General features: G+C 72.6%; 56 protein-coding genes and 2 riboswitches (1 of these 58 cut by a window edge). Of the genes, 27 read left to right on the top strand and 29 right to left on the bottom strand.

Going from position 1 to position 56,110, the window contains the following annotated elements:
* On the top strand, positions 1–717 hold the 3' portion of the coding sequence (locus ACFUUZ_RS19970) for an amidohydrolase family protein (RefSeq protein ID WP_378698255.1). Its footprint begins 603 nt before the window's first position; 717 of the gene's 1,320 nt are visible here — the last part of the coding sequence; its start codon lies beyond the left edge, outside the window; the stop codon is at positions 715–717.
* A gap of 3 nt (positions 718–720) precedes the next feature.
* On the opposite strand, the gene ACFUUZ_RS19965 is transcribed toward ACFUUZ_RS19970, so the two are convergent.
* From ACFUUZ_RS19965 to ACFUUZ_RS19930, 8 genes are all read right to left on the bottom strand, one after another.
* Positions 721–1,122, bottom strand: coding sequence for a hypothetical protein (locus ACFUUZ_RS19965; protein WP_378698254.1), 402 nt, complete (start codon positions 1,120–1,122; stop codon positions 721–723).
* 10 nt (positions 1,123–1,132) lie between these two features.
* On the bottom strand, positions 1,133–1,846 hold the full coding sequence (locus ACFUUZ_RS19960; protein ID WP_378698252.1) for a hypothetical protein: 714 nt from the start codon (positions 1,844–1,846) through the stop codon (positions 1,133–1,135).
* Between the two features lie 118 nt (positions 1,847–1,964).
* A complete protein-coding gene (locus ACFUUZ_RS19955) occupies positions 1,965–2,768 on the bottom strand; it encodes a CbbQ/NirQ/NorQ/GpvN family protein (RefSeq protein ID WP_378698250.1) in 804 nt (267 codons plus the stop codon).
* A 23-nt stretch (positions 2,769–2,791) separates the two neighbouring features.
* The gene (locus tag ACFUUZ_RS19950; RefSeq protein WP_378698248.1) at positions 2,792–4,300 is read right to left on the bottom strand and encodes a nitric oxide reductase activation protein NorD; all 1,509 of its coding nucleotides are present in this window, start codon (positions 4,298–4,300) and stop codon (positions 2,792–2,794) included.
* A 154-nt stretch (positions 4,301–4,454) separates the two neighbouring features.
* The gene (locus tag ACFUUZ_RS19945; RefSeq protein ID WP_378698246.1) at positions 4,455–5,057 is read right to left on the bottom strand and encodes a TetR family transcriptional regulator; all 603 of its coding nucleotides are present in this window, start codon (positions 5,055–5,057) and stop codon (positions 4,455–4,457) included.
* A gap of 176 nt (positions 5,058–5,233) precedes the next feature.
* Positions 5,234–5,695 carry a hypothetical protein gene (locus tag ACFUUZ_RS19940; protein ID WP_378698244.1) on the bottom strand — a complete coding sequence of 154 codons (462 nt, stop codon included), beginning with the start codon at positions 5,693–5,695 and terminating at the stop codon, positions 5,234–5,236.
* Between the two features lie 12 nt (positions 5,696–5,707).
* Positions 5,708–6,112 (bottom strand): ATP-binding protein, encoded by a 405-nt coding sequence (locus tag ACFUUZ_RS19935; RefSeq protein ID WP_378698242.1) that lies wholly within the window; start codon positions 6,110–6,112, stop codon positions 5,708–5,710.
* A 129-nt stretch (positions 6,113–6,241) separates the two neighbouring features.
* Positions 6,242–6,877 (bottom strand): TetR/AcrR family transcriptional regulator, encoded by a 636-nt coding sequence (locus ACFUUZ_RS19930; RefSeq protein WP_378698240.1) that lies wholly within the window; start codon positions 6,875–6,877, stop codon positions 6,242–6,244.
* A gap of 63 nt (positions 6,878–6,940) precedes the next feature.
* Between ACFUUZ_RS19930 and ACFUUZ_RS19925 the strand changes: the two genes are divergently transcribed.
* Both ACFUUZ_RS19925 and ACFUUZ_RS19920 read left to right on the top strand, forming a co-directional pair.
* A complete protein-coding gene (locus ACFUUZ_RS19925) occupies positions 6,941–9,115 on the top strand; it encodes an MMPL family transporter (RefSeq protein WP_378698238.1) in 2,175 nt (724 codons plus the stop codon).
* Between the two features lie 129 nt (positions 9,116–9,244).
* Positions 9,245–10,156, top strand: coding sequence for a helix-turn-helix transcriptional regulator (locus tag ACFUUZ_RS19920; RefSeq protein WP_378698236.1), 912 nt, complete (start codon positions 9,245–9,247; stop codon positions 10,154–10,156).
* A gap of 7 nt (positions 10,157–10,163) precedes the next feature.
* Here the strand turns inward: ACFUUZ_RS19920 and ACFUUZ_RS19915 are convergent, their stop codons facing one another.
* Complete coding sequence (locus ACFUUZ_RS19915) at positions 10,164–10,568, bottom strand: ATP-binding protein (RefSeq protein ID WP_378698234.1); 405 nt, start codon at positions 10,566–10,568, stop codon at positions 10,164–10,166.
* A 197-nt stretch (positions 10,569–10,765) separates the two neighbouring features.
* On the opposite strand from ACFUUZ_RS19915, the gene ACFUUZ_RS19910 reads away from it, so the two are divergent.
* Positions 10,766–11,281: a hypothetical protein gene (locus ACFUUZ_RS19910; protein ID WP_378698233.1), complete on the top strand. Its 516-nt coding sequence runs from the start codon at positions 10,766–10,768 to the stop codon at positions 11,279–11,281.
* Positions 11,282–11,388: 107 nt separating this feature from the next.
* Here the strand turns inward: ACFUUZ_RS19910 and ACFUUZ_RS19905 are convergent, their stop codons facing one another.
* From ACFUUZ_RS19905 to ACFUUZ_RS19895, 3 genes are read right to left on the bottom strand one after another with little or no spacing between them, the layout of a single operon-like run.
* Entirely contained in the window at positions 11,389–12,720 is a 1,332-nt protein-coding gene (locus ACFUUZ_RS19905; RefSeq protein ID WP_378698231.1) for a pyridoxal-phosphate dependent enzyme, read from the bottom strand.
* Positions 12,690–14,123 (bottom strand): decarboxylase, encoded by a 1,434-nt coding sequence (locus ACFUUZ_RS19900; protein WP_378698230.1) that lies wholly within the window; start codon positions 14,121–14,123, stop codon positions 12,690–12,692. Before ACFUUZ_RS19900 ends, ACFUUZ_RS19905 begins: the two co-directional genes overlap by 31 nt.
* Positions 14,120–15,352, bottom strand: a complete 1,233-nt coding sequence (locus ACFUUZ_RS19895) for a heavy-metal-associated domain-containing protein (protein ID WP_378698229.1) — start codon at positions 15,350–15,352, stop codon at positions 14,120–14,122. Before ACFUUZ_RS19895 ends, ACFUUZ_RS19900 begins: the two co-directional genes overlap by 4 nt.
* Positions 15,353–15,823: 471 nt before the next feature.
* Positions 15,824–15,990, top strand: a riboswitch (cobalamin riboswitch).
* 164 nt (positions 15,991–16,154) lie between these two features.
* Here ACFUUZ_RS19895 and ACFUUZ_RS19890 point away from each other — a divergent pair.
* The 5 genes from ACFUUZ_RS19890 to metE all read left to right on the top strand — a co-directional run bounded on the left by ACFUUZ_RS19890 (position 16,155) and on the right by metE (position 24,332).
* On the top strand, positions 16,155–17,588 hold the full coding sequence (locus ACFUUZ_RS19890) for a short-chain fatty acyl-CoA regulator family protein (protein WP_378698228.1): 1,434 nt from the start codon (positions 16,155–16,157) through the stop codon (positions 17,586–17,588).
* Between the two features lie 497 nt (positions 17,589–18,085).
* Complete coding sequence (gene prpD / locus ACFUUZ_RS19885) at positions 18,086–19,588, top strand: 2-methylcitrate dehydratase PrpD (RefSeq protein WP_378698226.1); 1,503 nt, start codon at positions 18,086–18,088, stop codon at positions 19,586–19,588.
* Positions 19,588–20,502 (top strand): methylisocitrate lyase, encoded by a 915-nt coding sequence (gene prpB / locus ACFUUZ_RS19880; protein WP_378698224.1) that lies wholly within the window; start codon positions 19,588–19,590, stop codon positions 20,500–20,502. The genes prpD and prpB overlap by 1 nt, the downstream gene beginning before the upstream one ends.
* The gene (locus ACFUUZ_RS19875; protein WP_378698222.1) at positions 20,502–21,611 is read left to right on the top strand and encodes a bifunctional 2-methylcitrate synthase/citrate synthase; all 1,110 of its coding nucleotides are present in this window, start codon (positions 20,502–20,504) and stop codon (positions 21,609–21,611) included. Before prpB ends, ACFUUZ_RS19875 begins: the two co-directional genes overlap by 1 nt.
* Positions 21,612–21,724: 113 nt before the next feature.
* Positions 21,725–21,942: riboswitch (cobalamin riboswitch) on the top strand.
* A gap of 134 nt (positions 21,943–22,076) precedes the next feature.
* A complete protein-coding gene (gene metE, locus ACFUUZ_RS19870) occupies positions 22,077–24,332 on the top strand; it encodes a 5-methyltetrahydropteroyltriglutamate--homocysteine S-methyltransferase (protein ID WP_378698220.1) in 2,256 nt (751 codons plus the stop codon).
* Between the two features lie 223 nt (positions 24,333–24,555).
* On the opposite strand, the gene ACFUUZ_RS19865 is transcribed toward metE, so the two are convergent.
* Positions 24,556–24,708 (bottom strand): hypothetical protein, encoded by a 153-nt coding sequence (locus ACFUUZ_RS19865; protein ID WP_378698218.1) that lies wholly within the window; start codon positions 24,706–24,708, stop codon positions 24,556–24,558.
* Positions 24,709–24,829: 121 nt separating this feature from the next.
* The gene (locus ACFUUZ_RS19860) at positions 24,830–25,492 is read right to left on the bottom strand and encodes a winged helix-turn-helix transcriptional regulator (protein ID WP_378698215.1); all 663 of its coding nucleotides are present in this window, start codon (positions 25,490–25,492) and stop codon (positions 24,830–24,832) included.
* Between ACFUUZ_RS19860 and ACFUUZ_RS19855 the strand changes: the two genes are divergently transcribed.
* A complete protein-coding gene (locus ACFUUZ_RS19855) occupies positions 25,491–25,814 on the top strand; it encodes a hypothetical protein (protein ID WP_378698213.1) in 324 nt (107 codons plus the stop codon). The two genes, ACFUUZ_RS19860 and ACFUUZ_RS19855, sit on opposite strands and share 2 nt — an antisense overlap.
* On the opposite strand, the gene ACFUUZ_RS19850 is transcribed toward ACFUUZ_RS19855, so the two are convergent.
* Positions 25,815–26,918, bottom strand: coding sequence for a hypothetical protein (locus ACFUUZ_RS19850; RefSeq protein ID WP_378698211.1), 1,104 nt, complete (start codon positions 26,916–26,918; stop codon positions 25,815–25,817). It abuts the gene before it with no gap.
* A gap of 51 nt (positions 26,919–26,969) precedes the next feature.
* The gene (locus ACFUUZ_RS19845; protein ID WP_378698209.1) at positions 26,970–27,683 is read right to left on the bottom strand and encodes a GntR family transcriptional regulator; all 714 of its coding nucleotides are present in this window, start codon (positions 27,681–27,683) and stop codon (positions 26,970–26,972) included.
* A gap of 96 nt (positions 27,684–27,779) precedes the next feature.
* Here ACFUUZ_RS19845 and ACFUUZ_RS19840 point away from each other — a divergent pair, with 96 nt between their 5' ends.
* Genes ACFUUZ_RS19840 through ACFUUZ_RS19815 form a run of 6 tightly spaced genes read left to right on the top strand, consistent with a single transcriptional unit; the run spans position 27,780 to position 33,653 of the window.
* Positions 27,780–28,469, top strand: a complete 690-nt coding sequence (locus ACFUUZ_RS19840) for a phosphonatase-like hydrolase (protein WP_378698207.1) — start codon at positions 27,780–27,782, stop codon at positions 28,467–28,469.
* A gap of 30 nt (positions 28,470–28,499) precedes the next feature.
* Positions 28,500–29,471, top strand: a complete 972-nt coding sequence (locus tag ACFUUZ_RS19835; RefSeq protein WP_378698205.1) for a phosphate/phosphite/phosphonate ABC transporter substrate-binding protein — start codon at positions 28,500–28,502, stop codon at positions 29,469–29,471.
* A 4-nt stretch (positions 29,472–29,475) separates the two neighbouring features.
* Entirely contained in the window at positions 29,476–30,297 is an 822-nt protein-coding gene (gene phnC / locus ACFUUZ_RS19830; protein WP_378698203.1) for a phosphonate ABC transporter ATP-binding protein, read from the top strand.
* A complete protein-coding gene (gene phnE / locus ACFUUZ_RS19825; protein WP_378698201.1) occupies positions 30,294–31,892 on the top strand; it encodes a phosphonate ABC transporter, permease protein PhnE in 1,599 nt (532 codons plus the stop codon). The genes phnC and phnE overlap by 4 nt, the downstream gene beginning before the upstream one ends.
* A complete protein-coding gene (locus ACFUUZ_RS19820; RefSeq protein WP_378698199.1) occupies positions 31,868–32,872 on the top strand; it encodes a zinc-binding dehydrogenase in 1,005 nt (334 codons plus the stop codon). The genes phnE and ACFUUZ_RS19820 overlap by 25 nt, the downstream gene beginning before the upstream one ends.
* Positions 32,873–32,924: 52 nt before the next feature.
* Complete coding sequence (locus ACFUUZ_RS19815; RefSeq protein ID WP_378698197.1) at positions 32,925–33,653, top strand: GntR family transcriptional regulator; 729 nt, start codon at positions 32,925–32,927, stop codon at positions 33,651–33,653.
* On the opposite strand, the gene ACFUUZ_RS19810 is transcribed toward ACFUUZ_RS19815, so the two are convergent.
* From ACFUUZ_RS19810 to ACFUUZ_RS19780, 7 genes are all read right to left on the bottom strand, one after another.
* The gene (locus ACFUUZ_RS19810) at positions 33,622–34,752 is read right to left on the bottom strand and encodes a TIGR03364 family FAD-dependent oxidoreductase (RefSeq protein ID WP_378698195.1); all 1,131 of its coding nucleotides are present in this window, start codon (positions 34,750–34,752) and stop codon (positions 33,622–33,624) included. The genes ACFUUZ_RS19815 and ACFUUZ_RS19810 overlap by 32 nt on opposite strands.
* Before the next feature lie 80 nt (positions 34,753–34,832).
* The gene (locus tag ACFUUZ_RS19805) at positions 34,833–35,612 is read right to left on the bottom strand and encodes an ABC transporter ATP-binding protein (RefSeq protein WP_378698192.1); all 780 of its coding nucleotides are present in this window, start codon (positions 35,610–35,612) and stop codon (positions 34,833–34,835) included.
* A 10-nt stretch (positions 35,613–35,622) separates the two neighbouring features.
* Positions 35,623–36,495, bottom strand: a complete 873-nt coding sequence (locus ACFUUZ_RS19800) for an ABC transporter permease (protein ID WP_378698190.1) — start codon at positions 36,493–36,495, stop codon at positions 35,623–35,625.
* Positions 36,492–37,517 carry an ABC transporter substrate-binding protein gene (locus ACFUUZ_RS19795; protein WP_378698188.1) on the bottom strand — a complete coding sequence of 342 codons (1,026 nt, stop codon included), beginning with the start codon at positions 37,515–37,517 and terminating at the stop codon, positions 36,492–36,494. The genes ACFUUZ_RS19800 and ACFUUZ_RS19795 overlap by 4 nt, the downstream gene beginning before the upstream one ends.
* A 184-nt stretch (positions 37,518–37,701) precedes the next feature.
* Positions 37,702–37,893: a hypothetical protein gene (locus ACFUUZ_RS19790; RefSeq protein WP_378698186.1), complete on the bottom strand. Its 192-nt coding sequence runs from the start codon at positions 37,891–37,893 to the stop codon at positions 37,702–37,704.
* A gap of 145 nt (positions 37,894–38,038) precedes the next feature.
* Positions 38,039–39,535 (bottom strand): PP2C family protein-serine/threonine phosphatase, encoded by a 1,497-nt coding sequence (locus ACFUUZ_RS19785; protein ID WP_378698184.1) that lies wholly within the window; start codon positions 39,533–39,535, stop codon positions 38,039–38,041.
* The gene (locus ACFUUZ_RS19780; RefSeq protein WP_378698182.1) at positions 39,532–40,275 is read right to left on the bottom strand and encodes a GAF and ANTAR domain-containing protein; all 744 of its coding nucleotides are present in this window, start codon (positions 40,273–40,275) and stop codon (positions 39,532–39,534) included. The genes ACFUUZ_RS19785 and ACFUUZ_RS19780 overlap by 4 nt, the downstream gene beginning before the upstream one ends.
* A 433-nt stretch (positions 40,276–40,708) precedes the next feature.
* Here ACFUUZ_RS19780 and ACFUUZ_RS19775 point away from each other — a divergent pair, with 433 nt between their 5' ends.
* From ACFUUZ_RS19775 to ACFUUZ_RS19755, 5 genes are all read left to right on the top strand, one after another.
* Complete coding sequence (locus tag ACFUUZ_RS19775; protein ID WP_378698180.1) at positions 40,709–41,062, top strand: helix-turn-helix domain-containing protein; 354 nt, start codon at positions 40,709–40,711, stop codon at positions 41,060–41,062.
* Position 41,063: 1 nt separating this feature from the next.
* Positions 41,064–41,504, top strand: a complete 441-nt coding sequence (locus ACFUUZ_RS19770) for an SAM-dependent methyltransferase (protein ID WP_378698178.1) — start codon at positions 41,064–41,066, stop codon at positions 41,502–41,504.
* A gap of 46 nt (positions 41,505–41,550) precedes the next feature.
* A complete protein-coding gene (locus tag ACFUUZ_RS19765; protein ID WP_378698176.1) occupies positions 41,551–42,399 on the top strand; it encodes a hypothetical protein in 849 nt (282 codons plus the stop codon).
* 182 nt (positions 42,400–42,581) lie between these two features.
* A complete protein-coding gene (locus ACFUUZ_RS19760; RefSeq protein ID WP_378698174.1) occupies positions 42,582–43,187 on the top strand; it encodes an SRPBCC domain-containing protein in 606 nt (201 codons plus the stop codon).
* Between the two features lie 23 nt (positions 43,188–43,210).
* Entirely contained in the window at positions 43,211–43,978 is a 768-nt protein-coding gene (locus tag ACFUUZ_RS19755; RefSeq protein ID WP_378698172.1) for an aminoglycoside adenylyltransferase domain-containing protein, read from the top strand.
* On the opposite strand, the gene ACFUUZ_RS19750 is transcribed toward ACFUUZ_RS19755, so the two are convergent.
* The 3 genes from ACFUUZ_RS19750 to ACFUUZ_RS19740 form a co-directional block, all read right to left on the bottom strand.
* On the bottom strand, positions 43,966–45,651 hold the full coding sequence (locus tag ACFUUZ_RS19750; protein WP_378698170.1) for a SulP family inorganic anion transporter: 1,686 nt from the start codon (positions 45,649–45,651) through the stop codon (positions 43,966–43,968). The genes ACFUUZ_RS19755 and ACFUUZ_RS19750 overlap by 13 nt on opposite strands.
* Entirely contained in the window at positions 45,648–46,307 is a 660-nt protein-coding gene (locus tag ACFUUZ_RS19745; protein WP_378698168.1) for a GAP family protein, read from the bottom strand. The genes ACFUUZ_RS19750 and ACFUUZ_RS19745 overlap by 4 nt, the downstream gene beginning before the upstream one ends.
* Before the next feature lie 134 nt (positions 46,308–46,441).
* Positions 46,442–47,053, bottom strand: coding sequence for a GNAT family N-acetyltransferase (locus tag ACFUUZ_RS19740; RefSeq protein ID WP_378698164.1), 612 nt, complete (start codon positions 47,051–47,053; stop codon positions 46,442–46,444).
* Between the two features lie 84 nt (positions 47,054–47,137).
* On the opposite strand from ACFUUZ_RS19740, the gene ACFUUZ_RS19735 reads away from it, so the two are divergent.
* Positions 47,138–47,881, top strand: coding sequence for a TetR/AcrR family transcriptional regulator C-terminal domain-containing protein (locus ACFUUZ_RS19735; protein ID WP_378698162.1), 744 nt, complete (start codon positions 47,138–47,140; stop codon positions 47,879–47,881).
* On the opposite strand, the gene ACFUUZ_RS19730 is transcribed toward ACFUUZ_RS19735, so the two are convergent.
* Together ACFUUZ_RS19730 and ACFUUZ_RS19725 are read right to left on the bottom strand one after the other, a co-directional pair.
* A complete protein-coding gene (locus ACFUUZ_RS19730; RefSeq protein WP_378698160.1) occupies positions 47,878–48,177 on the bottom strand; it encodes a DUF1905 domain-containing protein in 300 nt (99 codons plus the stop codon). The genes ACFUUZ_RS19735 and ACFUUZ_RS19730 overlap by 4 nt on opposite strands.
* A 49-nt stretch (positions 48,178–48,226) precedes the next feature.
* Positions 48,227–49,120 carry a LysR family transcriptional regulator gene (locus ACFUUZ_RS19725; RefSeq protein WP_378698158.1) on the bottom strand — a complete coding sequence of 298 codons (894 nt, stop codon included), beginning with the start codon at positions 49,118–49,120 and terminating at the stop codon, positions 48,227–48,229.
* On the opposite strand from ACFUUZ_RS19725, the gene mmsB reads away from it, so the two are divergent.
* The 5 genes from mmsB (at position 49,034) to ACFUUZ_RS19700 (ending at position 55,690) form a co-directional block, all read left to right on the top strand.
* Entirely contained in the window at positions 49,034–50,158 is a 1,125-nt protein-coding gene (gene mmsB / locus ACFUUZ_RS19720) for a 3-hydroxyisobutyrate dehydrogenase (protein ID WP_378698156.1), read from the top strand. The genes ACFUUZ_RS19725 and mmsB overlap by 87 nt on opposite strands.
* Positions 50,155–51,525: an MFS transporter gene (locus ACFUUZ_RS19715; protein WP_378698154.1), complete on the top strand. Its 1,371-nt coding sequence runs from the start codon at positions 50,155–50,157 to the stop codon at positions 51,523–51,525. Before mmsB ends, ACFUUZ_RS19715 begins: the two co-directional genes overlap by 4 nt.
* Before the next feature lie 24 nt (positions 51,526–51,549).
* Positions 51,550–53,028, top strand: a complete 1,479-nt coding sequence (gene mmsA / locus ACFUUZ_RS19710) for a CoA-acylating methylmalonate-semialdehyde dehydrogenase (protein ID WP_378698152.1) — start codon at positions 51,550–51,552, stop codon at positions 53,026–53,028.
* A 119-nt stretch (positions 53,029–53,147) separates the two neighbouring features.
* On the top strand, positions 53,148–54,650 hold the full coding sequence (locus ACFUUZ_RS19705; RefSeq protein ID WP_378698150.1) for an amidase: 1,503 nt from the start codon (positions 53,148–53,150) through the stop codon (positions 54,648–54,650).
* A gap of 137 nt (positions 54,651–54,787) precedes the next feature.
* The gene (locus ACFUUZ_RS19700; RefSeq protein WP_378698147.1) at positions 54,788–55,690 is read left to right on the top strand and encodes an NADP-dependent oxidoreductase; all 903 of its coding nucleotides are present in this window, start codon (positions 54,788–54,790) and stop codon (positions 55,688–55,690) included.
* Between the two features lie 288 nt (positions 55,691–55,978).
* Here ACFUUZ_RS19700 and ACFUUZ_RS19695 read toward each other — a convergent pair.
* On the bottom strand, positions 55,979–56,110 hold a 132-nt coding region (locus tag ACFUUZ_RS19695), incomplete at its 5' end, for an Hsp20 family protein (protein WP_378698285.1).

Here is a 56,110-nt window from a genome sequence, read left to right as displayed (position 1 = left end):
ACCGACGCCACTGAGATCGGGTATGCGGGGCGCCCGGAGATGAGCGAAGCGAACATGCGGGTGATCTGCGAGGAAGCGCACGCGACCGGGGTGCTCGTCGCGGCGCACGCGCAGAGCGACGAGGGCATCCGGGCCGCGCTGCGCGCAGGCGTCGACACGATCGAACACGGTGCGGCGCTGTCCGACGACGTCATCGAGCTGTTCGGCCACAACCCGAACTCGCTGCGCGGCTTCTCCGCCCTGGTACCGACCCTGACGGCGGCCCTGCCCCTGGTCAAGCTCGACCGTTCGGTCACCGGTGCGAACCCGGTGGCCCGCGCGAATGCCGAAATGATCTTCGACGGCATGCTGTCGGCGATCCGCACCGCGGTCGAGCACGAAATCCTGATCGGCATGGGCACCGATTCCGCGCTCACCTTCGTGCCGCACTACAACACCTGGCGTGAGCTGGACGCACTCATCCGGTACGGCGGCCTGACACCGGCGCACGCCCTGCACCTGGCCACCCAGGCCAATGCGCGCATCCTCGGCATCGAGGCCGTCACCGGTGCCGTCGAGCCCGGCCGCGCCGCCGACCTGGTGCTCACCGATGCCGATCCGCTCGTTGACATCCGGACGTTGGCACAACCGTCGACTGTCGTCGTTCGCGGCCAGGTCATCGACGCCCCGGCCGTCGAGCGATTTCCCGAGATCGACGCGCTCCTCGACGAATTCTGAGCATCACCGAGGCGCCTCGGCCTCCTGTCTCGCGATCCGGTCCTCGTGGATGCGGATCAGCTCCCGGAAGCCGATCCGCCCGTAGTCGGGTTTCGGCTGCACGCCCCACTCGTCGCGGGCGGTTTGTTGCCCCGCGCCTTCGGGCTGCCCGCCGAGCGGCGGGGCGTTGAAGGGCACCGGGTGCTCGCACTCCAGGGTGTCGTCGCTGTAGCGGACCTTCATGAGTTCGCTGCAGATCTCGGTGAGCGAGAGCGTCGGCCAGCCGTACCACACGGCCAGCGCGGGCACGGTGAACGCGCCCTCGATGACCAGGGCGAAGAGGCAGACGAAGATGCCGCGGCGCAGCCACTTGTGCATGCCCGCGTAGGCAGGGGTGGTGCCGGGGGGAAGTTCGGTGGTGGTCATGGCAGGCCCCTCAGTCGGAGAAGATCTCGCGGTTCACCGTGTGCAGGTACGGGATCGCGAGGAACGGCGTGATGTAGAAGATGTCGTAGAGCCACCAGCCCAGGACCGGGAGCACGGTGCCGTCGAAGCGGATATCCGCGTAGACGGTCATATTGACCACGTAGCCGACCCAGATCACCACCCCGAACCAGCAGGTCACGATGAGCCACTGGTGGCCCCAGCGCTTCATCTGCAAGAAGGCGATGGCGGCGGCGACCCGCATGGGGAAGACCACCAGGATGAGCGCGACCTCCCAGCCCTTCTCACCGGGCGCGCCCGCGCCGCCGATGAAGAGTTCGTTGTAGTGCCAGAAGTAGCCGTTGTCGACGAAGTTGCCCCAGGCGGTGAAGAAGACCCGGGTCACCAGGGTGTGGCTGGCGAGCATGTCGAGCACCCAGCCGATGCTGTTCAGGAAGGCGTCGAGGATGACGAGGTAGCCGATCAGGGTGACGATGATCGGCCGCACCGAGAGCCCGTCGCGCTGGGCTCTGCGTTGCAGCCAGACGCCGCGCAGGAAGATCGGCAGCCCGAGGAAGCCGAAGATGAAGGTGCCCATGAGCGCGGTGCCCGCGGTGAGCCAGATATCGGCGCGGCGCTGGGCCTGCCTGCTCTGCTCGTGGTGCTCGTCGTAGCCGGAGCCCGCGGGTGCCGGTGCGGGGGCGCGGCGGAAGGTGGGGAGGTTCATGGCTACCAATCCCTGGTCGCGCACATGCTGAGCTGGATGAGGAACATGGCGAGCAGAAAGCCGTAGATGGTGAGCTGGAAGACGATGAGCGCGCGCTTTCGTCTGCGGTCCTGGTCGTTCACGGAGCCGTCCTCTCGGTAGCGGAGTGGGGAAGCAGGGCGGCGGCCGCGATCTCGCGCAGGCCGTCGGAGAGCGCGCCGTCACCGGAGAGCGGCGCGAGCACCGCCGCCTGCACCGCGGCCAGCTCGCCTGCCCCCGCGGCGATCATGCGGGCCGCGGTGACCAGCACCCGGGTGGACGGCGGTTCGAAGTGGAAGACCTCGTCGGCCTGGCGGATCATGCCCGCGCAGCCCACCAGCCGCCGCGCCACCGCGGTGTCGATGCCGGATTCGGCGGCGATGACGGCGATTTCGTGCTCGGGCGGCAGGTAGTCCAGCCCGAGGGTGACGAAGCGCTGCCGGAACGAGGGCTTGAGCTCCTTGAGCGAGCTGCGGTAGGCGGGGTTGTAGGAGCACACCAGCTGGAATTCCGGTGGCGCGGTGAGCTCTTCGCCGGAGCGGTCCAGGTAGAGGGTGCGGCGGTGGTCGGTGAGCGAGTGCAGCACCGCGAGCGAGTCGTGGCGGGCCTCGACCACCTCGTCCAGGTAGCAGATCGCCCCCGTGCGCACCGCGCGGGTGAGCGGGCCGTCCTGCCAGACCACGTCGCCGCCGGCCACCAGGAACCGGCCGACCAGGTCGGCGCTGGTCAGGTCGTCGTGGCAGCTGATGGTGAGCACCGGGCGGCGCAGCAGCGCGCCCATGTGCTCCACCAGCCTGGTCTTGCCGCAGCCGGTGGGGCCGGTCAGCATGACCGGAAGTCGTTGCCGGTGCGCCTGTTCGAACAGCCGCACCTCGTCGCCGGTGGCGTGGTAGAGATTCCGCACCGGGGTCCTCCTCGCTGTGGGGGTCAGGCCGCGACCAGGGCCCGGTGCACGGCACCGAGGACCCGTGGCAACTGCTCGACCCGGTGGATCCGGCAGGACCGGCGCGGCCCGAACACCTCGGGCAGCGGATCGACGCGGGCCGGGCCGACGCCGATGTAGTAGACGGTGATCCCGGCCTCGTCGGCCTCGGTGAGCGCGTGCGCCACATCGGCCCAGGCGTACCGGCCCTCGTAGCCTTCGTCCGACATGAGGCCGTCGCCGATGACCAGCAGTAGCCTGCGCTCGGCGGGGCGTTCGGCGAGCCGGTGCGTCAGGTGCCGCAGCGGCGCGCCGAGCCGGGTGTAGCCGCCCGCCATGAGCCCGAGCCCGCCCGGGTCGACGAAGCGCGGGTCGTCGAAGTCCTTGAGGCAGCGCACCTCCACGCGGTGCCTGGTGTTGCCGGTGAAGACGAAGAGGCCGTGGCGTTCGCGGGCCAGTGCCATGGCGCGGGAGAGCGCGTCGGCGCAGGCCAGTTCGAGCCGGAAGGCGCGGCCGCCGTGGCTGCCCAGCGACGAGCTGCCGTCGAGCAGGACCGCGGTGGTGACATCGCGGGTCGTGGGCAGCAGGTCGCGGAAGACTCGGGGTTCGGGGACCGGGCCGCCCAGTGCGTCGAGGCGGTGCGCGACGTAGCGGTCCACGTCCAGGTCGGAGCCGTCGGGAAGGCCGCCGCGGAGGGCGCGGTGGGTGCGCTGCTCGAACCAGCGCCGCAGCTCCGCGCCGACCGGCTGGGCCGGGGCGCCGCGGGTGGGGTTGGCGCGTTCGAGCACCGCGACGTGGTCCGGGAGGAAGCTCTCGGTCCACATGTTCCACTCCGGGTACGGGATGCCCGCGCGCCGGTCGGCGCGGATATCGAGGTCCTCGTTGTCCGGGCGGCTCGGGGGCGGGAGATTGCTGTTGCGGGCGCCGCCGTCGCCGCCGACCGGCACCGAGAGCACGCGTTTGGCATCGCTGCGCCTGCTGGTCCACGGCATGCGGCCGTAGGTGCGGTGGATGGCCGCCGCGAGGGCGCCGCGGCCGGGGGCGCTGAGCGGGAGGGTGCCGAGCAGGGGGTGGGCGGGGAGCGGGGTGCCGGAGCGGGCGAGGCGGTCGGCGCGCTCCAGCATGGCGGGGACGTCGAGGCCGGGTTCGAAGGGGAGGTCGGGGAGGCGGAGCCGCAGCTCCGGGAGCAGGCCGGGGAGCCGGTCGGCGATCCAGGCCGCCGCGACGCCGCCCTCGACCAGGGTGAGGGCGCCGCGTTCGCGGGGGGAGAGTTCGTGCAGGGCGTAGCGGGTGAGTTCGTCTTTCGACGGCGCGCATTGCAGGGCGATGCCGCAGGTCAGGGTGGTGCGGGTCCAGCCGGGGGCGGACGGGTAGGGCACCTGGACGACGGTGCCCGCGGCATTCAGCCCGAACCCGCGGTGCTCGCCGGTGATGAGGCGGGCATTGGCGCGGCGGCGCGCGGAGAAGGCGACCGCGCTGAGCGCGCAGCCGCGCTCCAGCGCGCGGGGGTTCACGGAACGGCTCCGTCCGGCGGCCTGCCGATCAGAAAGTGCCGATGTTCTTCATGACCCAGTACCAGAAGGCGATGATGCCGCAGACCAGCACCCACGCCCCGATGATGCGCACGAGATCCAGCCACATGGGGATTGCTCCGTTCGAGAGTGGTCATCAGCGCTCCATGCTGTGCAGCGCGGTGGTCAGGTAGCTGTCGAGCATCCCGGCGCGCATGGCGCGGTTGTCCGGGGTGGTGGCGAGCAGCGCGTACAGCCCGAGCAGGAAGAACAGGGCCGCGTGGTAGGGGTCGATGCCGTCGCGGGTCTCGCCGCGGTCGCGGGCGTTCTCGATCTCGGTGGCGACGGTGGCGATCATCGGGAAGTCCCTGGGATCGCCGTCGCCGCGGTTGGGCGAGAAGTGCACCGCGAGCAGCTCGCGGAAGAGGGTGTTGCCGAGCCTGCGCTCCAGCGCGAGCACCAGCCGCACGGTCTCGGCGAGCGCGCCCCGCAGGTCGTGCTCGCCGCGCAGGTAGCGGGTGAGTTTCTCCGCGAGCAGGGTCTCCTCGCGGCGCTCCAGCTCCAGCAGCACGTGCTCCTTGGTCGGGAAGTGGAAGTAGAAGGTGCCGCGCGCGACACCGGCCGCCTCGGCGATGGCCGCGATATCGGCCTCCGCCGAGCCGGTGCGCGCGAACTCGGTGATGGCGGCGTCGAGCACGCGATCCCGCGTGCGCAGCCGCTGGGCTTCGCGGCCCTGGGGCTTCCCGGATGCATCGGTCATGACCTCGATCCCAGCAGTACCGCCGACGTGCGTCGACGGCGGGTGGGGGTGGCGAGTGGAAGATGTTGGGCGGCAGCTTCTCCGCGCTGCCGACTGCTCGTTTAGACTGACATATGTCATCGACAATCGTCAATGGGTTGTTTACCGAAAAGGCAACGGGATGCGTATCGGTCGGTTTACTGTTCGTCGAACAGGTGGTCGTACCCGATGGCGAAGCTCAGGTCCGCGGGGTCGACCAGCACCCGGCGGCGGTCGCCGATGCGCGGGTGCGGCGCGGCGGTCGGTACCTCGCACGCCGCCTCGAAGGCGTCGAAGCCGGGGCCGCTGATGCGGACCCGCAGTTCGGCCACATCCGGGTTCTCGCCGCCCGCGCGGATCCGCACCGCGAGGATCTCGGCCTCGGCCGGGACGGCGGCGGTGTCGAACCGCCGGGCGGTTCGGCGCCAGCGGTAGGTCTGGACCGCGAGGGCGAGGCCGATCGGGAAGGTGACGAGGGCCGGGCACAGCGCGTCCCACAGCGAATCGCTGGTCAGCGCGAAGACGGGCCCGGTGGCTATCAGCCCGGCCGCGAGTGCGGCGCTGCAGGCACCCGCGACGGGGCCGATGAAGTCGACCTGACTCCCGGAACGCTGAATCACTCGGCCCCCGGCTCAGGTGGCGAGCAGGGGTGCGGCGAGTTCGACGACGGTGCCGGTGTCGCCGACGGTGATGCGGGACTCGGGGACGAGGGCGCCGATCAGCGCCGGCCCCCGTCCGCGATTCGTGGCACCTGCCGCGGGTGTCTTCCACGTCCCGTGGTCGGTGACGGTCACCCGGACCAAGTCCCGCTGCACCCGCGCTTCGAGCAGGACGGGCCGCCGATCCTCGCCGTGCCCGTGCTCGACCGCGTTGGTGCACGCCTCGATGGCGGCCAGCAGCAGGTCGTAGGCGTGTGCGGGGTCGGTGAGCACGCCGTCCAGCCACTCGCGCAGCCGCCTGCGGACCCCGGCCGGCTCTTCCGCCGCGGCGGGAAATTCCTGTCGCAGGGCAACGGGGATATCGCCGGTAGCGTTCATCGCCTGACCTTCCGGACCGCACCGCGGGTGTGCGGGGGTCGTACCTGACCGTAGTCGGTCCACAGCCGGGCGGGTACTGCTTCCGGGACCGACACCGCCGAGCTCATCGACTTCGATGTCGGGGCGCGGTCAGTCGGTGGCGACGAGGACCGCGCGCAGGCTCCTGGCGATGGTCTCGGTGCCGGTCTCGAAGACCTCGCGCAGGCTCGGCTCGAAGCCGGAGGCGACCCAGTGGTCGATGACCGCGAGGAACCCCCACACCGCCTGGGCGGCGGCCAGCCGCAGCGTCAGGTCGTTCTCGTCGCGATGCAGCCGGGCGGCGAGCGCGACCCGCACGGCGCCGGTCAGCTGCTCGGCGAGCCGGAGCTGGCCCGCGCGGACGTCGGGCTCGGCGGCTACCAGCCGCATGCGGGAGCGGATCTTGGCCTCGTCGGTGGTCAGGAAGGCGCCCGCCAGGGGGAGCGCGGCCGCGCGCACCTGCTCGATCAGCTCTTCCGGGGCGACCGGCTCCGGATCGGCGGTGGCGAGAAGATCGAGGATCTGAGGGTCGTAGTCGTCCCAGACGACGAGCATCTCCTTGGTGCCGAAGTAGCGGTAGACGGTGCTGGCGGAGGTGCCCACCGCGGCGGCGATGCGCTCGATCGGGACGCTGCGGTACCCGTCGCGCTCGAACAGCTCCAGCGCGACGTCCTGGATCTCGTGCATCGCCTGCACCCTCCTGCGTTCGGCGAGCGATGGCCTGCGCGCATTCGGGGAGTCCGTCATCGGCCCATCCAATCACGGTCGCGCGCACCGGCCGACCGGGTTACAGTGTCGTTCATTATGAAAGTGACTGTCAATCCGAAACCGAGTGTCAGCGCGACCGTCGAGCCGCCGCCCCGGCTCACGCTGCTCGGGCGGTGGGGTCGGGCGATGGCCAGGCACCGGTGGCTGGTGCTCGGGGTGTGGGTGGTCCTCGCGCTCGCGGGCGGCATCGCCTACCCGAGCCTGGAGCAGCGGCTGCAGGCGCCGGACCTCACGGTGGACGACAGCGAGGCCACCGTGGCGGGCGATCTGATCGGCGAGCACTTCGCCGCGCTCGGGGTCGAGCAGAACGTCATCGTCTTCAGCTCCGCGCAGCGCACCGTCGACGACCCCGAATACCGGGCCGCGGTCGACGGCGCGCTGGCGACCGCTAGCGCCAGCGCGGATGTGCGGGTGTTAACCCGGCCCTACGAGCAGGCCGAGCAGGTATCCGCAGACCGGCGCTCGGCCTTCGCCGTCATCGGCATCGACGGCGACATGAGCGCCCGCGCCGAGGTGGCCGAGCGGCTGCAGCGCGACCTCGCGGGCATCGGCGGCGGCGAGATCACCGTCGAGACCACGGGGTTCTCCGCGGTCCAGAACGACATCATCGCCGTCGAGAAGGCCGACACGGTGCGGGCCGAGCTGGTCGGCGTTCCGATCGCGCTGGTGCTGCTGCTCCTGGCCACCAGCGCGTTCGTGGCCGCGCTGGTTCCGGTCGCCATGGCGGGCGCGGGCGTGCTGCTCTCCCTGGGCATGCTGTACCTCTGTTCGGCCGCGATCCCGGTCGATCCGCTGATGATCTCGGTGGCGACCATGATCGGCACCGGCGTCGGCATCGACTACGCCCTGATCGTGGTGAGCCGCTTCCGGGAGGAGCTGGCCGGTGCCGAACCAGAGCGCGCGGTGGCGATCGCGCTGGAGACGGCGGGCAAGACCGTGGTCGCCTCCGGGGTGATCGTCCTGGTCGCGCTCTGCTCGCTCATCGTCGTGCCCGCGGGCATCTTCCGCGGCACCGCGCTGAGCGTGACCGCGGCGCTGGTCAGCAGCGTGCTGGTGGCGCTGACGCTGCTCCCCGCCCTGCTGGCGGCGCTCGGCCCCCGCATCGACCGGGGACGGCTGCGGCGCACCGCGGTCGACCGCACCGAGGAGCGCTGGAGCCGCTGGGCGCGCGCGGTGATGCGCAAGCCGGTCCTGGCGGGCACCGCGGCGCTGCTGCTGCTCGGGCTGTGCGCGTGGCCGCTGACCACCATCCGCTACGGCAACGACACCGGCGTCTCGCAGATCCAGAGCACGCCGTCCGGGCACGCCGCGCAGGTTCTCACCGACGAGTTCGGGCCGGGGCTGTTGGCGCCGATCCAACTCGCCGCGGTCGGCAAGGGCGGCGGGCCGCTCGCCGCGCAGGCGGTGACGGCGCTGGACGCGCTGGCCGCCGAGACCGGCCGGGACGAGCGCGTCGCCTCGGTGCTCCCGGTGCGGGCCGGGGGAGCGCTGCTGCTCTCGGTCGTCCCCAGCGTGGCGACCGACTCCACGGAGGCGGCGGAGCTGGTCCGCGAGCTGCGGGGGCGGGCCGGTGCGATCGGCGAGTCCACCTACTCGATCGTGGCCGTCGGCGGGACCACCGCCGCCTTCGTCGAGCTCTCCGACCTCATTACCGGCCGGTTCGCGCTCGTCGTCGCCTGCGTGCTCGCGTTCTCGTTCGTGCTGCTGGTGGCGGTGTTCCGCAGCGTCCTGCTGCCGATCAAGGCGATCGCGATGAACCTCGCCGTCACCGCGGCCGCGCTCGGGCTGACCGTCGCGGTCTTCCAGTGGGGCCACGGCGAGCAGGTGCTGGACTTCACCGGACGCGGCTACATCCAGGCATTCCTGCCCGCGACGGTCTTCGTCGTGCTGTTCGGGCTCTCGATGGACTACGAGGTCTTCCTCATCCGCAGGATCCGGGAGCACTGGCTCGGCTCCGATCGCTCCGACCGCGCCAACGACGAGGCCGTGGTCGCGGGCATCGCGCGAACCGCGCGGGCGATCACCGTCGCCGCCGCCATCATGGTCGTGGTCTTCGGCGCCTTCGCCACCGCGCGGGTGCTGGAGATCAAACAGCTCGGGTTCGCGCTGGCGGTCGCCATCGCGCTGGACGCGGTGGTCGTGCGCATGCTGCTGGTTCCGGCCTTCATGAAACTCCTCGGCCGGTGGAACTGGTGGCTGCCGCGGCTCCGGAGCTGAGGGCGGGCCTGCTTTCGTTTTTCGTCGATGTGGAGGAGGGTGGAGGGGACCGACGGCACCACCCGCGGCTGTTCCCGCAGGACAGCTCGATGACGGGAAGCGAATGCGGCTCGGAAGGGAGCCCGCGTCATGCAGTTCGCCAGCACCGACCGCGCCGTGATCGAGGCCTTCATGGCCGAGACCTACGCCGGGACCAGGTTCGGCACCGCCTCCGGTGCCGGAGCGGACCCGACCTCGGTCGCGCGGATCCGGCTCGGCCCCGCGGTCAGCCTGGACCGGCTGACCTTCGGCTCCGCCATGTCCTACGCCGTCGACCCCGGCGACACCTGGCGGGTGTGCGCGGTGCGGCGCGGGCGGGTCGTGCGCACCGACCCCGCCGGTGACCTGACCGCCGAGCCGCCCGGCGAGCTCGCCGGGCTCACCGAACCCGGCGCCGGGACCTCACGGGCCACCGGCTACGACATCCTCGTCGTCGACCCGGCCATCCTGCCCCGCGCGCCCGGCCCCGAGCGTGGCAGGCCGTCCGCGCGCGACTTCACCCGCCGCCCCGGCCCCGCCGAGAGCGCCGGGCTCACCGCGGTCATCGAGCACGTCCACGCCTGCGCCGCCGCGGGCACCCTGACCTCACCCGCGGTGGCCGCGGCGCTGGCCCGCTACGTCGCCGCCACCGTCGCCGATGCCTTCCCCCTCGGCCCGGTCGACAGCGACCCGGAGCTCTCGGAGACCCTGCGGCGGGCGATCGCCTTCCTGGAACGACACACCCGCGAGGACGTCTCGATCGCGCAGGTGGCCGCGGCGGCGTTCGTCAGCCCGCGCGCGGTGCAGCTGGCCTTCCACGCCCAGCTCGACACTACCCCGCTGGCCTACCTGCGCGGGCTGCGCCTGGCCGGCGCGCACGACCAGCTGCGCCGCGCCGCGTCCGGTGACCGCCAGACCGTCACCTCCGTCGCCAGGGACTGGGGCTTCGGCAACCCCGGCCGCTTCGCGATCGCCTACCGCGCCGAGTACGGCCACGGCCCGAGCGCGACCCTGCAGAACTGAACCGGCGCTAGGCGGTGCGCAGGGGAGCCGCGAGCTCGACCACGGTCCCGCCGTCGCCGACGGTGATCCGCGACTCGGGCACGAGGGCGCCGATCAGCGCCAGCCCCCGTCCGCGATTCGTGGCACCTGCCGCGGGTGTCTTCCACTGCCCGTGGTCGGTGACGGTCACCCGGACCATGTCCCGCTGCACCCGCGCTTCGAGCAGGATGGGCCGCCGGTCCCCGCGATGCCCGTGCTCGACGGCGTTGGTGCACGCCTCGATGGCGGCGAGCAGCAGGTCGTAGGCGTGGCGGGGGTCGGTGAGGACGCCGGCCAGCCAGTCGCGCAGCCTGGTGCGGACCCCGGCCAGCTCTTCCGCCGCGGCGGGAAATTCCTGTCGCAGGGCAACGGGGGTATCGCCGGTAGCGTTCATCGCCTGACCTTCCGGACCGCACCGCGGGTGTGCGGGGGTCGTACCCGACCGTAGTCGGTCCACACCCGGCCGGATACTGCTTCGTCCGCGGTGCGAAATTCGACCGGTCCTGAACCGGCACTCGCCGAAGCGATCTCTCCACAGCCCACGCACTGCGTATACACACCGGAGCATCCCCCGCCGTAGGCTGAACCATCGTGGACTACCTCGGATCGATCCGAAATCCCGTGCATGACGGACTTTTCCTGGTGCTGTGTGATGCGGGGGCGCGGTTCGGTGGCTGGGATGTCCACGGTGACGAACTCGCCGCCGAGGGCAGCGCGCAACTGGTGCTCGACGGGTTGCGGGTCTACGTCGAGGAAGCCCACGGTGACGGTCGGCACGAGGTGCGGCGCGGCGATGACGGGACCCTCTGGGTCTCGCCACCGGTCGAGCCGGGTATCCGCCCGATTCCGGAGGGCGGCCTCGAACACGAGCCACGGACCGAAACCGTTCCGATGGGGCTCGTCGATGTGCCGAGCGGAACGCTGGTCCTCGCCCTCGCCTACCCGCCGCTCAACATGACGACCGACGGCGACCATGCGGGCGTTACGCATGGCGAAGGCGAACGCCTCGACGTCGTGGTCGGGCCCGGCGTCCTGGTGGTCACCCGCGAGCGCACCGCCGCGGGCCAGACGGTAGCTCTGCGTTTCCAGCCGCCACCCGGTGCCTGAACGATCTCTCGTAAGCCGCAGGCCGGACTCGGCACGGGCAGCTCGAGCTTCATCCGGCCCCCGACTGTCCGTGCGCTGCGGAGCTGCGCCGGTCCCGCGGTCGGTGGTCAGCGGGCCCGCTGCAGGGGCAGCCCTTCCTCGCGCCAGGCCGCGAGCCCACCGGCGAGGCTGTAGGCCTCGAACCCGGAGCGGCGGGTCAGCGCCGCGAAGTGCCGGGACACCCGCCCCACGGGGCAGACGAAGACCAGCGGTCTGGTCCGGCAGAACGGCAGCTGATCCGGGGGTGTGTCGAGCAGGACGTCGTCGCGCACGTTGATCGAGCCGGGGATGTGGGCGACCCGGTAGGCCATGGCTCCGCGGGTGTCGACCACGGTCGCGCGCCGGGTGCGGTCGAGTTCATCGAGTGCTTCCGGGCCGAGCTGCGGGACGGCGGCCAGTTCGGCCGGGTGTGGCGGGGCCGGGCGGGCCGGGTCGTCGAACAGCTCGGGGCGCCGGGCCCGCAGGTAGGACAGGTAGGGCTCGAGGCGGTCGCAGACGATCACGACCGCGACCAGGTCCGGGTCGTCGGGGCCGAGCGCCGCGGCGGCCGGGCGCAGGACGTCGAGCGCGGCGGCGTAGGCGGCGCCGGAGGTGGGGCCCGCCAGCACGCCGTAGCGGCGCGCCAGCAGCAGGGTGGCGTCGACCGCGTGCTCGGCGCCGACGGTGACGATGCGGTGGTAGAAGTCGGGCTGGAAGAGCCCGACGTCCCACATCTCGGTCTCGGAGCGGATGCCGGGGATGAAGTCGTCGCGGGTGGAGACCACCCCGACGGTGCGCAGCCGCGGGTTGTGTTCGCGCAGCGCGGTCGCGGTGCCGCGGGTGGAGCCGGTGGTGCCGAGCCCGCCGACGAGGTAGTCGACCCGCTCGATGCCCACCGCGGCGAGCGCGGAGCGGATCTCGGACCCGGTGCCCCGGTAGTGGGCCTCGACATTGCGCTCGTTGGTGTACTGGGAGGCGTGGTGCCAGGCGCCGGGTTCCCGGGTCATGGTGGCGGCGATGACCGAGGACACGTCGTCGGGCGCGGTGGGATCGGGGCACTCCGAGAGCCCGGGCAGCTCGACGATCTCGGTGCCGAGCAGGCGCAGCATGTCGCGGACCTCGCCGACCTTGATCCGGTTGGTGACCGCCCGCAGCCCGACGCCGTCCAGCGACCCCAGCACCCGCATGGCCTTGGCGGTATTGCCGCTGGACGCCTCGAGCAGGGTGCGGCCCTCGGCCCGGAGCCCGGGCAGTTCGTCGCGGAGCATCGCCAACGCGGCGCGGTCCTTGACCGAGCCGAACGGGTTGTGGGACTCCAGCTTCGCGTAGAACCGCAGCCGCGCGATGCCGTGCACGGCGGGGTCGAGCCGCAACAGCGGAGTGTTGCCGATCAGCTCGGTGATGCTGTCGTGCGGGCGCACGATCCCTCCTGGGCGGGACGGTGGTCGGCGTCGGGGACGACGGTGAACCCGCCGGGTCCGCGCCTGACCGCGAAGGTCGGGGGCAGTGGGTGCCCGGCGGCGGTGGCCGCGGACAGGTCCGAGTGGTATCCGGCGGTGTTGGGGAACACCAGCAGATCGCCGGGCCGCGGCCGGAAGGGCAGCCGGACGGCGCGGGTGCTGACCATGTCGCGCTCCAGGCACAGCCGCCCGGCGAGGAATGCCGCGACCGGTTCGGGCGGGCGCGGTGCGGCGTCGCCCGCCAGCAGCAGTGGGTCGACGAGGCTCTCCTGGTCGGCGGGGGTCACCTGGTCGCGGCTGATGTCGAGGTTCGCCAGGACGGACCCGTCCGGCAGGTCCCTGGTGAATTCGATGCGGGCGAGGGTGATCCCGGCGTGGTCGGTGAGCGACTTCCCCGGCTCCAGCCAGAGCTCGAGCAGGTTGTCGGTGAGGATCGCGGCCACCGAGCGCCCCTGCCCCGGTACCTCGGCGTCGAGCAGTGCGCCGAGCGCCGTCGCGGGGGCGACGGTGTTGGCGTACTTGTGGAACACCGGGGTGCCGGTGACCGCACCGGCCTCCACCCGGTAGCCGAAGGTGGCGCCCGACCAGGCCAGCGGCCGCCCGTGGCCGAGCAGCGACTCGCGCAGGGCGCGGGTGTAGGCGTCGTAGCTGCCGGGATCGGCGGCGAAGACCTGGCGCAGCCCGCCGCCGATATCGAGCACGGTGGGCGAGAGGCCGCGTGCCCACGCCGCCTCGAACAGCGGCAGGCACGCCGCGATCGCCCGCACCCGATCCCGCTGCTCGGCGGTGTCGAGATGGAAGGAGAAGCCGCGCAGCGCGATCCGGTCGCGGAAGGCCGCCAGCCGGTCCAGCACGGCGGGGATCGCGGCGAGCGCGATCCCGAACCGGCTGGCGGCTGTGCCGGGAAACCCGCTGATGCGCAGCAGAATCGGCACCGGCCCGCCCGCCGCGGCGGCCAGCTGCTCGACCTCCCAGACATTGTCGGCATTGACCGTGACCCCCTCGGCGAGCAGCCGCCGCAGGAATCGCTCGCCCTTGGGGCCGGTGGCCTCGATGCGGGCCGGGGCGAAGCCGGCGCGCAGCGCGCTGTCCAGCTCGCCGGGCGAGGCGACGTCGATGGCGAGCCCGGCGCGCTCGGCCTCCCGCGCGAACGCGGCGCTGCGATTGACTTTGTGCGCGTACCAGATTCGGTGGCTGAGGTCGCGCTGCTCGAGCACCGCGGTCAGCGCGGCGGCATTGGCCGCGAAGACCGCGGGGAAGACCAGATGCAGCGGCGTGGGGTGGCCTGCGGCGAGCGGCCTCGCGGACTCGAGGAACTCGCGCACCAGCGGATCGAGCAGCGCGGGGACCGGAGGTGGGATCATCCGCGGCCTTCCCCGCCCACGGACGCCACCGCACCCGCGTGCGGGGTCGGGTTGTACCCGCTGTCGCGCAGCGCCTCGAAGGCGCGGTCCCGGTTGCGCGTGCTGCGGAACTCCGCCCGCACGATCTTGCGGTCCAGGTCGACGTCGTGCACCGCGATGTCCATCGCGGTGAGGACCGCGGTGATGGTGCGCACGCAGTGTTTGCAGTTCATGTCCGGCACCGCGAAGACCGATTCCGGTGCGCCGTCGCTCTCCTCGCCCGCGGCGGCGAGCGGCACGAGTTCGCAGCGCTGGACCGCGTCGGCGAACGCCGCGACGAACCGCTCGACCACCAGCGGCAGCAGCGTGCTCGCCGCGGCCGGACACGCGGGCTGCTCGCCCGGGGCGAGCAGGGCGTACTGCCGGGAGATGAGGTCGAGTTCGTCGTGGTACCTGGCGATGGCCGCCTCGGTGCCGAGCCCTTCCTCGGTGCGCGCGCGGTGCATGACCGCGTGCGCCTCGGCGATCGTGGCCTCCTTCATGACGCGCAGCGTTGCCAGCGTGCCGGGGGTGTAGCGCAGCCGCCCGTCTAGGTCGGCGGTCAGCTCGACCGGGGCCATGCCGCGCCGGTGGGTGGAGGCCTGCAACTCCCAGAACCAACGGGTCGCGACCGCGACAAAGATGCCCGACCCGCGCAGCGCGAGCGCGAATCGCGCGGGGTCGCGGTGCCCGACGCGGTGCGCCAGCAGCGCGTGCTGGGTCAGGGCCCGCGCGGCGGCCTCCAACCCGACCCGGAAGACCTCGAGCGGTTCGTGGTCGGTGGTGGTGCCCGCCAGCACCGAGCGCGCGGCTCCGTCGAGACGTCCTGCGCGCTCGGCGAATCCGGCGTCCGCGCGGAGCCCGTTCCACAGGGCGAGGAAGGCGGTACGGGCCGCGATGGGCACGACCGGGCCGAGGCCGTCGCTGTGGAAGTGTCCGGTATTGGCCACCCCTTCCTCGTCGAGCCAGCTCACCCGGTGCGTGGCCGAGGTGACCTGCTCGGGCGGGCAGGGCCGCATGAAGCGCTCCAGATACAACCGCTGGGACAGCGTGAGGTGGCTGCCCGGCTCGAATCGCAGGGCGGTGGCACGGTATTCGATCCGGCTGTGCGTGCGGGGTGCGACCTGGGCGAAGGGGGCGGGTCCGGCGAGTTCGCGCAGAATCCGGGCTACGGCCCTGCGGTCGTATCGGGCAGCGCCATCGGTGTCCACGGGACCTCCTCGCGCCTGTCGGGCGCACCGCCCGGGCGGGGGTTGCCGAACGGCGTTCTCGGTTACGGCGGCGGACCGGCGCGCAGCCGATCCGACCTTCCACGATACCGATCCGCTACTGCCTCGGCATGCCATTGCGGGCGCCGGTCCTGTTCGCGCCGTGCGCTTTCCGTGCCGCGGTCTGCGCGCCGCGCCAGAACTCGACCGGTGTCTCGCGGGCGCGCGCCACCCGGGTGCGGATGGTGCCCACCGGGCAGCCGGTGGCCGCTCACCGTCACCGGCCCGGCCGGCGTGCGGTACCAGACCGCGGCCGTGGTCTCGGGCACGCAGGTTCCGGTCCCGCTCACCCCTGTCGCAACCCGCCGCGAACAGGGCATATGCTGAACGCCGCAGCTGGTTCGTCCCGAACCACCACGGTGGGCGCGGGGCGTCGAAGCCCACCGCCAGGCCTCTTCGGCCGGGTGGCGGGCGAGAGGGAACCCGGTGGGAATCCGGGACTGTCCCGCAGCGGTGAGCGGGAACGACCGCCGTCATCAGCACTGGACCCTCGGGTCCGGGAAGCGACGGCGTGGTAGGAAATGCCTGGGTTCGCCCCAGGTCGGCCCCTCGGGGGCCGGTGCCCGCGAGTCCGAAGACCTGCCCGCTGTGCCGGACACGCCGTGTCCGGCGGCCGTCGCCTCGTGGACCGGGCGCTACGCCGACCTGCCACGCATCCGGCTGTCCGGGTGCGTCGTCGTCGTGCGCGCCGCGGCGGGTGTCGGCCTCGAACCGGAAAGCCGGGTGTCGAGGAAGGGTGCCGGTGGTGGAGAAGCTGTATGCCGGGGGACGGCTGCGGGCGTTGCGGGAGCAGCGCGGGCTCTCCCAGTCCGGGCTGGCCAAGGCGCTGGCGTTGTCGGTGAGCTATGTCAATCAGCTGGAGAACGATCAGCGGCCGCTGACGGTGCCGGTGCTCATGCGGCTGACCTCGACCTTCGACCTGGAGGTCGGGTTCTTCGCCCCGGAGACCGACGCGCGGCTGCTCGCGGATCTGGCGGCGGTGTTCGCCGAGGATTCCGAGGCGGCCACGGTGACCAGCGGCGAGCTCGATGATCTGCTGTCCCGGGTGCCGACCGCGGCGCGGCTGCTGATCAGCCAGCATCGGCGGCTGCGCGCCGCCACCGGGCAGATCGAGCAGCTCACCGCGGGCATCGACGCGCCGCCGAGCGATACCCGCACCGCCATGCCGTACGAGGACGTCCGCGACTACTTCTACGACCGCCGCAACCACATCCCCGCGCTCGACACCGCGGCCGAGGAGCTGTTCACCCGAGGCCGGTTCACCCTGGGCGGGCTGGATCTGCAGCTGGCGCGGCTGCTGCGCGAGGAGCACGATGTCGCGGTCCGGATCCGTTCGGAGGACCCGGTGCGGCCCGGGCCGAAACGGGTCTTCGACCCGCACTCGCGCACCTTGATTCTGGCTCGGCGCCTCACTCCCGGACAGCGGGCCTTCCAGGTGGCGACGCAGCTGGCGTTCCTGACCCAGTCCGCCGTGCTCGAGGAGTTGCTCGCCGACACCGCCGGGTTGCCGGGGGAGTCGCGCCGGTTGCTGCGGATCGGGCTGGCCAACTACTTCGCCGGGGCGCTGATCCTGCCCTACGGCCCGTTCCTGCGCGCTGCCGAGGCGTTGCGCTACGACATCGATCTGCTCTCGGCGCAGTTCGAGGTCGGGTTCGAAACGGTGTGCCACCGGCTCTCGACACTGCAGCGGCGCGGGCAGCGCGGGGTGCCGTTCTTCTTCGTCCGCACCGACCGGGCGGGCAATATCTCCAAGCGGCAGTCCGCCACGGCGTTCCACTTCTCCCGGGTGGGTGGATCGTGCCCGCTGTGGGTGGTGCACGACGCCTTCTCCACGCCGGGGCGGATCCGAACCCAGATCGCCGAGATGCCGGATGGGCGCGCGTACCTGTGGCTGGCGCGCACCACGGGGGAGAGCAACCCCGGCTACCTGGCACCGGCGCGGGACTTCGCGGTCGGGCTCGGCTGCGACCTCACCTTCGCCGACAAGCTCGTCTACTCCCACGGCCTGCCGATCACCGATCGCGCGGCCGCGGTGCCGATCGGGGCAGGCTGCCGGGTGTGTGAGCGCACGGCGTGCGCGCAGCGTGCCTTCCCGCAGATCGGGCGCCCGCTGGCCGCGGATGAGAACCGTCCGGCCAACACCCCGTACGCCCCTGCGGCATCGACCGGATCCAGCTGAGCGCAGCGAGATTCAGTGCCGCGCGAGCAGCGGGGCCGACGTGGCGACGGCAGCGGCCATCCGCACGGCCTGCACGGTGGGAGCGACATCGTGGGTGCGGATCACCGCCGCACCTCGGTCACGACGTCGTCGTAGTGCGGGGCGCTCGAATTGCCCGCCGTCGAGGAAGGAATCCGGTGTGACATTCAGGATTCCCATGATCCGGGTATTCATTTTCGAGCAGAGATCCTTCCGCCGAATTCCCGTGGCACGTGGCAGCACTGTGGAGCCGGGGGTTCGCCCACCCTATCGCGACGGGGGACCGTTCTTCGATGTCGGCCGGATCCCCCTCTGCCGCAGGCGGGTCCGCGTAGCCGGGGCTGCCCTTCCGCAATTTCCACAGATTTGCAGGGTTGCTTCCACAAAATTCGCCGGATGCGACGGATTTCCCCGCTGCCACCCCGGCTGTAGCGTGCGAAACAAGCGAAATTCCCTCGACGACCCGGAGGCATCGGCCTGTGAAGAATCATCTCGTTCGCACCCACCGTTCCGCGGCGGACTTCCCCCGCGAGCAGCACCTGGCGTGGCGGATCGCGGAGGTGGCCGCCGACCCGGTCGAGGTCGCCCCGGAGACCGAGGAGATGATCGTCAACCGGATCATCGACAACGCGGCCGTGGCAGCCGCGTCGCTGACCCGGCGCCCGGTTTCCAACGCCCGCGCCCAGGCGCTGGCGCACCCCTACGAGCCCGGCTCGACCGTGTTCGGTGTCGGCGGCCGCTTCTCCCCGGACTGGGCGGCTTGGGCCAACGGGGTGGCGGTGCGCGAGCTCGACTTCCACGACACCTTCCTGGCGGCCGAGTACTCGCACCCCGGTGACAACATCCCGCCGATCCTGGCCGTCGCCCAGCATGCGGGCCGGACCGGGCGCGAGCTGATCCGCGGCCTGGCGACCGGTTACGAGATCCAGGTGGATCTGGTGCGCGCGATCTGCCTGCACGAACACAAGATCGATCACGTCGCGCACCTGGGTCCGTCGGCGGCCGCCGGGATCGGCACCCTGCTCGGGCTGGACACCGCCACCATCTACCAGGCGATCGGGCAGGCGCTGCACACCACGACGGCGACCAGGCAGTCCCGCAAGGGCGAGATCTCCAGCTGGAAGGCGTACGCCCCGGCCTTCGCGGGCAAGATGGCGGTCGAGGCGGTGGACCGGGCGCTGCGTGGCGAAGGGGCGCCGTCACCGATCTGGGAGGGCGAGGACGGCGTCATCGCTTGGCTGCTCGGCGGTCCGGACGCCGAGTACTCGGTGCCGCTGCCCGGCCCCGGCGAGCCCAAGCGCGGCATCCTGGACACCTACACCAAGGAGCACTCGGCCGAGTACCAGTCGCAGGCGCCGATCGACCTGGCGCGGCGGATGCGAGAGCGGATCGGCGACCTGGACCAGATCGCCTCGATCGTGCTGCACACCAGCCATCACACGCACGTGGTGATCGGCACCGGCTCCGGCGACCCGCAGAAGTTCGACCCCACCGCCTCGCGCGAGACCCTCGACCACTCGGTGCCCTATATCTTCGCGGTCGCGCTGGAGGACGGCACCTGGCACCACGAGCACTCCTACACCCCCGAGCGGGCGCAGCGGCCATCGACCGTGGACCTGTGGCACAAGATCTCGACCGCCGAGGATCCGGAGTGGACCCGCCGCTACCACTCGACCGACCCGGCGGAGAAGGCGTTCGGCGCCCGCGCCGAGGTCACGCTGAAGAGCGGCGAGGTGATCACCGACGAGCTGGCGGTCGCCGACGCGCACCCGCTCGGCGCCAGGCCCTTCGCCCGCGAGCAGTACATCGCCAAGTTCCGCACCCTCGCCGAGGGTGTGGTCGAGCCCACCGAGCAGGATCGCTTCCTGGAGGTGGCCCAGCGCGCGGGCGAGCTGTCCGCGGGTGAGCTGTCGGAACTCACCGTCACCGCCTCGGCGGATGTGCTCGCCCGCGCGCCGCGCTCGCCGAAGGGGCTGTTCTGATGACGGGGCTGCTCGCGGCGACCACCTCGGCGGCCGACAAGCGGATCGCCTTCCGCACCGGGCTGACCTCGGGGAAGATCCAGCGGATCCCCGGCGCCTTCAATCCGCTGGTCGCCAAGCTGATCCAGGAGATCGGGTTCGAGGGCGTCTACGTCTCCGGCGCGGTGCTCTCCGCGGATCTGGGGCTGCCCGATATCGGGCTCACCACGCTCACCGAGGTAGCCGGCCGTGGGCAGCAGATCGCCCGGGTGACCGACCTGCCGGTGCTCATCGACGCCGACACCGGCTTCGGCGAGCCCATGAGCGCGGCCCGCACGGTCACCGTGCTCGAAGATGCCGGGATCGCCGGGCTGCACCTGGAGGACCAGGTCAACCCGAAACGCTGCGGGCACCTGGACGGCAAGGCCGTGGTGCCGGTCGAGGACATGCTGCGCAGGCTGACCGCCGCGATCTCCGCGCGCCGGGACCCCAACTTCTTGATCTGCGCGCGCACCGACGCCGCGGGCATCGAGGGCATCGACGCCGCCATCGACCGGGTCGAGGCCTATGCCGACGCCGGTGCGGACCTGATCTTCACCGAGGCGCTCTCCACGCCTGCCGATTTCGAGAAGTTCCGGGCCGCGGTGGACGTTCCCCTGCTGGCGAATATGACCGAGTTCGGTAAATCGGAGCTGCTCTCCGCCGGGGTGCTGGAGAAGATCGGCTACAACGCCGTGATCTACCCGGTGACCACGCTGCGGCTGGCCATGTTCGCCGCCGAGCAGGGACTCCGCGAAATCTTCGCCGAGGGCACGCAGTCCGGGCTGTTGGACCGCATGCAGCATCGCTCGCGGCTCTACGAACTGCTGCAGTACGAGCGCTACAACGAATTCGACTCCGACATCGTCAATTTCTCGCTCGGAAGGAACCAGTGATGCCGGATATCTACAAGGGTCTGGCAGGCGTCGTCGTCGACACCACCGCGATCTCCAAGGTGGTGCCCGAAACGAACTCGCTGACCTACCGCGGCTACGCCGTGCAGGACCTGGCCGCCCACTGCTCCTTCGAAGAGGTCGCCTACCTGCTCTGGAACGGCGAACTGCCCGGCAATGCCGAGCTGGAGCGCTTTCAGCAGCAGGAGCGGGCGTCGCGCCGGGCGGACCGCTCGCTGCTCTCGCTGGTGGCGAAGATGCCCGACACCTGCCACCCGATGGACGTGGTGCGCACCGCGATCAGCTACCTCGGTGCCGAAGATCCCGACGCCGAGGACAACTCGCCGCGCGCGAACCGGGCCAAGGCGCTGCGCATGTTCGCCGTGCTGCCCACCATCGTCGCCGCCGACCACCGGCGCCGCCACGGTCAGGACCCGATCGCTCCGCATTCGCACCTGGGTTACGCGGAGAACTTCCTGCACATGTGCTTCGGAAAGGTCCCCTCCCGGGAGCTGGTGCAGGCGTTCGAGGTCTCGCTGATCCTCTACGCCGAGCACAGTTTCAATGCCTCCACCTTCGCCGCGCGGGTGGTCACCTCGACGCTGTCGGACATCTACAGCGCGGTCACCGCCGGGATCGGCGCTCTGAAGGGCCCGCTGCACGGCGGCGCCAACGAGGCCGTCATGCACCACATGCTGGAGATCGATGATCCGGCGCTGGCCGAGGAGTGGCTGCGGGCCAAGCTCGCGAAGAAGGAAAAGGTCATGGGCTTCGGCCACCGGGTCTATAAGAACGGTGATTCCCGCGTGCCGACCATGAAGCAGGCTTTCCTGGATATCGCCGCCGCCACCGACGGGCAGAAATGGGTGCGGATGTACGACATCCTCGAGCGCACCATGGTCGACGCGACCGGGATCGAGCCGAATCTGGATTTCCCGACCGGCCCGGCGTACTACCTGCTCGGCTTCGATATCGAGGTCTTCACCCCGATCTTCGTCATGAGCCGGATCACCGGCTGGACCGCGCACATCATCGAACAGGGTGAATCCAATGCGCTCATCCGGCCGCTGAGCGAATACGTGGGCGTCGCGCAGCGCCCGGTCGTGGCCTGACCCATCCCTTCCCGGCCATCGACGACTCACCCGACCATGCGACCGGATTGATATATTCGTCGGTGCAGCTGGTTCGCCGGAGGCGGAGTCGAAGGAGCCCCTGACCCGTCCGATGGCGTCGAAGCCCGTCGAGCACAGTCGGCGGGTGAGAGGGAACCCGGTGGAAATCCGGGGCTGTCCCGCAGCGGTGAGTGGGAACGACAGCCGTCACCCGCACTGGGCACCCGCCTGGGAAGCGACGGTCGGTAGGACCAGCCCCGGGCCCCGGGGCCGACCCGATTCGGGTCGATGCCCACGAGTCCGAAGACCTGCCCGTTGTACCGGAGACGCCGTCTCCGGTGGCCGTCGCCTCGCGGATCGGGCGCTACGCCAGTGGACCCGGGCACGGGAACGATGCTTGCAGGGCTCCATCAGCGTGCGCTCTTGAAGGGTGGCGGTTCTTACTGCTGACTCTGGAGCTCATCAATGTCGAACTCGCGCACCACCTTCACCGCGACCGTGCTGGGATTCCCGCGCGTCGGCCCGAATCGGGAACTCAAGCGTGCCACCGAGGCGTACTGGGCGGGCCGCGCCGATGCGGCGAGCCTGCACGCCGTCGCGAAGGACCTGCGCACCGCGCAGCTGACGGCGGCTCGGGACGCCGGGCTGGATTCGGTGCCGGTGGGCACCTTCTCGTACTACGACCAGGTGCTCGACACCGCCGTGCTGCTCGGCGCGCTGCCCGAGCGGGTGGCCGGGATCGTCGACGAGCTGGATCGCTACTTCGCCGCCGCCCGCGGCAATGCCGAGGTCGCGCCGCTCGAGATGACCAAGTGGTTCGACACCAACTACCACTACCTGGTGCCCGAACTCGGCGCGGACACGGCGTTCGCGCTGCACCCGGAGAAGCCGCTGGCCGAGCTGAAGGAGGCGCTCGCGCTCGGCGTGCCCGCGCGGCCGGTGGTCGTCGGCCCGATCACCTTCCTGAAGCTGGCCAAGTCGGTGGACGGCAGCGACCTGCTGAACCGGCTGCCCGACCTGCTTCCGCTCTACGAGCAGCTGCTCGGGCTGCTCGTCGAGGCCGGTGCGCAGTGGGTCCAGCTCGACGAGCCGTCGCTGGTCACCGACCTCACCGAGGCCGAGCTGGCGGCGGTGCGCAGCACCTACCAGCGGCTCTCCGAGCTGTCGGCGCGCCCGGCGATCCTGGTGGCCGCCTACTTCGGCCGGTTGGGCGTGGCGCTGCCCGCGCTCGCCGAGACCGGGATCGAGGGAATCGCCGTCGATCTGGTCGCCGGCGGTGACGCGGATCTGGCCGCGGCGAAGTCGATCACCGACAAGCTGATCGTGGCCGGGGTGGTCGACGGCCACAACATCTGGCGCGTCGACCCCGACCACGCGCTGCCGTACCTGACCGAGCTGCGCGATGCCGGGGTGACCGTCGCCGTGTCCAGCTCCTGCTCGCTGCTGCACGTTCCCTACAGCCTCGCGCCCGAGACCGACCTGGACGAGCGGTTGCGCAGTTGGCTCGCGTTCGGTGCCGAGAAGATCGCCGAGATCCGGCTGCTCGCCACCGCACTGGCCGAGGGGGAGAGCGCGGCGCTGGAGATCGCGCGCACCGCCGTGGCCGACCGCAAGGCCGACCCGCGCCTGCGCGTGGCGGCGGTCCGCGAGCGGCTGGCGAACCTGGACGCGGACGCCGTCCGCCGCGCCCCCGCCGACGAACGCCGCATCCTGCAGCAGGAACGCCTCAACCTGCCGCTGCTCCCGACGACCACCATCGGCTCCTACCCGCAGACCGGCCGGATCCGGGTGGCCCGTGCGGAACTCCGCCGCGGCGAGATCGATCAGGCCGAGTACGACACCCGCATGCGCGCCGAGATCGCCGAGGTGATCGCGCTGCAGGAGGAGATCGGGCTGGACGTGCTGGTGCACGGCGAGCCGGAGCGCAACGACATGGTGCAGTACTTCGCCGAGCAGCTCGACGGCTTCGCCGCCACGATCAACGGCTGGGTGCAGTCCTACGGCACCCGCTGCGTTCGCCCGCCGATCGTCTACGGCGACGTGGCGCGCCCCGCGGTCATGACCGTCGAGTGGATCACCTACGCCCAGTCGCTCACCCGCAAGCCGGTCAAGGGCATGCTGACCGGCCCGGTCACCATCCTGGCCTGGTCGTTCATCCGCGACGACCAGCCGCTCGCCGACACCGCGCGGCAGATCGCGCTGGCCATCCGGGACGAGACGGTGGACCTGGAGGCCGCGGGCATCGGCGTCATCCAGGTGGACGAGCCCGCGCTGCGCGAACTGCTGCCGCTGCGCCGGGCCGACCAGGCCGCCTACCTGGAGTGGGCGGTCGACGCCTTCCGGCTCGCCACCGCCGGGGTCGCCGACGCCACCCAGGTCCACACGCACCTCTGCTACTCGGAGTTCGGTGAGGTCATCGGCGCGATCCACGGCCTGGACGCCGACGTCACCTCGATCGAGGCGGCGCGCTCGCACATGGAGGTGCTCGACGACCTCAATGCGATCGGCTTCGACCTCGGTGTCGGCCCGGGTGTCTACGACATCCACTCGCCGCGCGTCCCCGGCGCCGACGAGGTGCAGAAGTCGCTGGCGCTGGCGTTGAAAGCCGTTCCGGCCGAACGGCTGTGGGTCAACCCGGACTGCGGGCTCAAGACCCGCAAGACCGATGAGGTGACCGCCTCGCTGCGCAACCTCGTCGCGGCGGCGCAGGCGCTGCGCTGACCTGATCCCGGGGTGGCGCGCTGCTGCGCCACCCCGGCATTCCGGCGCTTCCCTTCGATTCCGAGGCCGACAGGCACCACTCTTCGCACACGGGCGCGCTGACCGTGCGAACCCGCAGGCGCGCTGCGCAAGTGTGGCTCGGACCTCGTTCGCGGTGCTGCCGTGTTCCGGACCGAGGTGGGTATTGCGCGCGTATGCGCGGACGTGAGCACGTGATCTTCGACTACGGCTGCGCGGCGGTGCACTGCACGGTGCCGACGCTGCTCGGGCTGCCCCGCCGCAGCCGGGTGTTCCTGGCCGCGCTCGGCTCGGCGCAGCTCGGGCTCGCCGCGCTGACGGCGCGCTCGGTGCTGGGGCAGCGCGCCCACCGCCGCATCGAGCGGGGGTTGATCCCGGTCTACTTCCTGCTGCCCTGGCTCACCGGGGTCCTCCCGCATCGCCGCACGCACCTGTACCTGGCCGCGCACAGCGCCGCGCGGGTGCTGCACCGGCGCGGCCTACTCCGCTGCGCCGAGGAGTCCGAAGGCGGCGGCCAGCGGTGCCGCGGCGGCGGGGTCGCCGGTGATGGTGAGCGCGCCGCTCTCGACGGCGCCGCCGAGTGTCACCGTGCCGTTGGCCAATTCGGCGAGCGTGGCGACGTCGGCGGCGACGACCGCGCGCGGTGACTCCGCCGGGACCGCGCGGAACTCGATCCGCTCCGGCCCGATCGTGAACCGGAAAGCCACGCCTTCGGTCCGGAGCTCGTAGACCCCGTGCGCCTCCGGTCGCACCGCCTCCGGCCGAAACCTGGCCTCCATGGCGATGGCCACCAACTCCGGGTCGAGATGCTGCCCCGGTGTGGGCGCACCGAGCCGGGGCAGCCCCCAGCGCGAGAGCGAATGGAAGACCGGGCGCAGCGCCTCGCCGTCGGCGGTCAGCTGGTAGACGGCCGAAGCCGCTGGGGGCGGCAGGGTCGTCCTGCTGATCACCCCCGCCGCGTCGAGTTCCTTGAGGCGCTGGCTGAGCAGCCCGGTCCCGATGCCGGGGAGGCCGTCCAGCAGGTCGGTGTAGCGCTTGGGGCCGAGCAGGAGGTTGCGCAGGATCAGCATCGACCACCGCTCGCCGAGCAGGTCGAGCGCGTGCGCGACGCCGCAGTACTGGTTGTAGGTGCGCTTGGCCATGGTGTCCGCAGCAGGTGCTGCCTCCCTGGGCGCGCCGAACGCGCTGACGAGAGCCTTCGGTGCGCGCAGCACGCCGGAGTCGCTGTACCTCACCCGCGTCTACGGGATTCGTGCGCTCGCCATGGGGTTCGGCTACCTCACCGCCGGTCCCCGGGAGCGGGCGCGATGGCTGCGCCTCGGACTGCTCATCGACCTCAGCGACACGGTCGCCGGCCTCGGTCACGTCCGGCGGCGGGACGTCTCCCCGCGGGTGGCGTGGCCGCTGGTCGCGCTGACCGGGGCCTACGCCGCGGCCGAGGCGGTTCGGCTCGGCGTGCGGTAGTCAGGCGGCGCCGGTGTCGCTGTGCCGCGCGTAGGCGGCTTCGCGGACGGTGTCGTCGTCCTCCAGCCCGGCGCCGAGCGCACCGCCGACCGTGGCCAGCGAACACGTCAACCACGCCAGCTCCAGGTAGTCCCCGATCCCGACCGGATGCCCCAGCGCCTCGGCGAACCCCGCGGGCACCACCAGGAACGCCGCCGCCAGCACCGCCAGACCGAACAGCGCCAGGTAGAACGCGCCGACGCCGATGAGCACGGTCGCGACGGTCGCGATATTGAACATCGCCACCTGCTCCCGCATCCGCCGCCCCGGCGCGCGCTCCCACAGCTGCGCCCCGATCACCAGCGTGGCCGCGATGGCCACGATCGACCCGACCATGGCCAGGGTCGACCGCACGGCGCCGAAGGTGTCGGCCATCCGCCAGATATCGGAGGTGATCAGCGCGAACACCCCCGCCGCCGCGGCCGCGGCCAGCGCGCGCGAGAGCCGGAGGGTGAGCCGCCACGGCTGGTTGGCGCGCACCATGCCGGTGATCAGCCGCAGGTTGCCGGTCAGCACCCTTGCGGTGAACGCCGAGGCGCCCGGTTCGGTGTCGGTGCCGAGCTCCCGCACCCGTCGGATCAGTTCGCGATCGGTCGAGCCCGCGGAATCCGGATCGTCCGGGTCGTGGCCGAGCAGCCGGGCCACGAGTTCGGCCGCGACCTCGTTCAACCGCCTTCCCCGCCCCCGCGGCCCGAGCGCGGGAATCGAGACGACCGCGACCCCGTGCAGCGGGCTGGCGTGCGCCAGCACCGGGCGGCGGCGCTCGTGCAGCGGCAGGTCGGTCACGCCTATCACCACGTCCCACCCCCGGGCCAGCATCAGCTCCCGCGCGGCCGCCACGATCTCGCCGTCGCCCGCCGGCGGCGTCACCAGCCGGTCCTCGACCAGCTCGACCTCCCACTCGGCCCCGGCCAGCCGTGCCCCGAGCCCGGCGGCGAAGGCCTCGTCGCCCAGGTGCTGCCGCGCCAGCTCGAAGGCGGGCCCCGGCGCCGCCACCACCCCGAGTACCACCCGCGGCTCCCCGTGCTCCCGTTCGACGCCGCGCGGCGCTTCTTCTGTCGTCACGTCGGGTCATTCAAGACGTGATCGAGGCCGCGGTCGAATCCGGGTGCCGGGTCAGCGGCGCTGGATCGAGGTGAAGGTCATGCGGTCGCCGCGGTAGAGCGAGCGGCGGTGTTCGATCGGCACCCGGTCCGGGTCGTAGGAGATGCGGTTGAGCAGGAACATCGGGGTGCGGGCGTCGACCGAGAGCAGCGCCGCCTCGCGGGCGTCCGGCAGCGTGGTCTCGATGCTGTCCACGGCTTCGTCGAAGGGGATGCCGCGGGAACGGATCTCGGCGTAGAGCGAGGCCTCGGTGTCGAAGGTCTCGACCAGGCCGGGGTAGCGGTGGGCGGGGAGCCGGGTGGTCTCCAGGCCGACCGGGATCCCATCCACCACCAGCACGCGCTCGAGCTGGACCACCGGGGTGCCGACCGGGATCGCCAGCGCCGCCGCCAGGAAGTCGTCGGCGCTGAGCCGGGTCCAGGCCACCAGGTCGCGGCGGGCCTCGCGGCCCTCGGCGCGCGCCGCCTCGGTGTAGGAGCCGAGCGCCAGCGGCTGCACCAGCTTCGGCCTGGCGACCACGGTGCCCCGGCCGCGGCGCTGGATCCGCCCCGCCACCAGCAGTTCGCGCAGGGCTTGGCGCACGGTCTCGCGGGAGACCCCGAAGCGCAGCGCGAGCCCACGCTCGGAGGGCAGCTGGGCGCCCTCGTCCAGGCGGTCGAGGAGTTCGTCCACGTGGGCGCGCACGACCTGATGCTTGAGGACCCGGGGTTCGGGCTGCGACGTCACGGAAACAGCCTACCATTTTTGGTATATACCAATTGTTCACTTTGCGTTCGCTCGGCGTGTGCTGATTGGTCTATACCAAAAGTCACCGTAGTTCCCGTGCCACAGCAACCCACCGACATCGCGCTCGCCGTGCTCGACATGGCGGGCACCACCATCGCCGACGACGGGCTCGTCGTTCGCGCCTTCGAGGCCGCCGCGACCGCCGCCGGGCTGCCCGCCGCGGGGGAGGAGCGCGACCGGGCCCGCCGGTACGTGCTGGACACCATGGGCCAGTCCAAGATCGAGGTCTTCCGTGCGCTCTTCGGCACCGAGGAGCGCGCCGCCACCGCCAACACCGCCTTCGAGGAGGCCTACGCCCGCTTCGTCGACGAGGGCGGGCTGATGCCGATTCCCGGTGCCGCCGAGGCCATCTCGAGGCTGCGCGGCGAGGGCGTGCTGGTGGCGCTGACCACCGGGTTCAGCCGCGGCACCCAGGACCGCATCCTGGCCGCGCTCGGCTGGGAGACGCTCGCCGACCTCACCCTCGCCCCCGCCGAGGCGGGCCGCGGCCGCCCCTACCCCGACCTGGTGCTCACCGCGCTGCTGCGGCTCCGGGTGGACGACGTCGCCGCGGTGGCCGTGGCGGGCGACACCGCGGGCGACATGCTCTGCGGCCGCCGGGCGGGCGCACGCATCGTCGCGGGCGTGCGCACCGGCGCCCACGACGCCGCGACGCTGCGCGAGGCCGGTGCCACCCACGTGCTCGACACCATCGCCGAACTGCCCGCCCTGCTCCGTCCCGCCTGACCCGCAGCACTCCGAGAGGACCGCTCCACCATGTTCTTCCGCCACCGCCGCCCGGCCCGTGCCCTCGTGGCCGCGCTCACCGGGCTCACGCTCGCACTCGCGGGCTGTTCCGGCTCCGACTCCGAATCCCGCAACGCGCAGGGCTTCCCCGAGACCATCACCCTGGCCGCCATCCCGGCCGAGAACTCCAGCGACCTGAAGGCCAGCTACCAGCCGGTGATCGCGCTGCTGGAGCGGGAGACCGGATCGAAGGTCGAGTTCGTGCAGGCCTCCGACTACGCGGGCGTGGTCGAGGGGCTGATCGCGGGCAATGTCGACCTCGCCTTCTTCGGCCCGTTCGCCTACGTGGTGGCCGGACTCGCGGGCGCCGACATCACCCCGCTCGGCGCGGTGGTCAAGAACGCGGGCGGCAAGCCCGGCTACCAGTCCTACGGCCTGACCCGCGCGAACAACCCGGACATCAGGACGCTGGCCGATTTCCGCGGCAAGAAGGTCTGCTTCGTCGACCCCAGCTCCACCTCCGGGTTCCTCTACCCGAGCGCGGGGCTGATCGAGGCGAAGGTCATCGCCTCCGGCGCGGAGCGCGACCTCTCGGCCGGGCTGACCCCGATCTTCGCGGGCGGCCACGACTCCTCCGCGCTGGCGATCGCGGCGGGCGACTGCGACGCCGGCTTCGCCTTCGACACCATGGTGGACAAGACCATGATCGAGAAGGGCGACCTGGAGCCGGGCGAGCTGGCGACGATCTGGAAGTCGGAGACCATCGCCGGATCGCTCTTCGCCGCGAGCAACGCGCTCGGCGCCGAGACCGTCGACGAGCTGCGCGCGCTCTTCACCGAGCAGCTGAACATGGACCGGCTGCAGGCCGCGGGGATCTGCACCGGCGAGGCCTGCCGCTTCACCGACGAGCGCGCCTGGGGCGTCGTGCCCGCCACCGACGCCGACTACGACGGCGTGCGCAAGGTGTGCGAGGTCACCGGCTCGGACAAGTGCAAGGGCTGATCCGATGACCACCCCGGCGTTCCCGCCCGCCGTCGCCGGTGACGATGTCGTCGTCACCGTGGACGGGGTGAGCAAGCGCTTCGGCGCGGTCACCGCGCTGCACGAGGTCTCCTTCACCGTGCACCGCAGCGAACTGGTCGTGCTGCTCGGGCTCTCCGGGTCCGGCAAGTCGACGCTGCTGCGCTGCCTGAACGGGCTGCAGCCGGTCAGCGCGGGCCGGGTCGAGGTCGACGGGGTTCGGGTGGACCTCGCGCGCGGCGCCCGGCTGCGGGCGCTGCGCCGCGATGTCGGCTTCGTCTTCCAGCACTTCAACCTGGTCGGGCGGCTCAGCTGCCTGGAGAACGTGCTGATCGGCGGGCTCGGCAGGTTGCGGCTGCCGCGCTACGGCACGCTCACCTACCCGGCCGCCATGCGGCGCGAGGCGCTCGCGCACCTGGAGCGGGTGGGGCTGGCCGGGCTGGCCGAGCGGCGCGCCGACACGCTCTCCGGCGGCCAGCAGCAGCGCGTCGCCATCGCCCGCACGCTCATGCAGCGGCCGCGGGTGGTGCTGGCCGACGAGCCGGTGGCCTCGCTGGACCCGGAGAACGCCGGGGTGGTGATGGACCTGCTGTTCCGGATCTGTATCGAGGAGCAGCTCACCGTGATCTGCACCCTGCACCAGGTGGATCTCGCGCTCGGCTGGGCGCACCGGCTCATCGGGCTGCGCAACGGCGAGAAGGTGCTGGACCGGGCCGCGGTCGAGCTCTCCCGCGACGAGGTCATGGAGATCTACCGCCGCGTCGACCCCGACGACGCCGCCGCGACCACCCCGGCCCGGCCGCGATGAGCGTGGTGCTCGACCCACCGCAGCGGCGGCCCGCCGAGCGCGACGACCGCGCCCGCACCCCGCGCCCGTGGACGCTGCGGCTACTCTCGCTGCTGGCCGCCGTGGCGGTCCTCGTCTCCGCCGCCTACCTCGAGTTCGCCCCGGCCACCCTGCTCGACGGCATGGACGACATCGCCAGGCTGCTGGACCGGATGCTCCCGCCCCGGCTGGACGACCCGGCCCGGATCTCCACGCTCGCGCTGGAGACGCTGCTCATGGCGGTGCTCGGCACCGTGCTCGCCGCCGTGGCCTCGGTGCCGCTGGCCTTCCTCGCCGCCCGCAACACCACCCCGCACCCCGCGGTGCACGCCGTGGCGCGCGCCGTCATCACCTTCTGCCGCGCCATGCCGGACCTGCTCATCGCGGCGCTGCTGGTCCGCGGGCTCGGCATCGGGGTGCTGCCCGGCGTGCTCGCGCTGGCGCTGCACTCCATCGGCATGCTCGGCAAGCTCTTCGCCGACGCCATCGAGCAGACCGACCCCGGCCCGCGCGAAGCCGTGCGCGCCACCGGCTCCGGTCCGCTGCGCGAACTGGTCAATGCCGTGCTGCCGCAGGTGGTCCCGGCCTGGATCGGGGTCTTCGTGTACCGGGTCGACATCAACCTGCGCATGTCGGTGGTGCTCGGGTTCGTCGGTGCGGGCGGCATCGGCTTCGCGCTGCAGGACGCGCTGCGCGGCCTGGCCTACCCGCGGGCCATGGGGATCGTCGCGGTGATCCTGGTGATCATCGCCGCCATGGAGCTGTTCGCCATCGGCATTCGGCGCGTCCTGCTCGCCCCGAACCGCTCCGACCCGCGCCGCGACCGGGTCGCCCGGTTCGCGCTCGGCGGGTTGGTCGGCGGGGCGACGCTCGCCGCGCTGGTGGTGCTGGAGATCGACCCGCGGTCGCTGTTCACCTGGGTCGGGCCCGCCTGCGACGTGTTCGGGCGGATGCTGCCGCCGGACTTCGGCGCGCTCGGCCCCGAGCTGATCGACGCCACCGTGCAGACCGTCGCCATCGGCGTGCTCGCCACCGGCATCGGCGGGCTGCTCTCCATCCCGGTCGGCATCGTCGCGGCGCGCAATGTCTCTCCGCACCCGGTGCTCTACTGGGTCGCGCGGGGCTGGATCCTGCTGGTGCGCGCGGTGCCCGAGCTCATCGTCGCGGTGGTGTTCGTGGCCGCGCTCGGGCTCGGTCCGATCGCGGGCACCTGCGCGCTGGCCATCGGCTCGGTCGGGTTCCTCGGCAAGCTCGTCGCCGATGCGGTGGAGGAGATCGACCCCGGACCGCTCGAAGCGGTCGCGTCGGTCGGTGGCGGCTGGTGGAAGACGGTCACCGCGGCGGTCCTCCCGCAGGCCGTCCCGGCGATCGTCGGCTCCTGGCTCTACCTGCTCGACGTCAATATCCGCACCTCGACCGTGCTCGGCATCGTCGGCGCGGGCGGCATCGGCTACCTGCTGTTCGAGTCGATCCGGACGCTGAACTTCGAGGTGGCCGGGGCGATCGTGCTGGTGGTCTTCGTCATCGTCTACCTGATCGAAAGGCTCTCCGGATGGATTCGCTCGCTGGTGGTGTGACCAGGGCGGCGGTGTGGACCGGCGCCGGGACCGCGGTGCGCGAGGTGCCGCTGCCCGCGCCCGGCCCCGGCGCGACGCTGGTGCGGGTCGCGCTGGCCACGGTGTGCGGCAGCGACCTGCACACCGTCTCCGGCAGGCGGCCGGGGCCGTGTCCGTCGGTGCTCGGCCACGAAGCCGTCGGGCGGGTGGTGGCGGGCGGGCCGTTCCCGGCGGGAACCAGGGTGGTGTGGTCGGTGACCGCCTCCTGCGGTGACTGCGCGCGCTGTCGGGTGGGGTTCACCGCGAAGTGCGAGCGGGTCAGGAAGGTGGGGCACGAGCCGTTCGCGGGGGAGTGGCCGCTCTCGGGCGCCTACGCCGAGCACATCCTGCTGCCCGCCGGGGTCGCCGTGGTCGCGGTGCCCGAGCAGCTGCCCGATGCCGTCGCCGCGCCCGCCGGGTGCGCCACCGCCACGGTCATGGCCGCGCTCGAGGCCGCGGGCGAGCTCGCGGGCCGCCGGGTGCTGGTGACGGGGGCGGGCATGCTCGGCCTCACCGCCGCCGCGGCGTGCGTCGCGCGCGGCGCCGAGGTCGTGGTGGCCGATCCGGACCCCGAGCGGCTCGCCGTCGCCGCCGCGTTCGGCGGGCTGCCGGACGACGGCGGGCCGGTCGATGTCGCGCTGGAGTTCTCCGGCGCCCCCTCGGCCGTCGCCGCCGCGCCCGGCCGCCTCGCCTTCGGCGGCACCCTGGTCCTCGTCGGCTCGGTGACGCCGGGGCCCGCGGTCCCGGTCGACCCCGAGGCGGTGGTACGCGGCTGGCTCACCATCACCGGTGTGCACAACTACGAACCCCGCCACCTGCACGAGGCGGTCGCGTTCCTGGACGCCACCCGCGACCGCTACCCGTGGGCCTCGGTGGTGGCACCCCCGGTCGCCCTCGCCGCCGTCGAGACGGTGCTCGTCCCGCCCCCGCCGGGGCTGCTGCGCGCCTCGATCGCGCCCTGACCGCGGTGACCGGGTAGTTTCGAGCCGGTCCAGGCGAGGAACGGAGGCGACCGTGCGGCCACCCGGCACCCTGCACGAGCACGTCGCCGCCCAGCTGCGGTCGCGGATCCGCGACGGCGCCTACCCCGTCGGCGGCTCGCTGCCCAGCGAGGGGGAGCTCTGCGCCGAGTTCGGCGTCTCCCGCGGCCCGGTGCGCCAGGCCGTGGCCGCGCTGCGCGCCGAAGGGCTGGTAACCATCTCGCGCGGCCGCCCCGCGACCGTGCGCGGCCGAACCCCGGCCCGCGGCATCGCCACCTTCACGCCCTTCACCCGCTGGGCCGAGAGCACCGGGCGGGCGGCGGGCAACCGCACCGTCGAGGTCGCCCGCCGACGGCCCGCCGTCGAGGCCGCGGCGGCGCTCGGGGTGGACGCGGCGGAGTTCGTCGTCGAGGTGCTGCGGGTGCGGCTGCTCGACGGCGAGCCCGCCATGCTCGAGCGCAGCACCTTCACCGAAGCGGTCGGCGCCCTCGTCCTCGGCTTCGACACCGATTCCGGCTCGATCACCGACTTCCTCGCCGGTGCCGGGGTGCGCTTCGCCACCATGGAACACCAGCTCGACGCCGTCGCCGCCGACCCGCTCGACGCCGCCCACCTCGGCATCGCCCCCGGTACCCCGCTGCTGCGCGAGCGCCGCACCTCCCGGGACGAACACGGCGTGCCGTTCGAGTACGCCGACGACCGCTACCGCCCCGACCTGGTGACCTTCACCCTCACGAGCTCGACGCCGCCCCGACCTGGGTGATCCGGTCGAGCACCGAGGCCGCCAACCCCAGCCCGGTGGTCATGCCGATCCCGGTGGTCACCGTGGCCACGTGCACCCCCGGCTCCGGCTCCGCGATCAGGAACTCGCGGCCCCGTGCCGAGCTGTAGACGCCCTGCCAGCGCTCGCGCACCGCGATGTCGGTGCTGCCGAACAGCTCCCCGGCGTGCGCGAGCAGCATCTCGAACCCGTGCTCGGACTGGAACGGCGACTCCGACGGCTCCCGGATGTGGGTGTCGCCGATGATCAGGCTGCCGTCGGCCTGCGGGGTGACCATGAGGTGCAGGTCGGCCGCGACCTCGGCGGGGTGGTCCCGGCGCAGCCGGTCGCGCAGCGCGTCGGTGCCCGCCAGCCCCGCGAACCCCGAGTACCGCAGCAGCGACCAGCCGGTGAACAGCGGCCCTGGCAGTGGTCGCGGCAGCCGGACCGTCGCACGGAGCATGTGCAGCCTGCACCGCAGGAGGCCGTCGCTCTGCTCGGGGAAGAGGCGGTCGACGTCGTGGTTCACCGCGACTACGATCGCCGCCGCGGTCAGCGTCCCCCGCGAGGTGCGCACCCGGCCCTGCTCGACCCCCAGCACCGCGGTGCGCCACCGGAAATCGACCCCGCGCTCGCGCTCCAGCCAGGCCGCGATCGCCGGAGCGGCCGCGCGCGGATCCACCTGCAGATCCCCGGGCAGGTGCATGCCGCCGACCGCGTCGGCCACCGGCACCTGCTCCAGGAACTGCTCCCGGCCCAGCATCCGCACCTGCTCCGCGCCGCGCGCGGCCGCGAACTCCGCCATCACCGCCAGTTCGTCCGCCTCCCGCGCCACGCACCAGGTGCCCGCGGTCCCGAGCCCGAACCCGGCCTCTCCGGCCAGCCGGATCCAGTGCTCGCGCCCCGCCCGCGCGTAGTCGAGCGCCTGCCCCGATTGCGCTGTCACGCAGGCGTGCCCGAAGTTGCGGACCGAGGCGCCGAGGACGCGGTCGTTCTGTTCGACCACCGCGACCGAGAGCCCGCGCTCGCGCGCGTGGAACGCGTGCGCGAGCCCGACGATGCCCGCGCCCACAACGATCAGGTCGTACCGCTCAGATTTCACGCCTCACTGTGGCGCGAGGCGGACCAACTTGTCTATACAAGTAGGCGAATGTTCACGGCCTGTGCATACAGTTGGCCCTGTCAGTGCTCGATGAGCGCGCTGATCCGCCGCCGGTGATCGGTGAAGTCCGCGTCGTTGACATCGCGCGGCCGCGCCAACTCCACCGGAACCACCGCTTTCACGTGCCCCGGCGTGCCGTGCGAGATCCCGCCGCTCATCACCACCACCCGATCGGCCAGGTAGACCGCCTCCTCCACGCTGTGCGTGACGAACAGCGTGGTGGTGCCGGTCTCCCGGTGGATGCGCTCGAGCTCGCGCTGCAGCGAGCCGCGGGTGAGGGCGTCCAACGCGCCGAAGGGCTCGTCCATGAGCAGCACGGCGGGCTCGTTGCAGAGCACCCTGGCGATGGCGACGCGCTGCTGCATACCGCCGGAGAGCTGCTGCGGGAAGCGTTTCGCGACCCGGGTGAGGCCGACGAGCTCGATGTAGCGGGCGGCCGCGGCGGCGGCGTCGCGGCGGGAGGCGCCTGCCTGGCGCGGACCGTAGGCGACGTTCTCCTGCACGGTCAGCCACGGGAAGAGGCCGTAGTCCTGGAAGACGACGCCGCGGTCGGGGCCGGGCCCGCGCACGGGCGCGCCCGCCACCTCGAGCCGCCCCGAGGTGGGGGTCTCGAAGCCTGCGAGCATGCGCAGCACGGTGGACTTGCCGCAGCCGCTGGCCCCGACCACGGCGATGAACTCGCCCGCGGCGATCTCCAGGTCGAGGTCGGCGACCGCGGTCACCGGGCCCTGTTCGGAGGGGAACTGCTTGCCGAGCGCGGCGATGGTGATCGGGGCGCCGAGGCGGACGGTGCTGGTCATGGGTGCTCCTTCAGACGAGCCCGGGGCGGTTGCGGGTGGCCGCGCGCAGGGTGAGGGTGAGCAGGCGGTCGGAGGCGAGCCCGGCCAGGCCGATGACGATCATTCCGGCGACGATGATGTCGGTGCGGCTCATGTCCCTGGCCTGGGTGATGAGCGCGCCGAGGCCGGTGCGGATGCCGACGGTCTCGCCGACGACCAGCACCACCCAGGCCAGCCCGAGCCCGACCCGCAGCCCCGCGGTGATCGAGCGCATGGAGCTGGGCAGCACCACGGTGAAGAAGGATTTCCAGGCCGGGGTGCCGAGCATGGCGGCGGCCTCCAGCAGCCGCGGCGAGACGGCGGAGGCGCCCGCGATGGTGTTGACCAGGATCGGGAAGAACGCGGCGATGACGATCAGGAAGATGGTGGAGCGATCGCCGAAGCCGATCAGCAGCAGCGCCAGCGGCGCCCACGCGGTGACCGGGATGGGGCGCAGCAGCCCGACGGTGGAGTCGAGCAGCCGCTCCACCACCCGGATCCGGCCGATGAGCAGCCCGAGCGGGATCGCCAGCGCGGCGGCGATGAGGAAGCCGTTGAGCACCCGCAGCGCGCTGGCCGCGGTGTGCCGCCACAGCGTGCCGCTGGTCGCCTCGCCGGACCCGACCGCCAGGTCGGCGATCCGGGTGACGACCTCGGCCGGGGAGGGGACGAAGCGCATGTCGATGCCGAGCGGCAGCTGCCACTGCTGGCGCACCGCCAGCGCCCACACCGCGGTCAGCGCCAGCGGCAACCCCACCGCGTAGAGCGCGCTCACCAGGCGCTTGCCCGGCCGGAGGCGGCGCGGGGTCGGGGGAGCGGGGAGCGCGGCCGGAGCGGTGACCGGTGGGTCGGTGACGGTGGTCATTTCGCGCCCTCCTCGGCGACGGTGTCGGCGGTGTCGACGAACGACGGGTCGACGAAGACGGCCATGTCGGGGGTCCGCGGCAGCTGGCCGAGCGCCGCCATCTCGCGGGCGAGCGCGGTGACCTGGGCGACGTACTGCTCGGAGAGGTCCGCGCGGGGCCAGGTGTTGGCGATGGCGGTGGCGGCGACGGCCGGGTCGAGCCCGAACTGCTCCACCACCCGCTGCCGCCACTCCTCGCGGTGGGTGTCCATGTGCCGCACGGCGTCCCGGTGCGCGGCGACCACGGTGCGGACCAGCTCGGGGTCGGCGCCGATGACCCGCTGGGTGGTGGCCAGCCCGATATTGACCTTTCCGACCGGGGTGTCGTACGGGCTGACGATGTCGCGCGCGCCGCGCTGCTTGGCGACCGAAGGGCCGAGCTCGGCGGAGGAGAAGGCGTCGATCTGGCCGCCCGCGTAGGCGTTCGCCATGTCGGCGAAGGTCAGGTTGACCAGGGTGAGGTCGCGGTCCGGGTCGATGCCCGCCGCGGTCAGCGTCGAGCGCAGCAGCACCTCCTGCGAGGAGCCGACCGGGTACCCGACCTTCTTGCCGCGCAGCCCCCGCACATCGGGGATCGATGGCTGCCCGACGATGGCGGAGCCGCCGTCGGCCGAGGAGGCGATCAACCGCACGTCCTGCCCGTCGGCGGCGCCCGCCAGCATCGCGGGCACGCCCATGGCGGCCACGTCGATCCGCCCGGAGACCAGGGCGTTCTTCACATCCGGGGAAGAGTCGAACACCGCGACGTCCACCCGCGCGCCGCCGGTGAGGAAGCGGTCGTAGAAGTAGGGGGCGAACAGGTGCGGCTGGCCGCGCAGCGTGCCGACCCGGATCACCGTGCCGCCGTCACCGCCGCCCGCGCTCGGGGTGAAGGTGGCGTCGATGCTCGAGCAGCCGGTGACGAGCAGCGCGGCGGCGGCGAGCAGGGCGAGCAGGGCTCGGAGGGGTGCGGCGGTGGGCGTGCCTCGCGGCGACGGCGTCATGCGGGTACCTGGCAATCGTTCGTATACGGGGCGGTCGACATCGCTGTATACGTTGCGGTACTCGTGTTCCGGCACCGTTGTGCCGAGGTTGAGAGCGCGTTTCCTTCGTTTCGCTCACGTTTCCGCCAGCGGGGCTGCGCGGCGACAGCTCCGCACCGGCCGCGACGGCCGGTACGGAGCTGGTTCAGCCGGCGAGACCGTACTCCGCCACCTCGGGGCGCGTCGCCCCGGATCGATTGTCGTTCGCCGCGTCACCGCCGGTGACGGTCTCGCGCTCGGCCGCACGCTCGGTGACGGTCGGCTCCGGATCGATGACCGGGCGGGTGAACACCGCCGCGGCCGCGTATTCGGCGACGCAGGCACTCCAGTTCCACATCGCGTCCCCCTTCTCCGGGCCGCCGGACGAGTTCCGGCGGGACCTCGACGGTAACCGGGCACCCGACGTCGGCGACACCGATTTTTCGCCCGGCGCCGCGGGGTCGCGCCGGTGCGCAGGCGCTGAAACCGCCGCTCGACAGCGGTCAGCGGTCGATCGCGGTCCGTCGCTCGTCCTCGGGTCGCCGCGGCGCGGTCGCCCGATCCACCTTGCGTACCAGCAGGACGGTGGCGTCCTCGGAGAGCGGCGTCCGGTGGTGCGCACCCACCGCCGTGATCACCTGCCGCACGGTCTCCGGCGGCGGATGACCCGAGGACGCCTCCCGCCGCAGCAGCTCGGTGAGGCGCCGCAACCCGAAGCGGTCACCACCGGGGTCGGCGGCGCCGGTGACGCCGTCGGTGTAGAGGACCAGCCAGTCGTCGCGGTGCAGCTTCTCCTCGCCGACGACCCCGGCGGCCGCACCGAGACCGAGGGGCGCGCGCTGCCCGGCGCCGAGCGGGTCGGCCATCGTGCCGCCGCGCATGACCAGCGGTTCGGTGTGCCCCGCGTTGACATAGCGCAACCTCCCGCTGTCGAGGTCGAGCTCGGCCAGTACGGCGGTGGCCAGCGGACCGGCGCCGAAGCGGTCGACCAACTCCTCCTCGATCGCGCGCGCCTGATCGAGCAGCCCGCCACCGGCGTGCCGGACACTCCGGTAGGCGGCGAGCGCGGTGGCGGCGATCAGCTCGGCGCATGTCCCGGCCGCATCGAGGATGAGCAGCTGCGCGGTGGTCTCGGAGAAGGCGTAGTCGAAGACGTCACCGCGCAGCTCGTAGCGCGGCTCGACGGCGGCGCTGACCACGACGTCGCCGACCCCGGCCGTGCGCGGGGGCAGCAGCGACCAGAGCAGCTCGGCGGGGACGGTGCGGGGCCGGGTGAGCCGGGCCCGGTCCAGCCCGTCGCCGTAGTGGGTGGTGATGGTGACGAGGTGGCCGAGCAGCCGCGACACCCAGCGGCAGTGCGCGCGGAGGCCGGGGTCGCGCAGATCCTCGGGCTCGGGGACGCCGATTTCGAGCACGCCGAGCCGTTCGATCCCGTCCAGCAGCGGCATCCACAGCGTGGGGGCCTGCTCCGTCGAGGACAGCGCGGCCACCTCGCGGAAGGCGCGGCCCGCGGTGGTGGTGTCGAGGTCGAGCGCCGGCGCGCCGGGGCGGCCGGCGGGGCGCAGTGCTCGCTGCTCGTAGTCGACGAGGTGCACGGTGAGTTCGACGCCGAGCGCGGTGCCCGCGGCGTGCGCGATCACTGGCAGCCGGTCCGGTGCGGCCAGGTGCGCGCCGTCCACCAGCTCGACCAGCGCGGAGAGCGGCGGTGTAGTCGGCCGCGGGTTGCGGAAGGGGCGGCTGTAGGTGGCGCGCTTGGTCTCGGTGCGGCGGTCGAGGTGTTCGTTGACGACGTGGGCGAGCATGTCGCGGTCGCGGGCGGAGAGCATGGTCATCCCGTGCACGTAGGCGTCGACCTCAAGGAATCCGGCGTCGCCGCCGATGCCGAAGTACTCGGTCCACAGCGCCTCGACGTCGAGCCCGGCGCCCGCGAACGCAGCGGTGAAGGCGCGCTGCTGCTCCTCGGCGCGGTCGCGGCCGGAGGACTCCCTGGCACCGGTCACCACCGCTCGTCCTCGCGGTCGGCGGTGAGCTGCTCGGCGACTCGGCGGATGGAGGTCTGCCGGTCGCGCGCGTGCTGTGCGAGGGAGAGGAAGGCGGCGTGCTCGTCCACCCCGTCCCGGCCCATGAGGAAGCCGGTCGCCCGCGCGATCACCTCCCGGCCGCGCAGCTTGTCGGTGATCCCGGCGCTGACCGCCTCGGCCTCGGCGGCGCCGACCAGGTGCGCCACCAGCAGCGAGGCCTGCGCCGCGAACAGGGTGAGCAGGTGCTCTTCGCGCGGACCATAGGCGCCGGTGCCATAGACCTTCATGGCGCCGAGCCCGCGCTCGCCCGCGACCAAGGGCGCGCTGAGCGTGGAGACCAGCCCGAGTTCCGCGGCGCGCGGACCCCAGCGCGGCCACCGCGGATCGGTGCCGACATCGTCGACGCGCACGACGATCCGCTCCGCCGACGCGGTCAGGCACGGGCCGTCGCCCAGCTCGTACTGCAGCGCGTCGGCGCGCCGCACCAGGTCGCTGGTCGCCGCCGTCGTCCCGCGCTCGCCCGCGCCGTCGAACAGCGTGAGCCCGGCGCCCGCGGTGCCGGGAACGGTCTGCACCGCGAGCTCGGTGATCGTGGCCAGGCCGTCGTCCACCGTCCGATGGGACAGGAACAACCCCGCCATGCGCGCGAACGCGGCCACGATCTGCTCGGCCGCGGTGGTTTCGCCCAGCCCGCCGCCCGTCGAGTCCTCCGCCGACACCTGCCCTGCCTCCCGTCACCTCCGCTATGGGCGGTCAGTACCCCGCTCGCTGTCGGTTATGCCGGAGGGGGCAGAGCAGGACGGCAAAAATCTGTAGTCCAGGGGGTAGACATTGTGTGGCGAACTCACTAATGTCTCTCTCGTCGAAGAGAGAAGGATTAGTAGCCGGGCAGGGGAGCTGCCCGGAAGCGAAACCCTCGGCCCTCCGGCGGAGAAGAGAATCCGGTGCAGTCGGCCGGACCGCCGGAGGGGCCCACCGAATGATCCGTCGACCTGGGAGGTGGCTACTGGAACACGCATCTCGACCTCACGTACCCGCCCTGTGGCGGGGCCCGGATTCTTCAGTCGGGCCGTGATTTCGATTCCCTCGTCAACTCTTCCGGGCCCCGGCGCGACAGCGCCGGGGCCCCTTGTCGTGCCCCCGAGAGGTGCCGTGCCCCCACCCGAAACCGATCCCACCGACGACGCTACGGCGGCCGAGCGCCTGGACGACCAGGACTACCCGGCCTACAGCATGGGCCGCGCCGCCGAGATCCTGAACGTCACCCCCGCGTTCCTCCGCGCCCTCGGCGCCACCGGGCTGCTCGAACCCCAGCGTTCGGCCGGTGGGCACCGCCGCTACTCCCGCGCCCAGCTGCACATCGCCGCACGGGCCCGCGAACTCGTCGACCGCGGCACCCCCCTGGAGGCGGCGAGCCGCATCATCTCCCTGGAGGACCAGCTCGCCAGGGCGCACGCCCACAATGCCGAGCTCGCCGAGCGGAACCGGTCGGAGCCGGAGGACTGAGATGCCGCTGAACACCGGGCTCTCGCCGCGCCTCGCCGCAGTGGTGGCCGCGCTGCCGCTGCGCCCGGACTCCCGGGTCCTGGAGATCGGCTGCGGCCCCGGCGCCGCGGCCCGCGCGGTCGCCGCCCGGGTCACCACCGGCACGGTGCTGGCGATCGACCGCTCCGCCACCGCCGTCGCGCAGGCACGGGCGGGCGGCGCGGATCTCATCGCCGCCGGTCGGCTGCGCGTGCGCAGGGCGGCGGTCGAGGACTTCGCGCTCGAACCCGGCGAGGACCCCTTCGACCTGGTGTTCGCCGTCCGGGTCGGCGCGCTCGACGGGCGGCACCCCGCCGCGGGCGAGCGGGCGCTTCGCCGGATCGCCGCCGCGACGACCGCGGGCGCCCGGCTCTTCGTCGACGGCGGAGACCCGCTGCGCGAGTTGCCGATTCCACGGCATTGAGCCCGGCCACGGGACGGCGCCGCCGCCCGCTGGTTGAATGCCGGGCATGTGGTCGTCGATAGACCGGGGCACCCGGCGCTACTGGAAAACCGTCGGACGGCAGGTCGACCTCGCGAGTGAGCACGCGTGGTTGCGGGCGCCGATCTCCGCGGACCCGCAGGCCACCGTCGCCGACAACTGGCTCGCGACCGAGGCGCAGCGGGTCGGCGGCCGGGTCGCGCGCGACCCCGACGCCGGGCTGCTGCCCGACATCGACGCCCTCGCGGGCCCCGGCTTCGACCCGGCCCGCCTGCACCCGACCGTGCGGGACTTCTACGAGCACACCGCCCGCTGGCGGATGGAGGCCTGGGTGCAGTGGACCCCGGTCTTCGCGCCCGGCGGCGCGCTGATCACCCGGCTCTTCGGCCGCCGGGTGGGGCAGCTGGCGCTGCCGGTCCGCCCGCTGGACACCGCGCGCGGCATCGACAGCCGGGTGGAGACGTTGCTCGACGCGGACGGAACCCACCGGGGCGCGGCCTGGTTGCGCACCGCGCGCGCCACCGGCGAGTACATCTACAGCGGGTTCTACCGGGCGACCCGGCTCCCCGGCTCGGCGCAGCCGAGCGTGCACGTCTCCTTCCCGATGCCGCTCGGCACCGTCCAGGTTTTCCTGCGCCCCGAGGTCGGCGCGGACGGCGCCCTGCGGCTGGTCTCCCCGCCGGGGCCGTTCGGCGCCGACGGCGCGTACGTCACGATCGTGGAGGGGGCGCGGGCCTGGGCGGCGCGCGTGCCGCTGCACGAGCGGTTCGACGTCTACCCCGACGGCGCCCGGCTGCTGCGCACCGACCACACCCTCGCCCTCGGCCGGGCCACCGCGCTGCGGCTGCACTATCTATTGGTACCGATGGGCACTTGAAAGTGCTGCGTGACAACGGATTCGCGACCGCGTGCCGCGCGGGCGCGCACCGCCTATACGGTGGGACCCGTTCCACTCCGGAAAGTCGACCGCGGCAGCGACGGGCTTCGCCGCTCGCGGACCGGCCCGCTCGACGCGCTCGCCGTCGCGCTCCCGGGGGTCACTCACGAAGGAGAACACGCGTGACCGAGATCGCCCCCCAGGCGACCAGCCTGACCGCCGTGCAGCGGTCCATGGGCAACCGCGACATCCCGGCCGGACCCGCCCGCACCGCCGTGTTGCGCCGCCGCTACGAGGCTCCCGTCGCCGAGGTGTGGCAGGCCATCACCACCCCGAACCGCGTCGACCGCTTCTTCCTGCCGCTCAGCGGCGACCTGCGGGTCGGGGGGACCTGGGAACTGCAGGGCAACGCGGGCGGGACGATCCTCGCCTGCGAGGCGCCGCACCTGCTGCGGCTGGAGTGGACGCCGGTCTACGGCCGTGACTCCAGCGACCACGTCGAGGTGCGCCTCGAGGCGGACGGCCCGGACGCGACCTGGCTCGAGGTCGAGCACGCCTCCACCGCCGACGTCTTCCACAACGACCCCGACACCGGCTGCTTCGGCGTCGGCATCGGCTGGGAGGGCCCGCTGCACTACCTGGGCGAGTTCCTGCGCGGCGCGCTTCCCGACTACCCCGGCACCGAGTGGTACACCTTCGACCACGTCGAGGAGGTGCGGCTGGCCGGGCTGCGCGGCCGGGCGTGGGCGGAGGTCGAGGCGGAGCACGCCGCGGCGGGCAACGCCTGATCGACCGGCCGGGGGAGCGGGCCGTGGAATCCGCCGTCGAAGCCGTGTGCACCGAGATCACGCGGCGGGATCTCGGTGGAGTCGCCGGGGTCTACCTCTACGGTTCCGCCGCCGCCGGTGGCCTGCGGCCGGACAGCGACGTCGACCTGCTCGTACTCACCCGCCGTTCGCTGACCGACGTCGAGCGCACCGCCCTGGTCGCGGTGCTGCTGCGGGTGTCCGGGTGGCGCGGGCACGCGACCGCCTTTCCCGACGCGACCGGTAGGCGTCCGCTGGAATCGACGGTGCTCACGCTGGACCAGGTGCGGCCGGTGCCGCCCGCGCCGCGGGTGGACTTCCAGTTCGGCGAGTGGCTCCGCGCCGACCTGGTGCGTGGCGCCCTGCCGCGCCCGGTCGCCGACCCGGACGCGGTGGTCCTGCTCGCCACCGCGCTCGCCGCGCACCGCGTGCTGGCCGGACCCGCACTCGCTGACCTGGTCGCGCCGATCCCGCCGCAGACCTTGCGCCGGGCACTCATCGCGGTCGTCCCCGGCATCGTCGCGGAGATGTCGGGCGACGAGCGCAATGCGGTGCTCACCCTGGCGCGGATCCTCGTCACCCTGGCGAGCGGCCGCATCGTGGCCAAGGACGAAGCGGCGGCTACCGTCGCCCGCACCCTGCCCCCGCCCGATCGTGCCCTGCTCGAATCGGCCCGCGCCTGCTACCTGACCGGGGTGGACGTGGATTGGGATGCAGCTCGGGCGCGAAATCTCGCGCATGCGCTGGCCGCCCGCGTTCCCTACTCCTCGTGATCGGCGAGCGCCTCGCGCACGGTGGGGTAGACGGGGATCTCGACTCCCTGATCGGCCAGCCGACGCAGCACGTCGCGGGTCTGGCCGATATTGCGGGCGACCCGCAGCGCGATGCCATCGGTTCGGAGGCTTGCCGAGAGCCCGGCGAGCATGCGGGCGGCGGTGACGTCGATGAACGGTGAGGTCTCGGCGTCCAGCACGACCACGCGGGTGCGGTCGGTGACGAGCGCGCGGACGTGGTCGGCGACCCAGTCGGCATTGGCGAAGAAGAGCCCGGCTTCGACGCGCACCACCACGGCGTCGGCGGGGGCGGGGAGCTCGGGGTGGCGGGCGCGGTCGAGCCACAGGTCGCCGTGGTCGGCGAGCGTGGCGACGTGCGGGCGGGAGGCGCGGTAGAGCAGCAGCAGGACCGAGACCCCGACCCCGATCAGCAGCCCGGGCAGGGTGTCGAAGATCAGGACACCGGCCAGTGCCGCCGCGGCGGCGAGGAAGTCGACCCGGGCGGCGGGGCCGTAGAGCGCGCCGAGGCGACGGGTCCAGATCCGGTAGAAGCCTGCGAGGGAGGGGAAGTCGATCAGCTCGAGCACGGCGGCGATGACCACCGCGGCCAGCACCGCCTCGGGCAGGTTCTCGAAGAGCCCGGTCAGGAAGAGCAGCGTCAGCACGGTCAGCCCCGCGACCACCAGCCCGGAGACCTGGCTGCGGGCCCCCGCCGAGCCGTTGACCGCGGTCTTGGAGAGGCTGCCGTTGACGACCATCCCCGAGCAGAACCCGGTGCCGAGGTTGGCGGCGCCGAGCCCGGTCAGCTCCGCGTTCGAGTCGACCCGGTACCCGTTGCGCGCGGCGTAGGTCTTGGCCGCCCCGAGCCCCTCGGCGAATCCGATCAGCACCACGCCCAGCGCGGGGCCGAGCAGCTCCAGGTAGTCGTGCGCCGACAGCCCCGGCGGCAGCCCGGGCGCGGGGAGCCCCGGGGCGATGTGGCCCACCACCTCGACCCCGCGCTCGGGCAACCCCAGCCAGGTCGCGGCGGCGATCCCGGCCAGCACGACCAGCAGCGAGCCGGGGACACGGGGCAGCCACCGGCGCAGGGCGAGCACCGCGGCCAGGCCGAGCCCGCCGAGCACGGCGGTGGCGGCGTGCAGCTCGCCGAGGTCGCCGAGCACGGCCACCGCCTTCTCGAAGAAGTTGCCGTGCCCGCCGTCGATGCCGAGCAGCGCGGGCACCTGGCCGATCAGGATGGTCAGGGCGAGCCCGACGATGAATCCCTTCAGCACCGGCTCGGAGATGAAGGCGGCGACGAAACCCAGCCGCGCCAGCCCGGCCGACACCGCCACCGCGCCGGTGGCGAGCGCGAGCGCGGCGGTGAGCGCCAGGTACCGGGCCGGGTCACCCCCGGCGATCGGCGCGACGATGGCCGCCGAGAGCGCGGCGGTCGCCGACATCGGCCCGACCACCAGGTGCCGCGACGAGCCGAACGCCGCGTACAGCAGCAGCGCGGGCACCGCGGCGTACAGCCCGACGACCGGGTCGACCCCCGCGATCCCGGCGTAGGCCAGCGCCTCGGGCACCAGCACCGCCCACACGGTGACCCCGGCCATGAGATCCGGACGCAGCCAGCCGCGCTGGTAACCGGCCAGTGAGCCGAAGACCGGCCACCACCGGCCGGCGGTCACAGCGCCTCCAGGCCCTTGCCGATCAGCGACGCCGCCATCAGCGCGAGCACGATCCCCATCACCAGGTGGTTGTTCGCCGACAGCCACCGCTGCATCGCCTCGAGCGGGGCGCGCAGCCGGTCGGCGGCGAGCCGGTAGCCGAGCACCGGCACCACCACGGTGGTCGCGGCCAGCGCGACGAAGACCGCGCCCGCCCCGATCGCCGCACCGACCGACAGCCCCGCGGTGCCGAGCAGCAGCCCCGCCGAGACGCAGAGCAGCAGGTTCTTCGGATTCACCGCGGCGAGCAGCACCCCGAGCCCGACCGCGCGCCCGAAGGTGACCCGGTCGATCGCCGTCATCCAGCCCGGCTTCGTGTGATCTCCGCGGGCCCGGAACTGCCGGACCGCCAACGCTACCAGCAGCACCCCCAACCCGATCTTGGCCCAGGCGACGCCCTGCGACGGCGCGGAGTCGTCGCCGGTGTCGATCGCCCCCGCGGCGGCCGTGACCACCGCCGTCGCCCCCGCGATCCCGGCGACCCAGCCGAGGGCGAAGCCGGTGCTGGTCGCGGCGGCATTGCGCGACATGAGCATGAGCACGACGGCCACGATCGGGATCGGGGAGATCGCGACGCCGACCGCGATCGGCAGCAGCTGCCCCACCGCGTTCAGCACGGCCGGAACCTGTTCCGTACACGGGTCATGGGCTCGCCCCTTCCGGTGGAGATCGCGCGACAGGGTCGACGCTAGGAACCGGTCGGCTCGCGCACCTCACCCGAATCGGGTGAGGTGCGTGGCGGCGGAGCCCGTCACGGCGCGAACCACATCGGAAGCAGGGTGGGGCCGCCCGGGAGTGGGAGCGGTGCACCGTGTGGGGCGAAGCCGAGCCGGGCGTAGAGGCGGGCGGAGCGTTCGGTGCTCGCCGCGAGGAAGGCGGACTCGCCGGTCGCGGCGAGCCGGTCCAGCCCGGCGCCGAGCAGGGCGGTGCCCGCGCCGGTGCCGCGGTGCTCGGGCACGGTGGCGATCGAGTGCAGGTAGCGGTGCGGGTACTCGCGCGGGTGCGCGGTGGCGACCCGCCCGACCGCGAGGGCCAACCGCTGCCAGGCGCCGACTTCGGGGTGGGCGGCGGCGAGTGACCGCAGCTCGTCGGCCTCCGCGCGGTAGCGGCTGCCGTCGGCCATGCGCTGCCACACGGCGACGGCGCGGATCGCGCCATCGGCGCGGGCGATCCACACCTCGTCGTCCCGGATCGCCGCCGCGATCACGGCGGGGGTGTGCGCGCGGCGCAGCTCCGCTACCGCCGCCTCCTCCGCACCGGCCACCCACACCGCCACCGCCTCGTCGGCACCGGCCCGCAGATACGCCGCCGCCACCTCCGGCACCTCGTCCGGCCCCGCCCTGTGCACTGCGAAGTCCTGCATTCTCGTCCTCCGTTCCCGGCATCGCTGCGACCGAAAGTAGGGACAGGCCAGGCTGAGAACCAGTCTTTCGGCACACTCGGAGTCGTGACGAGAGAGGGTTGCGCCCGGTGCGGCGCCGTGCTCGTCCACTCGGAGCGGGGACGCCGCCGCCGCTACTGCTCCCGCTCCTGCCAGGCCCGCGCCTACCGCGCCCGCCGCGACGCATCCCCACCGCGCCCGCCCCGACCCGCCCACCTGACCACCGTGCGGATCGCCCGCACCGCCGTCGAGCTCGCCGACCGCACCGGCCGGATCGTCCTGCGCGAGCTGGCGGCCGAACTCGGCATCACCACGGCGGCGCTGCACCGGCGGGTGGGCACCAGGGACTCGCTGGAAGCGGCGATGGCGGAGCTGGTACTGGGCGAGGTCGTCCCACCCCCGCGCGGCGACTGGCGGGAGCGGCTGTGGCACGTCGCGCACGAGGAGTGGCGGCTCTACCGCGCGCACCCGTGGCTGCTGCCGGTGCTCGCCCGGCAGCGGCCACCGCTCGGCCCCGCCCTCTTCGACCTGGTCGACCCGGCCCTGGCCGCGCTCGACGAACTCGGCGCGCAGACGCTACCCGCCTACCTGGCGGTTTCCGGCCTCATCCAGGGCTTGGCCCTGCTCACCGCGGCCCCTGCGGCCGCGGCGGGGGAGCCGCTGCACGAGGCGATCGATCCGGCCGCGCACCCGGTCGCCCACCGCCTGCTCGCGAACCCCGCCGAACCCGATCTCGACGCCGTGCTCGACACCGCCCTGGACCTGCTGCTCGACGGCATCGCCACCCGGCTGACCGAGGAGCCGCGCTAGAAGACCACGTCCAGCTCGACCTCGGCCGCCGACCCGGCGACGAGCCCCTCCGCCGCCCGCACCGCCTTCTTCACCGGCAGCACATAGGTGGCGCGCTTCGTATCCGGGAACAGCGATGTCGACCACGCGGTTCCACCGATCCGCACCCGCACCTTCACCGCCCCGAACCCGGTGGTCCGATGCCCGTACCGCTCCTCGATCTCATCGGCCACCTCCTCCGGCAGGCTCAGGAAGTGCCACGAGCCCGCGCCGTCGTGCTCCCACACCGGCGCCGTGAACGAATACCGCGATCCCACCCCGCCACGCTAGCCCCGGACACCGACAGTTCGGTGCGGCTGCGGAACCCTATCCCGGCAGCAACTCCGCCTGCCGCTCCGCGACCGACTCACGGATGGCGCGCATGACCGTGGCGGTCGCGGGCCGCTGCAACCGCCGCGGCGCCAGGCACGCGGTGAACTCCAGGGTGAGCGCGACCTCGTCCGCGAGCACCCGGACCAGGGTCGGCTCCCGGTCACCGACGAAGGCGGGCAGCAGCCCGATCCCCGCCCCGGCGAGCACGGCGGCGGTCTGCGCCTGCACGCTGGTCGAGCCGAAGCTCACCTGGCGGGTGCCGGTGACCCGGCTCAGCACGTCGAGATCCTCGACGCGCAGCAGGCTGTCGATGTAGTAGATCAGCGAGTGGCCGCTCAACTCCGCCGCGGAGGCGGGCAGGCCGCGCTCGGCCCGGTACTCCGCGGCGGCGTACAACCCGAGCCGGTAGTCGGTGAGCTTCTCGGCACCGCGGCGCCCGACGACCGGTTCGCCGACGCCGATCTCGATGTCGGCGCCAACACCGTAGGCGCTGAGCCGGGTCTGGGTGACGATCTCCACCGACAGCTCCGGGTTGATCCTGTGCAAGTCCGCGAGTATCGGAGCGACGAAGTAGGCACCGAAAGCGTCGGTGGTCGCGATCCGGACCAGCCCGGAGAGCGCGCGTTCGCGCGGGGTGGTGCTCACCTGGTCGCGCACCTCGTTGAGCGCGGATTCGATCTGCTCGCAGGACTTCAGCAGCCGGTGCCCGAGGTCGGTCAGCTCGCAGCCCTGAACACCCCTGACCAGGACCGGCGCCCGCAGCTCTGCCTCCAGCGCCGACATCCGCCGGGAGATCGTGGCGTGGTTGAGGCCGAGCGCCGAGGCGGCGCCGACGAGCGAGCCGCAGCGGGCGATCTCCAGCAGGACGACGAGGTCGTCGGCGCGCATCCGGACTCCTTCGGCGGCGGGGGCTGTGCGAATCCGCACAGCCTATGTTCCGAAACTCGCCTTTTCCGAAGCTGTAACCCGGATCACCCTTGGTCGGTGGCCGGCAGCACCAGCGCACGGCATCGAACAGAAGGGCACACCGACGTGAAGATCTGTTGGATCGGCCTCGGGAACATGGGTTCGCCGATGGCCGGGCACCTGCGCGAGGCGGGGCACGACGTCACCGGCTTCGACCTGTCTCCCGAGGCGCGCGCCGCGGCGAGCGTGCCGACCGCGGACTCCCCGGTGGCCGCGGCGCGCGACGCCGCGATCGTCGTCACCATGCTGCCCAGGGGCGAGCACGTCCGGGCCGCCCTGCTCGAGTCCGGCGCGCTGGCCGCCGCCGCACCCGGCGCGCTGGTCGTCGACTGTTCGACCATCGCCACCGGCGAGGCCCGCGAGCTCGCGGCGGCCGTCACCGCCACCGGCGGACGGTTTCTCGACGCCCCGGTCTCCGGCGGGACCGCGGGTGCGCGGAACGGGACGCTCACCTTCATGGTCGGCGGGGCGGCCGCCGACTTCGAGGCGGCCCGGCCGCTGCTGGTCGCCATGGGCGCCCGGCTCTTCCACGCGGGCGCGGTCGGCGCCGGTCAGAGCGCCAAGATGATCAACAACATGATGCTCGCGATGAACATGCAGAGCACCTGCGAAGCCGCGGTCCTCGCACAGCGGCTCGGCATCGACGCGGGCACCGTCATCGAGATCGCCGGGGTCTCCACCGGCGACAGCTGGGCGCTGCGCAACTACTACCCGGTCGGCGGTGCGGTCGACGTCGCGCCCGCCGGCCGCGGCTTCACCGGTGGCTTCGCGGTCACGCTCATGCGCAAGGACCTCGGCCTCGCCATTGACGCCGCCGGTGCGCACGGCGTCGACGTCACCGCCACCGCCGAGGTGGCCCGCCGGCTCGACGACCTCGTGGCCGAGGGGTTCGGCGCGCTCGACTTCTCCGCGCTCATCCGCCTCATCGACGGCTCCATCCCCGCGGCGGGTGTCCGATGACCGCCACCCCCACCCGAGCCGAGCTCGCGGCGCCGAACCAGCAGACCCCGACCGGATTCCGCCGGATCGTGGCGGCGTCCATGGCGGGCACCGTGGCCGAGTGGTACGAGTTCTTCCTCTACGGCATGGCCGCGGCGCTGGTCTTCGGCGACGTCTTCTTCCGGGCCACCGGCAACCCGCTGGACGGCGTGATCGCCGCGCTGCTGACCTACGCGATCGGTTTCGTGGCCCGCCCGGTCGGCGGCATCCTGTTCGGCCACTACGGCGACAAGTTCGGCCGCAAGAAGCTGCTGCAGGTCTCGCTGCTGCTGATCGGCGTCTCCACCTTCCTGATCGGCGCCATCCCCAGCTTCGACCAGATCGGCTACGCCGCACCGGTGATCCTGGTGCTGCTGCGCTTCCTGCAGGGCATCGCGATCGGCGGCGAATGGGGCGGGGCGGTGCTGCTGGTCGCCGAGCAGAGCCCGAACGACCGCCGCGGCTTCTGGTCCAGCTTCCCGCAGGTCGGCGCCCCGCTCGGCAATGTGCTGGCGACCGTGGTGCTGCTGGTGCTCTCCTTCGCGCTGCCCGAGGCAGCGTTCCTCTCCTGGGGCTGGCGGATCGCGTTCTTCTTCTCCGCCTTCATCGTGCTGATCGGCTGGTTCATCCGCACCAAGGTCGAGGACTCGGCGATCTTCCAGGAGGCCGCGCACGACCAGCCGCAGGCGGAGAACACCTGGCAGGCGGTCAAGCGCGTCTTCAGGGCCAAGCCCCGCGAGGTGTCGACGGCCATGGGCGCCAGGGTGATCGAGAACATCCTCTACTACATGGTGGTCACCTTCTCGCTGACCTACCTGAAGGTGCACCTCGAGGTCGACACCGCCACCATCCTGAGCCTGATGCTGCTCTCGCACCTCGTGCACGCGGGCATGATCCTGGTCTTCGGGGCGCTCTCGGACCGGTTCGGCAGGCGCCCGGTCTACCTGCTCGGCGCGGTGCTGGCCACCGGCTACTGCTTCGTCGCCTTCCCGCTCATGGACTCGCGCTCCGAGGCGCTGATCCTGGCCGCGATCACGCTCGGGCTGATCATCCACGCGATCATGTACGCGCCGCAGCCCGCCATGATGGCCGAGATGTTCCCGACGCACATGCGCTACATCGGGGTCTCGCTCGGCGCCCAGGTCACCGCGATCTTCGCGGGCTCGCTGGCCCCGGTCATCGCGACCATGCTGCTGCGCACCTTCGGCAGCTGGGTGCCGATCGCGATCTACGTCGCGGTCGCCGGGCTGATCTCGATCGTCGCGGTGCTCGTCATGCGGGAGACCAAGGGCTCCTCGCTGACCGCGCTCGACGACGAGCACCGCGCCCGCTTCGGCACCTCCCTCTAGATCCCCCTCCGAAAGGCTTTCGTCATGCGCACCATCCCGCACTGGATCAACGGCGCCCCGGTCACCGGCGGCACCGACACCATCGACGTGCTGAACCCGGCCACCGACCGGGCGATCGCCACGGTCCCCATGGCCGACAGCGACACCGTCGCCGCCGCCATCGCCGCGGGCGTGGCCGCCTTCGACGGCTGGTCGCAGGCCACCCTGTCCAAGCGCGCCCACGTGCTCTTCCGGTTCCGGGAGCTGCTGCTGCAGCACCGGGCCGAGCTGGCCGCGCTGATCACCGCCGAGCACGGCAAGACCCTCGACGACGCCGCGGGCGAAATCGCTCGCGCCGCCGACTCCATCGAGCTGGCCTGCGGCGGTCCCGCGCTCGTGCGCGGTGGCACCTCGCTGCAGAGCGGGCCGAACATCGACACCAAGTCGGTGCTGCACCCGCTCGGGGTCTGCGTCGGCATCACGCCGTTCAACTTCCCCGCCATGATGGGGATGATGATGGTCTCGGTGGCGCTGGCCGCGGGCAACACCTTCGTGTGGAAGCCGAGCGAGCAGGATCCCGGCGTCTGCGTGCGGATCGCCGAGCTGTTCACCGAGGCCGGGCTGCCCGCGGGCGTGCTGAACGTCGTGCACGGGCGTCAGGACGCCGTCGAGCACCTCATCGACTCGCCCGACACCGAGGCGGTCGCCTTCGTCGGCTCCAGCAAGGTCGCGCACATCGTGTACCAGCGGGCCGCCGCGGCAGGCAAGCGGGTGCAGGCGTTCGGCGGCGCGAAGAACCACATGGTCGTCATGCCCGACGCCGACCTCGACGTGGTCGCCGACCAGCTCACCTCGGCCTCCTTCGGCGCCGCCGGGCAGCGCTGCATGGCGATCTCGGTCGCGGTCGTGGTCGGCGCGAGCGCCGAGCCGCTGCTGGAGAAGGTGCGGGTGCGCGCCGAGCAGGTCCGGCTCGGGGCGGGCGACGCCGACGGCACCGAGGTCGGGCCGGTCGTGAGCAGGCAGTCGCAGGAGCGCATCCGGGCGGCGATCAAGGAGGCCGTCGCGGGCGGCGCCACGGCGGTCGTCGACCGCAGCACCGAGGAGGTGCCCGGCTTCGAAGCGGGGTACTTCATCGGCCCGACCGTGCTCGCCGATGTCGAGGTCGCCTCGGCGGCGTACCAGGACGAGCTGTTCGGCCCGGTGCTCGTGGTGCTGCGCGTCGACACCCTGAACGCGGCGCTCGAGTTGATCCGGAACCACCGCTACGGCAACGGCGCCTCGATCTTCACCCGGGACGGCGCCGCCGCGAACGAGTTCGAGCGCCGGGCCTCCGCGGGCATGATCGGCGTCAATGTCGCCATCCCGGTGCCGGTCGCCGCCTACGCGGTGCAGGGGTGGAAGGACTCCGCCTACGGCGACACCGGGCTGAACAACGCGTCCTGGAGCTTCTACACCCGGCCCAAGTACGTGACCTCGCGGTGGGACAGCGTGGCCGGCACCGACTTCGGGTTCCGCCCCAACTGACGCCCGCGCGGGGTGGCGGCCGTCGGCGTCCACCCCGCGCCGGTGGCGCGGTCGTGCCGCGCGGCGTCGTGCCGGGGAAGCACCCCGGCCGGCGCGCGCAGCGGCCTAGTATCCGTCGGGTGGAACTCGACGAGTACATGAAGCACGACGCGACTGGGCTGGCCGAGCTGGTGGCAGCTGGCGCGGTGAAACCGGCCGAGCTGCTCGCGCTGGCCCGGCAGCGGGCCGATGCCGTGAACCCGGCGCTGAACGCCATCGTGCGCAGGCTCGACGGGGTCGCCGACGAGCGGGCCGGGAGCGCGCTGAGCGGCCCCTTCGCCGGGGTGCCGTTCCTGATCAAGGACCTGCAGCAGGAGTACAAGGGATTCCCCAGCACCGAGGGGTCCCGGTCGCTGGCCCGGGACGTCGCGCAGGAACACAGCCTGCTGGTGCAGCGCCTGCTGGACGCGGGGCTGGTCATTTTCGGCCAGACCAACACCCCGGAGTTCGGTAGCAAGGGCATCACGGAGTCCACCTTCTTGGGTGCGGCGCGCAACCCGTGGAATACCGCGCACACGCCGGGCGGGTCGTCCGGCGGCTCCGGCGCGGCCGTCGCCGCGGGTGTCGTGCCCGCCGCGGGCGCCAACGACGGCGGCGGGTCGATCCGGATCCCGGCCGCCTGCAACGGGCTGGTCGGGCTCAAGCTCAGCCGCGGCCTCTCCCCGTACGGGCCGCGGGTCGGCGAGGTCATGTTCGGCATGGTCACCCAGGGCGTGGTCTCGCGCACCGTGCGCGACAGCGCGGCGCTCTACGACGCGCTCATCGGCGAGAACCCGCGCGCCGCGTACCGGGGCGCGCTGCCGCAGCGGCCGTTCGCCGAGCAGATCGCGCAGCCGCCGGGCACGCTGCGGATCGGCTACTCGACCGCCTCGGCCATCACCGCGAACCCGCACCCGGAGGCGATCGCCGCGGTCGACGGCGCGGTCCGGTTGCTGACCGACCTCGGCCACCACGTCGAGGAGGTCCCGCCGCCCTACGACGACGAGGACCTGGCGCGCGACTTCCTGGTGATCTGGTTCGCCAGCCTCTACCGGGAGGTCGTCGCGATCAAGGAGCGGACCGGGGCCAGGAACAGCGATTTCGAAGCCGATACGCTCGCCGTCGCCGAGATCGGGCGGTTCAACGGCGTCGGCAAGCTGATGGCGGCGATCGACAACGTCAACACCTACATCGGACAGTTGGCGGATTTCCACGAGCGCTACGATTACTTCCTCACGCCGACCCTGGCCACCCCGCCGCTGACCGTCGGGAAGATCTCCACCCCGAAGGTGCTGCAGATCGGCTCCCGGCTGGCGCACCGCCTGCACGGCGGAAAGCTCATGGAGCTGACCGGGATCCTGGATTCGCTCATCCAGGAGAACCTGGGTTGGGTGCCCTACACCCAGCTCGCGAACCTCACCGGCCGCCCCGCCATTACCGTCCCGCTGCACTGGACCGCGGCCGGGCTGCCGCTCGGTGTCCAGTTCGTCGGGCGGCCCGGCGCCGACGGTGACCTGCTGCGGCTGGCCGCGCAGCTCGAGCAGGCGAGTCCGTGGGCACACCGGCACCCGGCCCCGGTGGTGCATCGGGTTCCTGCCCCCTGACGCCGCCGCGCCGAATGCGCGCTGCCGCGAATGCTGCACCTGGAGAGCGCGTACGGCCTGCACACCGGCCATGCCGAGACCGTCGCCGCCATCGAGGAACTGCTGAACCGGTTCGAACCGGACGGGAAGGACCTGCCGTGAAGACCGTCACCCAGCACGCCGTCGGCGGCCCCGAGGTGCTGCACACCGCGGAAGCGCCGGTCCCCGAACCCGGGCCGGGCGAAGTGTTGATCCAGCTCGGCGCCACCTCGCTGAACAACGTCGACCGCGCCATGCGGGCGGGCGAGGTCGCGCACTCGGACCCGCCGCCGTTCACGCTCGGCTTCGACGTGTCCGGCCGGGTGGTCGCTGCGGGGGAGGGGGCCGCGCACCCGGTGGGCGGCCCCGTGTTCGGCATGGTGCCGACACCGACCGGCACCTACAGCGAGTTCGTACTCGCGGCGGATCGCGCGCTGGCCCCGCGTCCGGACGGTGTCGACGACCGGACCGCCGCCGCACTGCCCACCGCCGCGCTGACCGCGTGGCAGGCGCTCGATGTGGTCGAGCCGCGGGACGGGGAGCACGTTCTGGTCCACGGTGCCGCCGGTGGCGTCGGCCACCTGGCGGTGCAACTGGCCGTGCTGCGCGGCGCGCGGGTCACCGCGGTAGCGCGCGCGGAGTACCACGATCTGCTCCGCGATTTCGGAGCGACAGATGTGATCGACTACCGGACAGCGGATTTCGCCGCGACGGTGCCGAGCGTGGACGTGGTGCTCGACTTCGTCGGCGGCGGGTACGGGCAGCGCTCGCTGTCGATCCTCGGCCCGGAAGGCCGCTACGTGACCGCGCAATCGAGCGATGCCCCGGCCGACCCGAGGGCACGGACGGTGGTCGCACGGCCGTCCGCGAGCACCCTGCGCCACCTCGGCGACCTGGTCGCCGCGGGCTCGCTCCGAGTCCATATCAACCGCGTCTTCACCCTGGCCGATGCCGCCGCCGCGCACCGCTACGCGGAGCAACACTCGATACCGGGGAAGATCGTGCTGGTGCCCTGGAGCTGAACGGCGCCGGAGTGCTGTCGTTGGTCCTGGCATCGGGGTCGAGGTGCAGGTACCCCGCCTCGCCGAAGAGCTCGATCCGGCTCCCGTCCGGCTCGAAGTGGAACATCTCGACGTGATCCCGGACAGGGGAGCGGGGCGGGCCCGTGACCGCCGGGCCCGCCCCGCGAAGGGAAGAGTCGTGATACCTGATGTGTTGCTGTTGTGTTCGGGTAACGGGCACCACCTGCCTCTCACGCGAACTGAGCCGACGCGGTCCCCGCGGGGTCCTGGCGAGGACCGCGCGACAGGTCAGGAACTGGCGAGCGCCCGCGTGTCGTGCTGCTGCTCGCTGCGCACGATCTCGATCTTGCGGGGCTTGGCCTTCTCCGCCACCGGGATCGTCAGCCGCAGCACACCGTCGCGGTAGTCGGCGCGGATGCG

This window comes from Nocardia sp. NPDC057353 (genome assembly GCF_042667085.1).
Taxonomy (GTDB): domain Bacteria; phylum Actinomycetota; class Actinomycetes; order Mycobacteriales; family Mycobacteriaceae; genus Nocardia.
The sequence above is the reverse complement of the archived record's forward strand: the minus strand, read 5'-3'. Positions and strand labels throughout refer to the sequence as shown.

Excerpts from the sequence above, each read along its gene's own strand:
- ACFUUZ_RS19835 (WP_378698205.1), top strand. The coding sequence starts at position 28,500 with ATGTTCTTCCGCCACCGCCGCCCGGCCCGTGCCCTCGTGGCCGCGCTC.
- ACFUUZ_RS19725 (WP_378698158.1), bottom strand. The coding sequence starts at position 49,120 with ATGCGCGCCGACGACCTCGTCGTCCTGCTGGAGATCGCCCGCTGCGGC.
- ACFUUZ_RS19875 (WP_378698222.1), top strand. The coding sequence starts at position 20,502 with ATGCCGGATATCTACAAGGGTCTGGCAGGCGTCGTCGTCGACACCACC.
- metE (WP_378698220.1), top strand. The coding sequence starts at position 22,077 with ATGTCGAACTCGCGCACCACCTTCACCGCGACCGTGCTGGGATTCCCG.
- ACFUUZ_RS19770 (WP_378698178.1), top strand. The coding sequence starts at position 41,064 with ATGCCGCTGAACACCGGGCTCTCGCCGCGCCTCGCCGCAGTGGTGGCC.
- ACFUUZ_RS19715 (WP_378698154.1), top strand. The coding sequence starts at position 50,155 with ATGACCGCCACCCCCACCCGAGCCGAGCTCGCGGCGCCGAACCAGCAG.
- ACFUUZ_RS19765 (WP_378698176.1), top strand. The coding sequence starts at position 41,551 with ATGTGGTCGTCGATAGACCGGGGCACCCGGCGCTACTGGAAAACCGTC.
- ACFUUZ_RS19945 (WP_378698246.1), bottom strand. The coding sequence starts at position 5,057 with ATGACCGATGCATCCGGGAAGCCCCAGGGCCGCGAAGCCCAGCGGCTG.
- ACFUUZ_RS19795 (WP_378698188.1), bottom strand. The coding sequence starts at position 37,517 with ATGACGCCGTCGCCGCGAGGCACGCCCACCGCCGCACCCCTCCGAGCC.
- ACFUUZ_RS19960 (WP_378698252.1), bottom strand. The coding sequence starts at position 1,846 with ATGAACCTCCCCACCTTCCGCCGCGCCCCCGCACCGGCACCCGCGGGC.
- ACFUUZ_RS19740 (WP_378698164.1), bottom strand. The coding sequence starts at position 47,053 with ATGCAGGACTTCGCAGTGCACAGGGCGGGGCCGGACGAGGTGCCGGAG.
- ACFUUZ_RS19915 (WP_378698234.1), bottom strand. The coding sequence starts at position 10,568 with ATGAACGCTACCGGCGATACCCCCGTTGCCCTGCGACAGGAATTTCCC.
- phnE (WP_378698201.1), top strand. The coding sequence starts at position 30,294 with ATGAGCGTGGTGCTCGACCCACCGCAGCGGCGGCCCGCCGAGCGCGAC.
- mmsA (WP_378698152.1), top strand. The coding sequence starts at position 51,550 with ATGCGCACCATCCCGCACTGGATCAACGGCGCCCCGGTCACCGGCGGC.
- ACFUUZ_RS19920 (WP_378698236.1), top strand. The coding sequence starts at position 9,245 with ATGCAGTTCGCCAGCACCGACCGCGCCGTGATCGAGGCCTTCATGGCC.
- phnC (WP_378698203.1), top strand. The coding sequence starts at position 29,476 with ATGACCACCCCGGCGTTCCCGCCCGCCGTCGCCGGTGACGATGTCGTC.
- ACFUUZ_RS19900 (WP_378698230.1), bottom strand. The coding sequence starts at position 14,123 with ATGATCCCACCTCCGGTCCCCGCGCTGCTCGATCCGCTGGTGCGCGAG.
- ACFUUZ_RS19860 (WP_378698215.1), bottom strand. The coding sequence starts at position 25,492 with ATGGCCAAGCGCACCTACAACCAGTACTGCGGCGTCGCGCACGCGCTC.
- prpB (WP_378698224.1), top strand. The coding sequence starts at position 19,588 with ATGACGGGGCTGCTCGCGGCGACCACCTCGGCGGCCGACAAGCGGATC.
- ACFUUZ_RS19800 (WP_378698190.1), bottom strand. The coding sequence starts at position 36,495 with ATGACCACCGTCACCGACCCACCGGTCACCGCTCCGGCCGCGCTCCCC.
- ACFUUZ_RS19820 (WP_378698199.1), top strand. The coding sequence starts at position 31,868 with ATGGATTCGCTCGCTGGTGGTGTGACCAGGGCGGCGGTGTGGACCGGC.
- ACFUUZ_RS19865 (WP_378698218.1), bottom strand. The coding sequence starts at position 24,708 with ATGCGGCGGTGGGCGCGCTGCCCCAGCACCGAGCGCGCCGTCAGCGCG.
- ACFUUZ_RS19790 (WP_378698186.1), bottom strand. The coding sequence starts at position 37,893 with ATGTGGAACTGGAGTGCCTGCGTCGCCGAATACGCGGCCGCGGCGGTG.
- ACFUUZ_RS19965 (WP_378698254.1), bottom strand. The coding sequence starts at position 1,122 with ATGACCACCACCGAACTTCCCCCCGGCACCACCCCTGCCTACGCGGGC.
- ACFUUZ_RS19805 (WP_378698192.1), bottom strand. The coding sequence starts at position 35,612 with ATGACCAGCACCGTCCGCCTCGGCGCCCCGATCACCATCGCCGCGCTC.
- ACFUUZ_RS19855 (WP_378698213.1), top strand. The coding sequence starts at position 25,491 with ATGGTGTCCGCAGCAGGTGCTGCCTCCCTGGGCGCGCCGAACGCGCTG.
- ACFUUZ_RS19930 (WP_378698240.1), bottom strand. The coding sequence starts at position 6,877 with ATGACGGACTCCCCGAATGCGCGCAGGCCATCGCTCGCCGAACGCAGG.
- ACFUUZ_RS19935 (WP_378698242.1), bottom strand. The coding sequence starts at position 6,112 with ATGAACGCTACCGGCGATATCCCCGTTGCCCTGCGACAGGAATTTCCC.